The organism is Raskinella chloraquaticus (SeqCode) (assembly GCF_021731865.1).
Lineage (GTDB): Bacteria > Pseudomonadota > Alphaproteobacteria > Rhizobiales > UBA4765 > Raskinella > Raskinella chloraquaticus.
Genome location: NZ_JAKFWN010000006.1, coordinates 1 through 54,595, shown reverse-complemented (window position 1 = coordinate 54,595; position 54,595 = coordinate 1). Strand labels below are relative to the sequence as shown.

The 54,595-nt window shown below is 60.0% G+C and carries 65 protein-coding genes, 1 tRNA gene and 2 pseudogenes (1 of these 68 cut by a window edge); 23 read left to right on the top strand and 45 right to left on the bottom strand.

The window, feature by feature from the left end; translation table 11 throughout:
* Positions 1–417: the 3' portion of an ABC-F family ATP-binding cassette domain-containing protein gene (locus ACINK1_RS03125; protein ID WP_376802410.1), read on the top strand. The gene continues 1,455 nt to the left of window position 1, outside the view; the window shows 417 of its 1,872 coding nt (coding positions 1,456–1,872); its start codon lies beyond the left edge, outside the window; it ends in the stop codon at positions 415–417.
* On the opposite strand, the gene ACINK1_RS03120 is transcribed toward ACINK1_RS03125, so the two are convergent.
* A complete protein-coding gene (locus tag ACINK1_RS03120) occupies positions 403–2,505 on the bottom strand; it encodes a PAS-domain containing protein (protein WP_376802409.1) in 2,103 nt (700 codons plus the stop codon). The genes ACINK1_RS03125 and ACINK1_RS03120 overlap by 15 nt on opposite strands.
* Before the next feature lie 262 nt (positions 2,506–2,767).
* On the opposite strand from ACINK1_RS03120, the gene ACINK1_RS03115 reads away from it, so the two are divergent.
* A complete protein-coding gene (locus ACINK1_RS03115; RefSeq protein ID WP_376802408.1) occupies positions 2,768–3,739 on the top strand; it encodes an amidohydrolase family protein in 972 nt (323 codons plus the stop codon).
* 13 nt (positions 3,740–3,752) lie between these two features.
* Here the strand turns inward: ACINK1_RS03115 and ACINK1_RS03110 are convergent, their stop codons facing one another.
* Together ACINK1_RS03110 and ACINK1_RS03105 are read right to left on the bottom strand one after the other, a co-directional pair.
* Positions 3,753–4,202 (bottom strand): DNA polymerase III subunit chi, encoded by a 450-nt coding sequence (locus ACINK1_RS03110; RefSeq protein WP_376802407.1) that lies wholly within the window; start codon positions 4,200–4,202, stop codon positions 3,753–3,755.
* Positions 4,199–5,710 (bottom strand): leucyl aminopeptidase, encoded by a 1,512-nt coding sequence (locus tag ACINK1_RS03105; RefSeq protein ID WP_376802406.1) that lies wholly within the window; start codon positions 5,708–5,710, stop codon positions 4,199–4,201. The genes ACINK1_RS03110 and ACINK1_RS03105 overlap by 4 nt, the downstream gene beginning before the upstream one ends.
* A 173-nt stretch (positions 5,711–5,883) precedes the next feature.
* Between ACINK1_RS03105 and ACINK1_RS03100 the strand changes: the two genes are divergently transcribed.
* The 8 genes from ACINK1_RS03100 (at position 5,884) to ACINK1_RS03065 (ending at position 15,041) form a co-directional block, all read left to right on the top strand.
* Entirely contained in the window at positions 5,884–7,110 is a 1,227-nt protein-coding gene (locus tag ACINK1_RS03100) for an LptF/LptG family permease (RefSeq protein ID WP_376802405.1), read from the top strand.
* Positions 7,111–7,113: 3 nt separating this feature from the next.
* Complete coding sequence (gene lptG / locus ACINK1_RS03095; protein ID WP_376802404.1) at positions 7,114–8,223, top strand: LPS export ABC transporter permease LptG; 1,110 nt, start codon at positions 7,114–7,116, stop codon at positions 8,221–8,223.
* A 98-nt stretch (positions 8,224–8,321) separates the two neighbouring features.
* A complete protein-coding gene (locus tag ACINK1_RS03090) occupies positions 8,322–10,733 on the top strand; it encodes an LPS-assembly protein LptD (protein WP_376802403.1) in 2,412 nt (803 codons plus the stop codon).
* Positions 10,734–10,758: 25 nt separating this feature from the next.
* Complete coding sequence (locus ACINK1_RS03085) at positions 10,759–11,763, top strand: SurA N-terminal domain-containing protein (protein WP_376802402.1); 1,005 nt, start codon at positions 10,759–10,761, stop codon at positions 11,761–11,763.
* Positions 11,760–12,761 carry a 4-hydroxythreonine-4-phosphate dehydrogenase PdxA gene (gene pdxA, locus ACINK1_RS03080; RefSeq protein ID WP_376802401.1) on the top strand — a complete coding sequence of 334 codons (1,002 nt, stop codon included), beginning with the start codon at positions 11,760–11,762 and terminating at the stop codon, positions 12,759–12,761. Before ACINK1_RS03085 ends, pdxA begins: the two co-directional genes overlap by 4 nt.
* Positions 12,761–13,621, top strand: coding sequence for a 16S rRNA (adenine(1518)-N(6)/adenine(1519)-N(6))-dimethyltransferase RsmA (rsmA, locus tag ACINK1_RS03075; RefSeq protein ID WP_376802400.1), 861 nt, complete (start codon positions 12,761–12,763; stop codon positions 13,619–13,621). Before pdxA ends, rsmA begins: the two co-directional genes overlap by 1 nt.
* Positions 13,622–13,709: 88 nt before the next feature.
* Positions 13,710–14,159: an RDD family protein gene (locus tag ACINK1_RS03070; protein WP_376802505.1), complete on the top strand. Its 450-nt coding sequence runs from the start codon at positions 13,710–13,712 to the stop codon at positions 14,157–14,159.
* 123 nt (positions 14,160–14,282) lie between these two features.
* The gene (locus ACINK1_RS03065) at positions 14,283–15,041 is read left to right on the top strand and encodes an arginyltransferase (RefSeq protein WP_376802399.1); all 759 of its coding nucleotides are present in this window, start codon (positions 14,283–14,285) and stop codon (positions 15,039–15,041) included.
* Positions 15,042–15,047: 6 nt separating this feature from the next.
* Here ACINK1_RS03065 and ACINK1_RS03060 read toward each other — a convergent pair whose 3' ends face one another.
* Positions 15,048–16,148: an anhydro-N-acetylmuramic acid kinase gene (locus tag ACINK1_RS03060; protein ID WP_395759974.1), complete on the bottom strand. Its 1,101-nt coding sequence runs from the start codon at positions 16,146–16,148 to the stop codon at positions 15,048–15,050.
* A 412-nt stretch (positions 16,149–16,560) separates the two neighbouring features.
* Here ACINK1_RS03060 and ACINK1_RS03055 point away from each other — a divergent pair, with 412 nt between their 5' ends.
* A complete protein-coding gene (locus tag ACINK1_RS03055; protein ID WP_376803263.1) occupies positions 16,561–16,971 on the top strand; it encodes a hypothetical protein in 411 nt (136 codons plus the stop codon).
* A gap of 44 nt (positions 16,972–17,015) precedes the next feature.
* On the opposite strand, the gene ACINK1_RS03050 is transcribed toward ACINK1_RS03055, so the two are convergent.
* Positions 17,016–17,186: a hypothetical protein gene (locus tag ACINK1_RS03050; protein ID WP_376802512.1), complete on the bottom strand. Its 171-nt coding sequence runs from the start codon at positions 17,184–17,186 to the stop codon at positions 17,016–17,018.
* Here ACINK1_RS03050 and tyrS point away from each other — a divergent pair.
* Positions 17,161–18,414, top strand: a complete 1,254-nt coding sequence (gene tyrS / locus ACINK1_RS03045; RefSeq protein WP_376802396.1) for a tyrosine--tRNA ligase — start codon at positions 17,161–17,163, stop codon at positions 18,412–18,414. The two genes, ACINK1_RS03050 and tyrS, sit on opposite strands and share 26 nt — an antisense overlap.
* Positions 18,415–18,433: 19 nt before the next feature.
* On the opposite strand, the gene ACINK1_RS03040 is transcribed toward tyrS, so the two are convergent.
* The gene (locus ACINK1_RS03040) at positions 18,434–21,664 is read right to left on the bottom strand and encodes a hypothetical protein (protein ID WP_376802395.1); all 3,231 of its coding nucleotides are present in this window, start codon (positions 21,662–21,664) and stop codon (positions 18,434–18,436) included.
* Here ACINK1_RS03040 and ACINK1_RS03035 point away from each other — a divergent pair.
* From ACINK1_RS03035 to ACINK1_RS03025, 3 genes are all read left to right on the top strand, one after another.
* Positions 21,614–22,483, top strand: a complete 870-nt coding sequence (locus ACINK1_RS03035; RefSeq protein WP_376802394.1) for a peroxiredoxin — start codon at positions 21,614–21,616, stop codon at positions 22,481–22,483. The two genes, ACINK1_RS03040 and ACINK1_RS03035, sit on opposite strands and share 51 nt — an antisense overlap.
* 85 nt (positions 22,484–22,568) lie before the next feature.
* Positions 22,569–23,357, top strand: coding sequence for a DUF3108 domain-containing protein (locus tag ACINK1_RS03030; protein WP_376802393.1), 789 nt, complete (start codon positions 22,569–22,571; stop codon positions 23,355–23,357).
* 32 nt (positions 23,358–23,389) lie between these two features.
* On the top strand, positions 23,390–24,211 hold the full coding sequence (locus tag ACINK1_RS03025; protein WP_376802392.1) for a polysaccharide deacetylase family protein: 822 nt from the start codon (positions 23,390–23,392) through the stop codon (positions 24,209–24,211).
* A 70-nt stretch (positions 24,212–24,281) separates the two neighbouring features.
* On the opposite strand, the gene ACINK1_RS03020 is transcribed toward ACINK1_RS03025, so the two are convergent.
* Positions 24,282–24,366: transfer RNA gene (locus ACINK1_RS03020), tRNA-Leu, on the bottom strand.
* A 47-nt stretch (positions 24,367–24,413) separates the two neighbouring features.
* Entirely contained in the window at positions 24,414–24,725 is a 312-nt protein-coding gene (locus ACINK1_RS03015) for a FliM/FliN family flagellar motor switch protein (protein ID WP_376802391.1), read from the bottom strand.
* 22 nt (positions 24,726–24,747) lie between these two features.
* Here ACINK1_RS03015 and lipB point away from each other — a divergent pair, with 22 nt between their 5' ends.
* From lipB to ACINK1_RS02980, 7 genes are all read left to right on the top strand, one after another.
* Positions 24,748–25,470, top strand: coding sequence for a lipoyl(octanoyl) transferase LipB (gene lipB, locus ACINK1_RS03010; RefSeq protein WP_376802390.1), 723 nt, complete (start codon positions 24,748–24,750; stop codon positions 25,468–25,470).
* Positions 25,467–26,291, top strand: coding sequence for a dihydropteroate synthase (folP, locus tag ACINK1_RS03005; RefSeq protein WP_376802389.1), 825 nt, complete (start codon positions 25,467–25,469; stop codon positions 26,289–26,291). The genes lipB and folP overlap by 4 nt, the downstream gene beginning before the upstream one ends.
* Positions 26,288–26,656: a dihydroneopterin aldolase gene (gene folB / locus ACINK1_RS03000; RefSeq protein WP_376802388.1), complete on the top strand. Its 369-nt coding sequence runs from the start codon at positions 26,288–26,290 to the stop codon at positions 26,654–26,656. Before folP ends, folB begins: the two co-directional genes overlap by 4 nt.
* The gene (folK, locus tag ACINK1_RS02995; RefSeq protein ID WP_376802387.1) at positions 26,649–27,137 is read left to right on the top strand and encodes a 2-amino-4-hydroxy-6-hydroxymethyldihydropteridine diphosphokinase; all 489 of its coding nucleotides are present in this window, start codon (positions 26,649–26,651) and stop codon (positions 27,135–27,137) included. Before folB ends, folK begins: the two co-directional genes overlap by 8 nt.
* Positions 27,138–27,191: 54 nt before the next feature.
* Positions 27,192–27,623 (top strand): peptidoglycan-binding protein LysM, encoded by a 432-nt coding sequence (gene lysM / locus ACINK1_RS02990; protein WP_376802386.1) that lies wholly within the window; start codon positions 27,192–27,194, stop codon positions 27,621–27,623.
* A gap of 287 nt (positions 27,624–27,910) precedes the next feature.
* A complete protein-coding gene (locus ACINK1_RS02985) occupies positions 27,911–28,396 on the top strand; it encodes a cupin domain-containing protein (RefSeq protein WP_376802385.1) in 486 nt (161 codons plus the stop codon).
* A gap of 195 nt (positions 28,397–28,591) precedes the next feature.
* Positions 28,592–28,999: a nuclear transport factor 2 family protein gene (locus ACINK1_RS02980; RefSeq protein WP_376802384.1), complete on the top strand. Its 408-nt coding sequence runs from the start codon at positions 28,592–28,594 to the stop codon at positions 28,997–28,999.
* Positions 29,000–29,044: 45 nt separating this feature from the next.
* Here the strand turns inward: ACINK1_RS02980 and ACINK1_RS02975 are convergent, their stop codons facing one another.
* Positions 29,045–31,087, bottom strand: a complete 2,043-nt coding sequence (locus ACINK1_RS02975) for an acetyl/propionyl/methylcrotonyl-CoA carboxylase subunit alpha (protein ID WP_376802383.1) — start codon at positions 31,085–31,087, stop codon at positions 29,045–29,047.
* Positions 31,088–31,248: 161 nt separating this feature from the next.
* Here ACINK1_RS02975 and ACINK1_RS02970 point away from each other — a divergent pair, with 161 nt between their 5' ends.
* On the top strand, positions 31,249–32,448 hold the full coding sequence (locus ACINK1_RS02970) for an MFS transporter (RefSeq protein ID WP_376802382.1): 1,200 nt from the start codon (positions 31,249–31,251) through the stop codon (positions 32,446–32,448).
* 22 nt (positions 32,449–32,470) lie between these two features.
* Here ACINK1_RS02970 and ACINK1_RS02965 read toward each other — a convergent pair whose 3' ends face one another.
* The 36 genes and pseudogenes from ACINK1_RS02965 to tuf form a co-directional block, all read right to left on the bottom strand.
* The gene (locus ACINK1_RS02965) at positions 32,471–32,833 is read right to left on the bottom strand and encodes a hypothetical protein (protein WP_376802381.1); all 363 of its coding nucleotides are present in this window, start codon (positions 32,831–32,833) and stop codon (positions 32,471–32,473) included.
* Between the two features lie 83 nt (positions 32,834–32,916).
* Positions 32,917–34,452 carry an acyl-CoA carboxylase subunit beta gene (locus ACINK1_RS02960; protein WP_376802380.1) on the bottom strand — a complete coding sequence of 512 codons (1,536 nt, stop codon included), beginning with the start codon at positions 34,450–34,452 and terminating at the stop codon, positions 32,917–32,919.
* Between the two features lie 414 nt (positions 34,453–34,866).
* Positions 34,867–35,274 (bottom strand): annotated as a pseudogene (locus ACINK1_RS02955) (ATP12 family protein); the annotation flags it as partial.
* On the bottom strand, positions 35,264–35,920 hold the full coding sequence (locus ACINK1_RS02950; protein WP_376802379.1) for an HAD-IA family hydrolase: 657 nt from the start codon (positions 35,918–35,920) through the stop codon (positions 35,264–35,266). The pseudogene ACINK1_RS02955 and the gene ACINK1_RS02950, both read right to left, overlap by 11 nt.
* 6 nt (positions 35,921–35,926) lie before the next feature.
* A complete protein-coding gene (locus ACINK1_RS02945; protein ID WP_376802378.1) occupies positions 35,927–36,961 on the bottom strand; it encodes an RluA family pseudouridine synthase in 1,035 nt (344 codons plus the stop codon).
* A 42-nt stretch (positions 36,962–37,003) separates the two neighbouring features.
* Positions 37,004–37,387 (bottom strand): fluoride efflux transporter CrcB, encoded by a 384-nt coding sequence (crcB, locus tag ACINK1_RS02940; RefSeq protein ID WP_376802377.1) that lies wholly within the window; start codon positions 37,385–37,387, stop codon positions 37,004–37,006.
* Positions 37,384–38,691, bottom strand: coding sequence for a replication-associated recombination protein A (locus ACINK1_RS02935; protein ID WP_376802376.1), 1,308 nt, complete (start codon positions 38,689–38,691; stop codon positions 37,384–37,386). The genes crcB and ACINK1_RS02935 overlap by 4 nt, the downstream gene beginning before the upstream one ends.
* A 5-nt stretch (positions 38,692–38,696) precedes the next feature.
* Entirely contained in the window at positions 38,697–40,103 is a 1,407-nt protein-coding gene (locus ACINK1_RS02930; protein WP_376802375.1) for a Do family serine endopeptidase, read from the bottom strand.
* A 124-nt stretch (positions 40,104–40,227) separates the two neighbouring features.
* Complete coding sequence (gene rplQ / locus ACINK1_RS02925) at positions 40,228–40,656, bottom strand: 50S ribosomal protein L17 (protein WP_376802374.1); 429 nt, start codon at positions 40,654–40,656, stop codon at positions 40,228–40,230.
* 33 nt (positions 40,657–40,689) lie between these two features.
* On the bottom strand, positions 40,690–41,721 hold the full coding sequence (locus ACINK1_RS02920) for a DNA-directed RNA polymerase subunit alpha (RefSeq protein ID WP_376803824.1): 1,032 nt from the start codon (positions 41,719–41,721) through the stop codon (positions 40,690–40,692).
* 90 nt (positions 41,722–41,811) lie between these two features.
* A complete protein-coding gene (rpsK, locus tag ACINK1_RS02915; RefSeq protein ID WP_376802372.1) occupies positions 41,812–42,201 on the bottom strand; it encodes a 30S ribosomal protein S11 in 390 nt (129 codons plus the stop codon).
* 68 nt (positions 42,202–42,269) lie between these two features.
* A complete protein-coding gene (rpsM, locus tag ACINK1_RS02910) occupies positions 42,270–42,638 on the bottom strand; it encodes a 30S ribosomal protein S13 (protein ID WP_376802371.1) in 369 nt (122 codons plus the stop codon).
* A gap of 205 nt (positions 42,639–42,843) precedes the next feature.
* A complete protein-coding gene (locus ACINK1_RS02905; RefSeq protein ID WP_376802370.1) occupies positions 42,844–43,434 on the bottom strand; it encodes an adenylate kinase in 591 nt (196 codons plus the stop codon).
* Complete coding sequence (gene secY, locus ACINK1_RS02900) at positions 43,431–44,765, bottom strand: preprotein translocase subunit SecY (protein ID WP_376802369.1); 1,335 nt, start codon at positions 44,763–44,765, stop codon at positions 43,431–43,433. The genes ACINK1_RS02905 and secY overlap by 4 nt, the downstream gene beginning before the upstream one ends.
* A 141-nt stretch (positions 44,766–44,906) precedes the next feature.
* Positions 44,907–45,485 carry a 50S ribosomal protein L15 gene (gene rplO / locus ACINK1_RS02895; protein WP_376802368.1) on the bottom strand — a complete coding sequence of 193 codons (579 nt, stop codon included), beginning with the start codon at positions 45,483–45,485 and terminating at the stop codon, positions 44,907–44,909.
* A 10-nt stretch (positions 45,486–45,495) separates the two neighbouring features.
* Positions 45,496–45,693, bottom strand: a complete 198-nt coding sequence (gene rpmD / locus ACINK1_RS02890; protein ID WP_376802367.1) for a 50S ribosomal protein L30 — start codon at positions 45,691–45,693, stop codon at positions 45,496–45,498.
* Positions 45,694–45,701: 8 nt separating this feature from the next.
* Positions 45,702–46,262 (bottom strand): 30S ribosomal protein S5, encoded by a 561-nt coding sequence (gene rpsE, locus ACINK1_RS02885; protein WP_376802366.1) that lies wholly within the window; start codon positions 46,260–46,262, stop codon positions 45,702–45,704.
* Between the two features lie 60 nt (positions 46,263–46,322).
* Positions 46,323–46,694 carry a 50S ribosomal protein L18 gene (gene rplR / locus ACINK1_RS02880; protein WP_376802365.1) on the bottom strand — a complete coding sequence of 124 codons (372 nt, stop codon included), beginning with the start codon at positions 46,692–46,694 and terminating at the stop codon, positions 46,323–46,325.
* Between the two features lie 10 nt (positions 46,695–46,704).
* Complete coding sequence (gene rplF / locus ACINK1_RS02875; RefSeq protein ID WP_376802364.1) at positions 46,705–47,238, bottom strand: 50S ribosomal protein L6; 534 nt, start codon at positions 47,236–47,238, stop codon at positions 46,705–46,707.
* 25 nt (positions 47,239–47,263) lie between these two features.
* Entirely contained in the window at positions 47,264–47,662 is a 399-nt protein-coding gene (gene rpsH / locus ACINK1_RS02870; RefSeq protein ID WP_376802363.1) for a 30S ribosomal protein S8, read from the bottom strand.
* A gap of 10 nt (positions 47,663–47,672) precedes the next feature.
* Positions 47,673–47,978, bottom strand: a complete 306-nt coding sequence (gene rpsN / locus ACINK1_RS02865) for a 30S ribosomal protein S14 (RefSeq protein WP_376802362.1) — start codon at positions 47,976–47,978, stop codon at positions 47,673–47,675.
* Positions 47,979–47,999: 21 nt separating this feature from the next.
* On the bottom strand, positions 48,000–48,560 hold the full coding sequence (rplE, locus tag ACINK1_RS02860) for a 50S ribosomal protein L5 (protein ID WP_376802361.1): 561 nt from the start codon (positions 48,558–48,560) through the stop codon (positions 48,000–48,002).
* Positions 48,553–48,870: a 50S ribosomal protein L24 gene (gene rplX / locus ACINK1_RS02855; RefSeq protein ID WP_376802360.1), complete on the bottom strand. Its 318-nt coding sequence runs from the start codon at positions 48,868–48,870 to the stop codon at positions 48,553–48,555. The genes rplE and rplX overlap by 8 nt, the downstream gene beginning before the upstream one ends.
* Positions 48,870–49,238, bottom strand: coding sequence for a 50S ribosomal protein L14 (gene rplN, locus ACINK1_RS02850; protein WP_376802359.1), 369 nt, complete (start codon positions 49,236–49,238; stop codon positions 48,870–48,872). The genes rplX and rplN overlap by 1 nt, the downstream gene beginning before the upstream one ends.
* A gap of 55 nt (positions 49,239–49,293) precedes the next feature.
* A complete protein-coding gene (gene rpsQ, locus ACINK1_RS02845) occupies positions 49,294–49,539 on the bottom strand; it encodes a 30S ribosomal protein S17 (RefSeq protein WP_376802358.1) in 246 nt (81 codons plus the stop codon).
* A gap of 9 nt (positions 49,540–49,548) precedes the next feature.
* Positions 49,549–49,743, bottom strand: coding sequence for a 50S ribosomal protein L29 (rpmC, locus tag ACINK1_RS02840; protein WP_376802357.1), 195 nt, complete (start codon positions 49,741–49,743; stop codon positions 49,549–49,551).
* Positions 49,744–49,753: 10 nt separating this feature from the next.
* A complete protein-coding gene (gene rplP / locus ACINK1_RS02835; protein ID WP_376802356.1) occupies positions 49,754–50,167 on the bottom strand; it encodes a 50S ribosomal protein L16 in 414 nt (137 codons plus the stop codon).
* Between the two features lie 21 nt (positions 50,168–50,188).
* Positions 50,189–50,893 carry a 30S ribosomal protein S3 gene (gene rpsC / locus ACINK1_RS02830; RefSeq protein ID WP_376802355.1) on the bottom strand — a complete coding sequence of 235 codons (705 nt, stop codon included), beginning with the start codon at positions 50,891–50,893 and terminating at the stop codon, positions 50,189–50,191.
* Positions 50,893–51,273, bottom strand: coding sequence for a 50S ribosomal protein L22 (rplV, locus tag ACINK1_RS02825; RefSeq protein WP_376802354.1), 381 nt, complete (start codon positions 51,271–51,273; stop codon positions 50,893–50,895). The genes rpsC and rplV overlap by 1 nt, the downstream gene beginning before the upstream one ends.
* 3 nt (positions 51,274–51,276) lie before the next feature.
* Positions 51,277–51,555, bottom strand: coding sequence for a 30S ribosomal protein S19 (rpsS, locus tag ACINK1_RS02820; RefSeq protein WP_376802353.1), 279 nt, complete (start codon positions 51,553–51,555; stop codon positions 51,277–51,279).
* Positions 51,556–51,562: 7 nt separating this feature from the next.
* Positions 51,563–52,405: a 50S ribosomal protein L2 gene (gene rplB, locus ACINK1_RS02815; protein ID WP_376802352.1), complete on the bottom strand. Its 843-nt coding sequence runs from the start codon at positions 52,403–52,405 to the stop codon at positions 51,563–51,565.
* A gap of 14 nt (positions 52,406–52,419) precedes the next feature.
* Positions 52,420–52,713 carry a 50S ribosomal protein L23 gene (locus ACINK1_RS02810; protein WP_376802351.1) on the bottom strand — a complete coding sequence of 98 codons (294 nt, stop codon included), beginning with the start codon at positions 52,711–52,713 and terminating at the stop codon, positions 52,420–52,422.
* A complete protein-coding gene (gene rplD / locus ACINK1_RS02805) occupies positions 52,710–53,330 on the bottom strand; it encodes a 50S ribosomal protein L4 (protein WP_376802350.1) in 621 nt (206 codons plus the stop codon). Before rplD ends, ACINK1_RS02810 begins: the two co-directional genes overlap by 4 nt.
* Position 53,331: 1 nt before the next feature.
* Positions 53,332–54,057, bottom strand: a complete 726-nt coding sequence (gene rplC, locus ACINK1_RS02800; RefSeq protein WP_376802349.1) for a 50S ribosomal protein L3 — start codon at positions 54,055–54,057, stop codon at positions 53,332–53,334.
* 47 nt (positions 54,058–54,104) lie between these two features.
* Positions 54,105–54,413: a 30S ribosomal protein S10 gene (gene rpsJ, locus ACINK1_RS02795; protein ID WP_376802348.1), complete on the bottom strand. Its 309-nt coding sequence runs from the start codon at positions 54,411–54,413 to the stop codon at positions 54,105–54,107.
* Positions 54,414–54,468: 55 nt separating this feature from the next.
* Positions 54,469–54,595 (bottom strand): annotated as a pseudogene (tuf, locus tag ACINK1_RS02790) (elongation factor Tu); the annotation flags it as partial.

Sequence of the window (54,595 nt, the reverse complement as noted above, 5' to 3'; positions counted from 1 at the left end):
TCATTGCTCGACGCCTGCGTTGATCGTCTTTGGCTGGTTGGCAACGGGACGGTGACACGCTTCGACGGTGATCTTGATGATTATCGCGACCAGGTTCTGGCGGCAGCGGGTGGCGTCATCAAGGACAAGGGGTCGGTCAAGCCTGCTGCCAAGCCGGCGGCGCCCGATCGGCAGGCAATCGCCGCCACCCGCACCCGGATCCAGCGCCTCGAACAGGAAATCGAGCAGGCCCGGCAGCGCATTGTCGCCATCGACACATTGCTGGCCGATCCCAAACTTTACGCCCGCGACCCGAAGAAGGCGGGTGAGCTCGCCCGCTTGCGCAAAAACGCTGGCCTCGGTCTTGGATTAGCAGAGGAAGATTGGCTGAAGGCCAATGAGGCGCTGGAGCGATTGCAGACGTCAGGCAGCCGCTGACACGAGCTGCGCAACGTCGCCACCACCCATCTGCCGCACGCCGTCAACCTCGATCAGATCGCAGCGCGCAATCAGAATGCTGAACGTCGATCCCATGTCGATGACGCTGTTTCCGGTGATCTTCCAGCCATGCTTTTCCACGCCGACTTGCGCCAGTGCCAGATCAATCCCCATGTCGATGTGCCCGGTTTGCCCCATGAGCCGCGCAAAGGGTTCAAATATGCGCTCGTGGTCGTTCGACATGAAGCCGCTGCCATTGTCACGAAAATGCAGCTGATACGATTCGTTCTGCGAACAGAACTGGCCGTATACCTTGATCTCAAGCGGTAGATTGCCATTGCGGAACGCAAAGGCGTTGGCAAACAGTGAATCGAAAACGCATCTGATCACGTCTGGATCACAGTTCACTTCGATGCGCGGCAGACGAGAGACAAATTCGACCCGTTGGTCAGGATAGCGCTGGCGCATGCGACCAAAGGATTGCGCGATGATGTCACCGATTACGGTCGAGCGTGTCTCAAGCGTCCGTACACATTGCTGGGTATAGCCGACGAGGTCATTGGCGACAGCGCGAACCTTCTGCGCGGATTCGGCCAAATGGTTGATCGCGCGATCGCTGTGGCTGCGGTCACGACGCTCAAATGCTTCCCTCAGGCGGGCAACCTGGCTGCTGATATCATGCATCGGCTCCTGAAGATCACGGCTTGCGATCTGGGTAAATCGATGAAGATTTCTTGCGCTGACATTCATCGCTTCATCGCGGCGACAAAGTTCGGTGATATCCGAAAATGTACGCACAAAGCCACCTTCCGGCATCGGTTCGCTTTGGACTTCGATGTAGCGACCATTCTTGCGGCGGCGAATATATTTGATCGGCACCGCGCTCGATGTGTCAAAATCCATCGCCTGGCGTAATCCCGACTCACCGGCAGCCAGATCGTTGCCGAAATCGCGGCGGGCCATCAAATCAGCAACGACTTCGCTGTAGAGCAGTTTCCGCGACAGAAACTGCGGTGGCAGGTCGATCAGTTCCACGAGCCGGCGATTGATGATGCGCACGATACCTTCGCGGTCAACCATCATCAGCCCGCGTTCCATGTGATCGAGGGTAACTGATAATTGCTGGGTCTTTTCGGCAAGCATCTGCTTGTTCGATTCAAGCACGCTGATCGTCCGGCCAAGCTGACGACGATTGCGCATGATCAAAACCGCCAGCAGCACAATGACCGCCGTCATGATGGCGCCGAACAATGTAGCCGTTCGTGCATGAGCGGTGTACTCGGCCAGGGCATCCATTTCACGAACGGTAACTGACACAAACACCGGAAACGGTTCGATGACGCGGTAGGCGTGAATCATTGCCGAAGTCTTGTCTGTTGCAGGTTCAATCAGCACGCCAACCGGCGATTGCTTTGCCGCCGCAAGCAGGGCGGTATCCTGCGACGTGCCACCGATCGAGCTTTTGCTTCGACTGCCACGAGCACGATAGACGCCGTCAAAACCGATCAGCGCGATCTGGGCTCCCTCGCTTGTCAGAAGCGAGGCATAATAATCAGAAACACGGTTGGGCGATATCGAGGCAAGTATCACGCCGTCGAATTGCCCGTCGGCGTCATAAATTTTTCGCGTCATCGGCACGGCCAACCGAGACGTCGCCCTGGCGATCACCGGCTTGCCGAGGAAAGCCACATCCTCGGGTGTGGTGAAATGAAAGGCGACATGTTCGCGATCGCCCGCATAGAGCTTGACCGCATCACTTTTCGCATTACTGGCAACGACATAGCCGCGCAGATCGATAATGGCGAGGAACTCGACACGCGGATCGGCAAGATCAGGCTCGGCCAACAGACGCCGCAGATCATCCGAAGTTGCCGTCGATTGCAGCCGCGCCCGCGACAATTTCAAGGTACGGTCAAGATCAGCGAACATGTTTGCGGCTTGTTCCTGAAGCGCGATCGTCAACTTGCTGGATTCATCGACGGCAGCGCGGATGGCCTGCTGGCGCTCGTCGCGCAGCGTGACGACGATGGCAACCCACATCACCGCCACCATTCCCAGTGCAACCCACACGGTTGCATCAGTCAGCAAGGTTCGAAAAGAGAGCATTCGCTTTGCTGTCATGTGACTAACGATCTCAACCCATCCTGGATGATCCGAAGGCTCACTTTCGCTGAATTCCATTAAGAAAAACTGAGTAATTGGAAGAATTCTGCCACTGACCCGACACGACAAGTCTGACGGCGGAACGCGCCTCGATGGCTGATCAATCGTGGCGTTTACCCAGAGTATGTGCCAATTTCAGCACACCAGCGCTTACGTCTCGAAGAAGGCGGTCATCCGGGAGGACAATATGGTCACGCGTCGCGATATCATGGCATGGGGTGCGGGAACGGCAGGCACTCTCGCGCTGGGGTCACATATGGCAATCGCAAAGGCGTCACAGCCAAAGACAGCCGTCAATTTCGCTGTCCCGCCCGACGCCTGCGATTGCCACACCCATATCCATGGCGATCCGGCGAAGTACCCCTATTTCGAAGGACGGGTGTATACGCCTGAAGCGGCGCTTCCAGACGAGATGGCACAGCTCCACGCAGCCTTGCACATCAAGCGGGTGGTCATTGTTACGCCGTCGGTCTATGGCGCTGACAACGCCGCGACGCTTTACGGGATGGCGGCTCGCGGCGCTGACGCGCGTGGCGTTGCCGTCATCAACGCCAAGACGACAGAGGCGGAACTCGATGCGATGGGCCGGGCGGGTGTTGTTGGCATCAGGCTCAACCTGGCAACAGGTGGTGTCAACGATCCGGTCGTTGGCGCGCAAAGGCTCGATGAGGGCCTCGGTCGTGTCAAGGGGCGTGGCATGCACGTGCAGATCTATACCAATCTGGCGATGATCAGCGCCCTTAAGGACAAGGTGGCGGAGGCGCCGGTCCCGGTCGTGTTCGACCATTTCGGTGGCGCCAAGGCAGCGCTGGGCGTCGATCAGCCCGGGTTTGCCGATTTGCTCGCTTTGGTGCGCTCCGGCAAGGCCTATGTCAAAATATCCGGCGCTTATCGCGCCTCCAACAAGGGGCCCGATTTCGCCGATGCAGCGCCGCTTGCCAAGGCACTGATTAACGCCAATCCCGAACGCATCATCTGGGGTACCGACTGGCCACATCCGGACTCAGCCGCTCATCCGGCGCGCACCCGCTTCGATATCGCGCCTTTCTACGATATTGACGACGGGCTGCTGTTGAACCAGCTGGCATTATGGGCGCCGGATGCCGCCCAACGCAGCCGGATTCTCGTCGACAACCCGGCGCGCCTTTATAAATTCTGACAGCTTCGCGCGATCACGCCTTTTTCAGCCAGCGCCCCGCCTCATCCTGCTGCCAGTAGGTGAGATCGTGGGCGCTGCCTTTGAGCGCCTTCCATTGCACACGCGCCTGTGCCACGGCCTCATCATCGCGCCCGTCAAACAGGATCACCACACGCTCGTAATCATCGATATCGGTGGGGACTGCACCATCGACCAGAAAGCGCACCCGGGCGGCGTTGCTGGACCCCTTTCCGCTTGTCAGAATGATTGGCTGCTCGGCCGCAAATGGCCCGTCATCCGTGCCGTGAGGCAGAAAACTATCATCACGATAGGTCCACAGAAGGGCATCGAGCGCCTCGATCCGCTCGCGCGCCGGCGCTTCCACCACGGCCCGCCAGCCGCGCTGCAGGGTGCGCTCGAGCAGGTTCGGCAAGATCGCGTCCAGCCGCTGCTTTTCCAGATGATAGAAGAGGACTTCGCTCAAGCTGAGCCCTTCTCGAACTGGTCCGCAACAAAGCGCTCAAGGAGGCGTACGCCAAAGCCCGGGCCCCAGCTGTGATTGATCTCGCTTGCACTGACGCCCATGCCCGTCCCGGCGATGTCGAGATGCGCCCACGGCGTCTTGTTGACGAAACGCTGCAGGAATTGCGCCGCCGTGATCGCGCCTGCGTAGCGACCACCGGAATTTTTGACATCAGCAATCTTGCTGTCGATGATCTTGTCATAGGCAGGCGACAAGGGCAGCCGCCACAGCTTTTCATCCGTTACCCGCCCAGCCGCCAGAAGCTGTTCACACAGCGCGTCATCATTGCTGAAAAGCCCTGCATGCTCCTGCCCCAGCGCCACAAGAACGGCACCCGTCAACGTCGCCAGATTGACCATGAATCGTGGCTTGAACCGCTGCTGGCAGTACCACAGGGCGTCGGCCAGAACGAGGCGGCCTTCGGCATCCGTATTGATAATCTCGATGGTTTGCCCGGACATGGCGCGCACCACGTCGCCAGGCCTCTGGGCGTTGCCGTCGGGCATGTTTTCAACCAGCCCGACGATGCCGATGGCATTCACCTTCGCCTTGCGCTGGGCTAGCGTGCGCATCAACCCGGTGACGCAGGCAGCGCCCGCCATATCACCCTTCATGTCTTCCATGTTCTGCGCCGGCTTGATCGAAATGCCGCCGCTGTCGAAGACAACGCCCTTACCGACGAAAGCAAGAGGTTTGCCGGTTGCTTTTGTGCCCTCCCAGCGCATGACGACGAGGCGTGACCCGCGCCGCGATCCCTGCCCCACACCGAGCAGCGCGCGCATGCCAAGCTTGCTCATTTCCTTTTCAGTGAGCACCTCGACCTTGACGCCAACCGCCCTAAGGCTCTCGCAATATTTGACAAATTCGAGCGGCCCGAGATCATTGGCCGGCAGATTGACAAGATCTCGCGCCAGTTCAACGCCATCGCCAATCGCGGTTCGCAGCACATGCTCTTTGCGTGCGCTCGCCACATCCTTGACGGCCGCAAGCACCCGTCTGGGTACCGGCTTTTCCGCCTCATCGCCGGTCTTCGGCGATTTATAGCGGTCAAAACGATACGTCCCCAGCCTGAGCCCGAGCATGATGTCGGCGGCGACTGCCGGTGAGACCGCTCCCGCACTTGTTTCGCACAGGATGGTCACTTCCCCGTCGTCCGACGGACCCAGCTTGCCCGAAACAATACCGCCGATCTTGAGCCAGTCCTGCTGGCTCATCTCGCCCTCCGTGCCGATCCCGACCGCCAGCAAGCGATCAAATTTGCCATCGGCGGGCGCAAGCAGATCGAGACATGTCTCTTTCTTGCCCTTGAATCTGGCGATCTTGCCGGCGCGTTTCAGGACAGAACGAACACTCTCATCCATCAGGAGCGCCGTCGCACCAAGGCGCAGCGCGCTATCAACGAAGATGACAACCGTGCCACCCGAGGCCGGTTTCAGGGCCTGATAGGAAATTTTGACCATCTCGTTCATCGTAGCCCCTTGTGTTGGTGTCATTCAGACAAAACCTTTGTGCGCCCTCAGGCAAGTGGTAGCGCCATCGCGCCAGGCCCCTTTTCCCTTCCGTCAACAGGATAGACGCGCATCACCTTGGATTTGCCTGAATGCCTGACACTTCTGTAAGACCATGGAGCGGAGAGGTTAGCATGGTGCAGCGACCGCACGATCTAGGGTCAGGAGCAATGACGATAACTTTGTTGCGCCAGTTTTTCTCCCTGAACCTGATCGACCGCTACGTGATCCGGCAGATAGGAATATCGTTTGCCGTCGTCCTGGGCGTGCTGACGGCTATTGTCTGGCTGACCTCCTCGCTGCGCCAGCTCGAGCTGGTGGTATCGCAGGGCCAGACGTTTTTTCTGTTCATGAAAGTCACATTGCTGGCGCTTCCCCTGCTGATCGGTCTTATCGGCCCATTCTGCCTGTTTATTTCAGCGCTTTTCGTGCTCAATAAACTGAACACCGACAGCGAACTGATCGTCATGTCGGCGGCGGGATTATCACAGCCCAAACTCGCCCGACCGCTGATCCTCGTCGCGCTCGTTGTGACGGGCTTTGGATATATGCTGTCCCTTTTGGTGACCCCGGGCGCCCTCAAGATCGTTCGCGAGACGATCATCGGCGCACGCGCTGACTTTATCAGCCAGGCGATTCAGCCGGGCCGCTTCACAACCGTTGATCAGGGGCTGACATTTCATATTCGCGGGCGCGGCGCCAATGGCGTTCTGCTCGGTGTATTTGTGAACGACGAGCGTGATGCCACCACCAGCGTGACCTATCTGGGCGCCCGCGGCATCATCAGCCGGTCAGCTGCTGGCAACTTCCTTATCCTGCAGCAGGGCGAGGTGGTACGCCATCCCAAGAACGGAACATCTCCAGGATCGGTTATTGCCTTTGAATCCTATGCATTTTCTCTCTCTTCGATCGATTCTGGCAGTCCTAACGTCGTTTTCCCGGCGCAGGAGCGCAGCACAGCCGAACTATTCAGCCTGGTGAGCCAACAGCTCGACGACCAGCGCTTTGCCGGCCGCGTCAGGAGCGAGATCAATGATCGTTTTGCCACCCCTTTGTATTCACTAAGCTTTGTTCTGATTGCCTTTGCCGCGATGGGGCGCGCCAAAACCACGCGTCAAAGCCGCGGCGAGAGCGTCGCTGTTGCTGTGGTCGTCGTTGGCGTCCTGCGTATTCTAGGTTTTCTGGCCTCAGGACTGGTGCAGCGAACGCCGCTTGCCATTCCGCTGATTTACCTCGTCCCGATATCGGGAATTGTCCTTGCAGCACAATTCGGAATGGCAAATAAGTTGTTTAATTTCAAAATATTAAGAACTTTTGTTCAAGCGATCATAATGCCACCTTTTTTGCGCGCGAGGTCGTAGTTTATGCGCGCCCCCCTGATCTCGACGCTTGATCGCTATCTTGCCGTTCGCTTTCTCGGCTCGATCATGCTGGTGTTTGCCACCAACATCGCGCTCATCCTGCTGGTCGATTTTGTCGAGATGCTGCGGCGCACCGGCGATCTGGCCAGCGCGACGCTGCCGCGCGTACTTGGTCTCGTGCTGTTGCGTCTGCCCACCTTCACCGAAGCCATTTTCCCTTTCGCGGTGCTGTTTGGCACAATGGCAGCATTGTTGCGGCTGTCGCAGAAACTCGAACTGGTCGTCGTTCGCGCCGCCGGCATTTCCGTCTGGCAGTTCATGAAGCCGGCTCTGGTGATTGCATTGCTGATTGGAGCCTTCACAACCCTTGCTTATAATCCATTGGTTTCATTTACAAAATCGATCAGCGACCGGATCGAGGCTGATTTCTTTGGCCGGCGTAACAACGTCGGTGGCGCTGTCCAGTCGACCAATGCTGGTATCTGGCTGCGTCAGGAGGGCCGCGACGGGCAGTTTGTCATGAATGCCGCAACGTCTCTCGAACGCGGGCTCGACCTGCGTCGCGTCACGGTAACATCCTTCGATGCCGACGGCCGCTTTGTTGAGAGAATCGATGCCGAAAGTGCCGTGCTGCACAGCGGTTTCTGGGAATTGTCGAATGGCTCGGCCATGCACGCCGATCAGGAGCCGGAAACATTCGGAAAATATGTTCTTTCGACAAATTTAACCAAAGACCAAGTGATTGAGTCCCTCGCCAGCGTCGAAACAGTCTCTTTTTACGATTTGCCGGAATATATTGTTCGCTCTGAACAGGCGGGGCTCCCGGCAGTGAGGCTGCGCTTGCAATACCAGACCCTTTTGGCGCGACCCTGGCTGATGTGTGCAATGGCTCTGATCGCCGCAACGGTTTCGTTGCGATTGTTTCGATTGGGCAACATTTTACCCATGATTCTCGGTGGCGTCGGTGCGGGGTTTCTGCTTTATGTCGCTCTGGAAGTGGCACGCCAGCTGGGGAGCTCCGGCGTGGTCGCTGACATATGGGCTGCGTGGACGCCGGTGGTGGTCGCCATGCTCGTTGGTTTAACGATACTCCTGTACCAGGAGGACGGGTAATGCGTCTGCCTCCATCCCGGAGGGCGACTGATAGGTCTGGGCTTTCGAACAGCGCGCAATGGCTTGCGGCGGTGGCGGGAGCTTTGCGGCCTACCAGCATGACGCGCTTGGCCGTGCTTTCGTTCCTTTTTCTAGGTGTCGTCGGCCTCCCGTCCGCCAATGCACAGATCACCAAACTGCCGGGCAGCAGCGCGGGAAAGCCGAACGGGCAATTGCTGCTGCAGGCCGACCAGCTGGTCTACGACAACGATCGCCAGATCGTGACTGCTGAAGGTTCCGTCCAGATTTTTTATAACGGCACCACAGTTCTTGCCAAGAAAGTGATCTATAACCGCCAGACGCGGCGCCTGATTGCCGAAGGCGGGGTGCGGATCACGGAAGCGAATGGCAGCGTCACGAATGCGGAGTCGGCCGACCTGACTGATGATCTGCGCGACGGCTTTGTCCGCTCGATCAGCCAGCAGCGCACTGCAGATCGCACCCGCCTGACGGCCGAATCAGGTGAGCGAACCGCAAACGACGTCACCATTTTCACCCGCGGCACATATACTGCTTGCGAGGCGTGCAAAGAAAACCCCGAGCGGCCGCCCTTGTGGCAGGTGCGTGCCACCAGGGTTATCCACAAGGAGCAGGAACAGACGATCTACTACGAGGATGCGTTCATCGAGTTTTTTGGCGTGCCGATCGCCTACGTTCCCTATCTGTGGAGCCCGGATGGCACCGTCAAGCGCGCCTCTGGCTTCCTCCTGCCCCATTATGCGCAAAACAGCCGTATCGGCCCGGGCGGCGGCGTCTCGTACTATCTGGCATTGTCACCCTTTGCCGACATCACCGTATCGCCGACCTATTACAGCGATCAAGGCGTCCACCTGAACGGTGTCTGGCGCCAGGCCCTGCCAAATGGCCAGTTTACGGTCAAACTCGGAGGGATAATCCAGCAGAACCCCAATAATGTCGGCACTGGCTTTACCGGCAACGATCCCGGTGCGCGACGCGAACGCGGGGGCGTCGAATCGACAGGCGAGCTGCTTCTGTCAGATAAATGGAAACTCGGCTGGGATGTCGCTGGCGCCTCCGACACACGCTATTTCCGCGATTTCGGCCTTGAATCGACGGCCAAGACGGAACGAATTTCAACCGTGTTCGTGCAGGGCAAGGGTGATCGCTCCTTCTTCGATTTACGCACCTACCAGATCAGGACCTACATCGAGAACGCGCCATTTAACGATTCGCAGTCCTATCAGCCGACAGTCGGACCGCTCATCGATTACAATACGGCCTTCGCCGATCCGATCCTCGGGGGTGAATTTCGTTTCAACGCCAATACAACCACGGTTTTCCGCGACAACGCTCTTGCGTTTCGCTTTATCGACCCGCTGACGAACCAGACGCAGCGCTTTCTCAGTCAGGGATTTGCCGGCGATTATTCACGCGTCTCCGTAGACGCGCAGTGGCGCAAGAGTTTCACCGATCCGCTCGGGCAGCGCTGGACGCCGTTCTTCCGGCTGCGCGGCGATGTCTACAGCGCAAATGCGCGAAATATACAAATTGCAACCGTGGATGTTGGCGGCACGACCAACGGCGCCACGAGCTTTCTGTCGGCGACAACCATCGAGCCGGGCTTGTTTGACCGCAATGGCGAAGTCGGTTTTCGTGGCCTGCCGACCATCGGCCTTGAATATCGCTACCCCTTCATCGCCGCAGCCGAAGATGCATCGCATCTGATCGAACCCATCGCCCAGATCATCGTCCGGCCAAACGAGCAATCGATCGGGCGCCTGCCCAATGAAGATGCGCAGAGCCTGGTGTTTGACGATACAAACCTGTTTTCTCTCAACAAGTTTTCCGGCTACGACCGGCTGGAAGGTGGCACGCGCTCAAATGTTGGCGTGCAATACACCTATCGCTCCTATTCCGGCTTCCTGGCCAGTTTCCTGTTTGGACAGTCCTATCAGTTGAGCGGGCTGAACTCATTTTCGCGTGGCGCTGTTGATCTGGCCGGCGCCGGTCTCGAATCGGGATTGCAGACCGCACGCTCTGATTATGTTGCCGCAGTCCGTATCCAGCCCTCGATATATGGTGATATCAGCGCGCGTTTCCGGTTTGACCAGCAGACATTCGGGCTGCGACGCCTTGAACTGGTTGGGACATTGTACGGCGGGCCGCTTTTCCTGACGACCGGCTACACCTATATCGCCGCCCAGCCGAATGTCGGCTTTTTCAATGATCGCGAAGCCGTCACGGCAGCCATCAGTTACAAACTGGACGATAACTGGTCGATTTCGGCAAACGGCAATTATTCCTTGCGCAATTCCACCAATGCGTCGGGGTGGATCAGCAATGGGCTTGGTTTGCGATACGCTGATGAGTGTTTTGTGTTCAGCGTCGATTATTTGCAGATTTACGCGGGCTTTGGCGATATTCAGCCACAAAGACGTGTAACGGCTCGGATTACCCTGCGCACTTTGGGCGAAGTTTCGATCCATGGCGGTCTGGGCAGTACGCCTTAAAGGCATAATGACGGATAGCAGCAAAATGAGCGATAGAACGAGGCTAGGAGACAAGGTGACGATTGTCATGGCGCGCCAACCGGCTTCGGTCAAACCGCGCAGCAATGGTGATATGTCATCGCCGCTCGAATCGCTGGTGTTAGCCGGCGTGGTCTTTGTCTGCCTTCTCCTTTGTGCCACTCCCTCTGTTGCCCAGGGCATTGTTGTCGTCGTCAACGGTCAGCTGATCACGCAAAACGACGTGACCAACCGGCTGCGGCTGTTGGCGCTGACCAATGGTGGCAAGGCCGCACCGCGCGAAACCGCCCTTGATGAGTTGATCGATGAGCGCCTCAAACTACAGGAAGCGCGCAAGCTGAGGATCACCATCGACGAGAGCCAGGTTGATCGTGCGTTTGCCTCCATTGCCGAGCGCACCAAATTGTCAGTGGATCAACTGCGTCAGGCTCTGAAGTCGAGGGGCGTCAATCCTTCAACGCTGCGCGACCGTCTGCGCGGTGATATCGCCTGGCAGCTGGTTGTCCAGCAACGCGGTCAGCGCGCCATCAACATTCGCGATCAGGATATCGTCGACGCGTTGAAAAAACGCGGCCAGGACCCCGAGAATATCCGTAGCGTCGAATATACGATGGCGCAGATCGTTGTATTTTCAAAGGGCGAGTCACCGGCCCGCCGCAAGGAAGCCGATGCGATCCGCGCCTCGGTCAAGTCATGCGACAATCTGGCAGAACAACTGCGTCGCGCCCGTGAAGCAGCCGTTCGCAGCACTATTCGCCGCAGCAGTGCTGACCTTCCTCCGCCGATCCGGCTGGTGCTGGAGAAGACGCCGATCAACGGCTCCACCGAAGTACAGACGAGCCCGCTGGGCTATGAATTCTACATGCTGTGCGACAAGCAGGAGATCCCGGGCCGTGACGCGGCCCAGGCCCAGATCCGCAGCGAACTGGTCGAGCTTGAACTTGAGCAGGCATCACGCCGCCTCCTGCGCGATGCCCGTCAGGCCGCCGTCATCGACAATCGCGAGAAATGAGCGTTCTCGCCCTGACGATGGGCGAACCGGGCGGCATTGGTCCTGAGTTGGCGTTGCGCGCCTGGCAGGCCTTGCGCCATCGGCCGGATTGCGCTTTCGCGCTCATCGCCTCAAGCGACATTGTCGCCGCCCGCAATCGCGATTTTTGCCTCGATGTTCCCCTTGTTCATAGCGACTTTGTCAACGCCGCCCGCCATTTCGCAGCGGCATTGCCGATTATCGCGCTGGACGAACATGTCACCGATCATCCCGGGCAGGCGCTGGCTGAAAATGCACCGGCGGTTATCGCATCCATACGGCAGGCCGTGGCGGCTGTAACCGGCGCGATGGCACGTGCCGTCATCACCAATCCCATTCAGAAATCATCGCTTTATGCCGCCGGATTTTCCTACCCCGGCCATACCGAATTCCTGGGCGCGCTGGCCGCTGAGGCAGGTGCGCGCGATGTCTATCCGGTGATGATGCTCGCGTGCCGCGAGTTGCGCGTCGTGCCCGTCACCGTTCATATTGCCCTCAACGCAGTGTCGACAGCGCTCAAGGCCGACACAATCGTGCGCGTCGGGCGCATCGTTGCGGCGAGCCTGTCAGAGCTTTTTTCGATCAATGCGCCACGGCTCGCAATCGCCGGGCTCAATCCCCATGCGGGTGAGGATGGCAGCATGGGCAGCGAGGATCAGACCATCATCGCTCCCGCCATCGCCAGGCTTCGTGAACTGGGTATCGATGCGCGCGGCCCGCTGCCAGCAGACACCATGTTCCATGCCACCGCCCGCCGCACATATGATGCCGCGCTCTGCATGTATCACGACCAGGCTCTGATACCGGTGAAGACGCTCGCCTTCGACGAAGCCGTGAACGTCACGCTCGGCCTGCCCTTCGTGCGCACCTCGCCTGACCACGGTACCGCCCTCGACATCGCGACGGCAGGTACGGCGCGGCCCGACAGCCTGATCGCTGCCATCGAACTGGCCGCCTCCCTCACAGGCAAGCGAGCGTAATGTCGGCGATCGATGATCTGCCGCCGCTGCGCGATATCGTTGCGCGCTTCGATCTGTCGGCCCGAAAAGCCCTTGGCCAGAACTTCCTGTTTGATCTCAATCTGACGTCACGCATCGCCCGCGCCGCCGGCCCGCTTGATGGCATCACCATTGTCGAAATTGGCCCCGGTCCGGGCGGGCTGACGCGGGCGTTGCTGGCTGCAGGTGCTGAACGCGTGATCGCCGTTGAACGTGACCAGCGCTGCCTGCCGGCCCTTGAGATGATCGCCAGCCGCTATCCCGGGCGCCTCGACGTCATTCACGGCGATGCCTTGCAGATCGATCTGGCGCCCCGCCTCGCAGGTTCGCCGGCGCGGATTATCGCTAACCTGCCCTATAATATCGCCTCCGCCCTGCTTGTATCCTGGCTGACGGTCGAACCCTGGCCGCCGTGGTTTTCAAGCCTGACGCTCATGTTCCAGCGCGAGGTCGCGGACCGCTTGTATGCTGCGCCTGGAACATCCGACTATGGGCGCCTGTCGATCCTCACCCAATGGCGCTGCACTGGCGGCCGCCTCTTCGACGTCGCCCCGACGGCCTTCGTGCCGCCGCCCAAGGTCACTTCGAGCGTCGTGCATCTGGTGCCGCGCCCGAACCCTGAGGATTGCGACCGCCGATCGCTCGAGCGCCTCACACAGGCAACATTCAGCCAGCGCCGGAAAATGTTGCGCTCATCGTTACGGCAATTGATCGAAACACCGGAAAACCTGCTGGCAGAGCTGGAGATTGATCCGACGCGCCGGGCGGAGACCCTGACGGTCGCCGATTTCATCCGCCTCGCGAACCGCCTTCCCCGCCAGCCGGCGACCCTTGCGCTGTGAGGGCGCGCGGGCCATCTGATGGTGAGCCCTCCAGCGAGAGAAATGTCCGATGATGTCAGATCCACCAATCACCCTATCGCCCGTGACGATGCCTCAATCGGCTGAAGATCGCCGCCTTTACGAATGGATCCTGACGCGTCGCTCGCTGGCATTTTTCATCGACGCGATGTTCATCATGCTTTTTACCGTATCCGGCTACGTCCTGGTTCTGTTGCTCGGCCTGGTGACCTTTGGTCTGACCTGGCTTTTTCTCGGTCTGGTATTTCCTGTTGTGGCACTCGGCTATTACGCGCTGACGCTGGGTGTCCGCGGATCGACACCGGGCATGGGCGCCGTCGGTGTGCGGCTGATATCGTCCACCGGCACGCCGATTGGCGCGCTCCCGGCGATGGGGCACGCCATACTGTTCTGGATTTCCGTCGTCATCCTGACGCCGCTCGCGTTACTTGTCTGCTTTTTCAACGGGCGCGGCCGCTTGCTGCATGACATGGCGCTCGATTGTACGCTGGTGAACGATCTTTCGCGCGCGCGCCCCTGATCGCGGTTTTTCTTTAGCTCATCACTTTCGTGTCGCACGACATTACAGGCGGCGGCCTGCCCCTTTCTTTCGCCACGGCGTTGCGGTTATGCTGGAGCCTCCGCTTCGATGATTTGCAGATCCGTGACCCAGCACAGCCGCGATACGCCCCAATTCTATCTGACGGCCCCTTCCCCCTGCCCTTATTTGCCCGGGCGGCAGGAACGGAAAGTCTTTACCCATCTGGTTGGTGATCGCGCGCCCCAGCTCAACGACGTGTTGACGCAAGGCGGCTTCCGCCGCTCGCAAAACATCGCCTATCGCCCTGCTTGCGAAAATTGTCGCGCCTGCGTGTCAACGCGGGTTGTGGCACGCAATTTCGTACTGATGCGCCCCTTCAGGCGCATTTTGCGCGCAAACACCGATGTCATCGTCAACGAAATACCCGCTCACCCCACCAGCGAGCAGTATGCGTTGTTTCGATCCTACCTCGATCATCGCCATTCGGAAGGTGGCATGGCCGATATGAGCGTTCTCGATTACGGATTGATGATCGAGGATACACATGTTGAAACCCTGCTGATCGAATATCGCCTGCCCGCAACGCAGGCCGGCCAGCCGGGCGAACTGATCGGCTGCGCGCTGACCGACGTCCTTAGCGACGGTCTGTCGATGGTTTATTCGTTCTATGATGCCGAAAATTGCGCTCACCGCTCGCTCGGCACCTTCATGGTGCTTGATCATATCGCCCGCACACGTCGCTTGGCCCTGCCCTATCTTTATCTCGGCTATTGGGTCGAAGGCTCCCGCAAGATGGCCTACAAGGCGCGGTTCGCGCCCCAGGAGCATCTGGGTTCATCGGGGTGGACAACCCATCGCAAAACGACCGGCAATCGCTCCTGACCCGCTTCAGCGCGTTGCGAGAATGCCGCCCGTCACCGGGCGCGCGACACCGGTGGTTGAGGGAAAGGTCAGCGCCATCCCTCGTTTCGAGCGCACCGCGAGATAGGCAAACGCCTGCGCCTCAAGCGCGTGCGTCGACCAGCCCATCGCATCGGCTGTCACCGGCAACAGGCCGAAGGCGTCCGCCAGCATCCTCACCAGGGTCGGATTGAACGCGCCCCCGCCGGCAATGATCAGTGATTTTGGCTTTTCCGGCAGAAAACGCAGGATCAACGCCGCCGCCTGTGCCGTAAAGGCGCTCAGCGTCGCCGCCCCGTCGGCGGTTGTGAGCGAGGCCACCGGATCACGACTGAAATCATGACGATCAAGTGATTTTGGCGGCTTCTGATCAAAGAACGGATGCGCGAGAAGGGCCTTGAGCACTGCCGCGTCAACCCGTCCCGAAGCCGCCATCAGGCCGTCGCGGTCAATCGCCGTCCCGCTACGCTCCAGCATAAAATCATCGATCAGGGCATTTCCGGGCCCGATATCACACGCAACAGGCGGCGCCTCGTCTGCGACGAGATAAGTGATGTTCGCCACGCCGCCAATGTTCATGACAATGACGGGATAGGTGACCTTGCTTGAGCGGCATAATGCCTGATGAAAGACTGGCACCAGCGGCGCACCCTGCCCGCCGCGCTCCATGTCGTTTGCGCGAAAATCATAGACGACATCAATGCCGATCTGTCGCGATAACACCGCGCCATCGCCGATCTGGATCGTTAGCCCGTCCTGCGGGCGATGCAGAACGGTCTGCCCATGAAAGCCGACAAGCTCGATATCGCCGGGCGCCAGCCCTTCCTTGGTCATAAAACTGATGACGGCCTGGGCATGGACGTCCGTCACCATCGCTTCCGCCTGTGCCAGACGATCGGGCCGCACATGGCGGTTGCGCAGCGGCTGCGCGGCAACAATTGCCTCACGCAGAAGATCACGTTGATCTGGCGAATAGGCGTGAAACGAATGCCCGCCTGCTTCGACGATCCCTCCACCATCGGTCCTGATCACCGCCACGTCGACACCATCCATCGAGGTGCCCGACATCAGGCCAAGCGCTGTAAGCATTTTGTTAGTCATAGCTCAGGAATTTCTTTCAATTCGTTGTTATCAGCAAGCATTAATCATCGCCGGTAAGTGATCATCAACGTTCTACGGCAACAATACGAGTGCAAAAAGACTGCAACAGGGGATAGGGGAAAAACATGACGAACACAACGACCTGCAAGACACAAGACATCAGTATTTATTCGTAATTTTTCATTTGTTGTAATCGCCTTGTCAACAATAGCCGTTGCAACGATTTCTGTTGCCGGTTTGGCTCCGGTGGAAGCCGCAACGATGGAGAAGACCAATGTCATCAGCTAAAAACGCCTCTCTCTCAGCATCAGCCCGTCGTCTTATGCAGGGCTTGTGCGGTTTGGCCGCCATCGCTGTCACGACGGTCACCGTCGCTGAGTTGGCTCCCGTCGAGGCATCCATGATGCGGCCTGCATTTTTTGCCGGCAAATGGGCTGCCGACAGCCAGATGTGTAACAGCGCCAGCGCCTACGTCGAGCTGATGCCGAACCGTTTCAAATATGCCAGCGCCGTCAACAAGATGACCGGCAAGATTACGTACCATCAGTCGAAGGCCAATGTGGTCGAAGTGGGCATCAACGACCCCGCTCTGGTCGCAAAAATCACTCTGGTGCGTGAAGCCGACGATTCTCTGGCGCTCGAGGCATCGCACATCGCCATGCGCGATCTGAGCGATGCCGAATGGAAACGCCTGACGCGCATGTCGAACGGCATGATCACCCGTGCATCGGTCGAAAGCAAAATGGCGCATTTCAAGGCCGAGATGGCGAGCTATCCCACCCGCATCGTCCGCTGCTCAGCCAAGGCGTAACGATCCCTCCGACCATCTGCCCAGCTTCAATGCGCGGCGTGTCCTCACACGCCGCGTTTTGCTGCGCTGTTTAACGCGCGCATGCAGGCTTCGACCATCTGCGATCCCGAACGGAACGCCGACAAAATCAATATCCAAACTGCGCGGTTATGCGTTATATCGAAGCCCCCATCGAGCGAAGTATCAAATATGTCAGGCTTTACCTCAGATTTCATGCGCATCCTGGATGAGCGCGGCTTCATCCACCAGTGTTCCGACCCGCAGGGTCTCGACGCGCTGGCCAAACGCGGCGAGGTTGTCGGCTATATCGGCTTTGATTGCACCGCGCCGTCGCTTCATGTCGGCTCACTCGTCCAGATCATGATGCTGCACTGGTTGCAGTTGAGCGGTAATCGCGCCATTGCCCTGATGGGCGGCGGCACAACCCGCGTCGGCGATCCTTCCGGGCGTGATGAAAGCCGCAAATTACTCGGTATCGAAGATATCGACGCCAACAAGAAAAGCATTGCGGCGGTTTTTTCGCGCTTTCTGGATTTCACAGCCCCTGCCCGCCCGGCGCTGATGCCTGACAACGCCGAATGGCTCACCAAGATGAACTACATCGACATGCTGCGTGATGTCGGGCGCCATTTCTCCATCAATCGCATGCTGTCGATGGATTCGGTGAAGCTGCGGCTCGATCGCGAACAGGAACTGTCCTTCATCGAATTCAACTACATGATCCTGCAAAGCTATGATTTCGTCGAGCTTGCGCGCCGCTATGGCACCAATCTTCAGCTTGGCGGCTCGGATCAGTGGGGCAATATCGTCAACGGCATCGATCTTGGCCGGCGCATGGGGACCCACCAGCTCTATGCGCTGACAACGCCCCTCATCACTACAGCCTCGGGCGCCAAGATGGGCAAAACCGCTGCTGGCGCCGTATGGCTCAATGCCGACATGCTGAGCCCCTATGACTACTGGCAGTTTTGGCGCAATTGCGACGACGGCGATGTGGGTCGCTTTCTGCGACTGTTCACGACGCTCCCGCTTGACGAGGTGGCGCGACTGGTGACGCTCCAGGGCGCCGAGCTTAACGAGGCCAAGAAGCGCCTCGCGACCGAGGCGACCGCCCTGCTGCATGGCCGTGATGCAGCCCAACAGGCCGAGACAACCGCAAGATCGACCTTCGAAATGGGTCATGCGGCCGCAGGTTTGCCAACTCATCACATCGAGCGCAGCGAATTGGCGAGCGGCATCGGTGTACTTGCCCTTTTTGTCAGGGCCGGGCTGGCGGCATCAAACGGCGAAGCCCGCAGAGCCATCACCAATGGTGCGGTCATGGTGAATGATCAGCGCGTGAGTGATGACAAGGCCATGATCAACGTGTCTGACCTCCTTGTTGAGGGCGTCATCAAACTGTCCATGGGGAAAAAACGCCACGTGCTGGTGAGGCCAAGCTGACACTGTTCCGCAGCCTGCTCTAATTGGACTTTGACGATCCGCCTTGCTGCTCTCGCGCACCGCTTGGCGGCGTGCTGTCCTCGTCACGCGCAAAGGCAAAAAAACCACGCAGAATGCCCGGAGCAATCACCGATGCGGGATTAATGCGCAGCGTCGGCCCGGCAACAGGTCCCGATACCGAGAAGGTGACGCCGATCAACCCTTCATTCTGGCCACCCAGGAATGCCCCGATCACCGGGATCTGTGCCAGGAGATTGTTAAGCGCAAACAGGGGAATGAACGTGCCCCGCATATCGACCGCCTTGCGCCGCCAATCGATGCGCCCTTCAAACGTCGTACCGAACGTGGAGTTGCGCAGGACACCGTCGCTGAATTGCGTCAGGCCGGGCGCCCGGGTGTAGACGACCCGCATCCGGTCAAGCGTCGCACTTTCCTGCGCGCCAAGCCGGCGCCGGGTGGCAGCACTTTCATCATCGGGCACCGGCGTTGCACCAAACAGCCGCCGCAAAGCTTCTTCATTGACCACCTGGAAATTTTCCAGAAGGACAACACCCCGCTCGCTCCGCCCTTGCGGGTCGATCAGCGTCTGCGTGAGCGTCAGCTTGCCGCCACGGATATTGCGATACACATCCATGAATTGCAGCGCCGAACCGCCATCGGTCGACGTGATCAGCAGATAAGGTCTGCCGCTATCCTTGAGAATCTGACCGGTGATGCGGGCCGATCCTGGAAATCGCCCATTGAGTGAAAAATCTGAAATCTGGCGCCCGTCGCGCACATAATCGAATTTGAGGTCACGAACCGTGGCGCCGTTGCTGCCATTGGCCTGTTCGAGCTGGACCGACAAACGGAATTGTTTGGCACTCTTCTCATTTGGATCTTCTTCGCTCATCCAGCGTTGGATGAAGGGCCGCGCATCAAGCGAGCGACCAGTGATCCGAAGATCGGTGCTGTCATCACGAATTTCATAGCGCGCCGAAAACTGATCATCAGGACGAAGTTTGACCTCGCTCAGCTCATAGAGAACGGGCTTGCCGCCGGCGTCGAGCCTGGCCCGTCCCTTGACCGAAAACCCCTTACCCTGAAAAATAATGTCTTCCAGCGACGCCACCTGCGACGTCCCACGCAAACTCAATGACAAAGTGGCTGGAACCCCTTTGGTTTTTTCAAAGGAGGCTTCCGCGAGCGCCAGCCGGGTCTGCGTCAGATCAGCCTCGATCCGCCGCGTCTGCTCACTGCCAAGCGCTTCCCTGATGAAGCGAAACCCCATCGGCCCCGTGACAAGACTGCCAAAGTCAAAACCAAGCTTGGCGCGCGCCGGATCATCAAGCTCGGCGTCGGCACGAAGAACAAGCTTTGCTTTCGGATTGTCCTGACTGGCGGTGATCTTGAATGGCACGCCGCCTAACTGGCACGTTCCGTCAACCGTCAGTGCGCGCCCATCGCTGCGCGCCTTGAACGATCCACGATCAACGTCGCGGCCATCGACGAGCGCCTTGCCGGATATGTTGCGGAACTCGGCGTCGATGGTGAACAAGCCTGGCAGGTTTTCCGTGCCCGGCTTGCCAGCATAAAGCGGACCACGGGACTGGATTTGCGCCAGCCCGTCACCGGCGATCTGTCGCACATCAAGCCCCGCGCTCTTGCCAAGCGCCAGACCACGCTTTTCCCCGAGTTCCAGCAGCGAGGAGGCTGCCCCGATCATCGTTGCGTCGAGCTGTCCGATGCTGGTGATCTGATCCATGCCCTCGGCCACAAAAAGGACATTTGGCAAAAGCAACACGCCTGAGGCCGTCTCAAGACGCCCATCCCGGCCCTCGGCACGCACCGAGGTGCCGGTTGACTTGACGACCGCATTGGCACCGGTCACCGGCGGCAATCCAGCTTCAAGCAGGACCGCTGCTCCTTTCGCGTGCCATTCTCCATTGACGTAGTCGCGCTTCAACGGGCGCCCGTCGAGGACACCGGGCGGAATATCAAGGCTCAGATGCGATTTCGTCAGATCGCCCGCGCTGACATTCGCCATGAACCAGTCATGAGCATCCGTTGCAATAAAGCGCGGCCAAACGCGGCGCACGCTGCCAGCGCCGATATTGCGGGCCCCAATCTCCAGTTTGAGACCGGGAATCTTGTCGGAAAAATCAATCGACCCCGTAACGTCAGCGACCGGCAGATCACCGAACACATGTCCCTCGACGATATCCAGACGTTTGCCGGCAACATCAAAGCTTCCGCGCATCGTCGCGGTTGTGACTTCAGGGATGCTGCCGCCCTGACGATCAACGGTGATGGCGCCAAGCTTGAGGTCGAGTGTCAGGCGATCCGTCGTCTGGACGCCCGCTGGCAAGGCAATGGTTCCCGAAATCATTCCGCCAAGCCCACCAATGGCGATGAGCGAAGGGCGAATGGTGACGCCGTCCCGTCCTTCCTCAACCGCGACTGCTATCTCGCCACGGTGGATATCGGCCTGCCAGCCCGGACCTTCAAGAGCACCATCGCCGCTCACCCTGACGATGCCTTCAACGCGCGTCATTCGGCCTTCGGTGGCGAGCAGGCCGTTCATCGTCACATCGAGAATGACGCCGCCGATTTTGCCACCCTCCTCGCCCACCATATCGCGGACCGAGATCGTCTCGGCGCTGAGCTGGAAAGGGCGCCCCTGGTCATGGGCAAGACCGATGGCGATCGCGGCTTTCCACGGCCCACGCGCTCCGGTTGACGACAATGTCGTGGTGAACGCACCAAACTGGGTGCGATGAAAACCCGCGCTGAAACGCTCGAAGACCCGTGTCGTTGAGGTGCGCTCGTCTGTCAGCGTCACCGTCATGTCGTTAAGGTCCAGCTCAGCCAGAGACCCGCCACCCGGGACCAGTGTTTTCGTTCCGAAAATGCGCCCCAGCAACTCAGGGTCGAGCAGAGCCAGGACCGGCGTGGGCGTGACCTTATCTGATTTTTCCTGCGCACCGCCCAAGGCAACCGACCCGTCGGTGGATACCGTCAGGCTGACGCTTGTCTGATGGGCAACCAGCGACACCGGCTCGATCTTGCCCAAAAAGAGCGCGGGAACGTCGATGGCGATAAATGCTTTCGGCGCGGACCCGACTGTCAGTCCGTCGGCCCTGATCACTTTGAGGTCACGCACAGCCAGACGCAGATGGCCGTCATCCCACGCCAGGTTGACCGCGCCGATTTCCGCGCGATGCCCCGGCCCCGCCGCATCGGCAATCACGGTCCTGATGGCCTTCGACATGAACGACAGATCAACGCCGCCGAAAAATATATGGAAGGAGACCGCAGCGATGAGCAACGTGGTCAAAAGCCCAAAGGCAGAGGCCCCCACCACACAGAACGTCACGACGCGCCGAGCGCTATTGCCCGATATCCTGACCTCGCCATCAACCGCACGCGCATCCCGCGGCGGCGGGACTTCGGACGGTGGAGGGGGAAGACTCTGCATCAAAAAAAAAGCTCAGCCGTGCGAATGTGGAGAGAAGGCCGTTTAGAGCTTGATACCAAGCCAAGGCCAAGGCAACGATTTAATCTACTACGTGTCACGCGACAGCGACGAAAGGAAGGCAAAATGACTACCGAACAAAACGACGCATCGGGGCCGGCTGAAGGGAGCGCCATTCCGGATTTTTCGCTGGCCACCGCCGAGGGCGCCGTGGTGAATATGTCCACACTGCGCGGCAAGCCATTTGTTCTCTATTTTTATCCTAAAGCTGACACAACGGGCTGCACCAAGGAGGCTCAGGATTTTTCAGGGCTGACGGCAGAATTTGCCAGGCTGTCCATACCGGTTATCGCCGTATCAGGCGATAAAATCGCCAGCCTGAAAAAGTTTCGTGAAAAATACGCTCTGACGGTAACGCTGGCGAGCGCGGAGGGCACCACCATCCTCGCTGATTTCGGCGTATGGGTCGAGAAGAGCATGTATGGACGAAAATACATGGGGATCGAACGCGCGACCTATCTGGCAGACAGTGACGGCCGGATCGTGCGCGCCTGGCGCAAGGTGAAAGTGCCGGGGCACGCGGCCGACGTCTTGTCTGTTGCCAAAGCCCTGTGATTCCCGATCGCCCGACAACGATTGCCACATTAGCGCCACGCCAGCTCACCAATGTGATGTTTCGTTTGCGAGAAATGACCCGTCGATGATGCGCTACCTGTTTCTGGCCATATGCCTCGTCTGTGGCGGCCCGCTGGCTGCCCAGGACGTTGGCACCGCCTTTTTCGACATGCGTTATGCCGGTATCCGCATCGCCACATCGAAAGTCACGGGCAGTATTGATGGCAATTCGTTCCGCATGTCGCTCGACAGTGACTACAGCCTCGTCATCTATTCCGGCACCGTCACCGGGCGCGTCAGCGGCAAGCGTCAGGGCGAACGACTGGTCCCGCAATCCTATTCAATGGTGTCGGGCAGCGATCCGGAATACAGCACGAAAATCGAGTATGACGGAACATCCGCGCGCAAGATCGTCATCGAACCGCCCCTCGAACCGAACTGGGGCGATGGTCGCGTGCCATTGAAGCCGGAGCACAGCCAGAATGTTTTCGACCCGATGAGTGCCTTCGTGATGGCAAGTCTCAAAGCCGGTCAGGATATCAACAACGCCTGCGCCACCAGCGTGCCCGTCTTCACCGGCCTCAGTCGCTTTGATATCGTTTTGTCACCAAGACAGGCTTCGGCGAAGGCGGCGCGCGTGCTTGCCAAATCGAAGACGAGCCCTCCCGTCATCAGCTGCGCCGCCCGTTTCGTGCCGATCGCCGGCCATAAGCCGAACAACCAGACGATCAAGGCTTTGACAGAATCAGCTTCACCCATCCTGATTGATTTCGATGTCGAGCTGACCGGACCGGTGCGCATGCCCCGCCGCATCGAAATTCCCACGCGCTTTGGCACGGTGGTTATTGAAAGAAGCGAGAAGCCACCAGCATAAAGCATTCAATCTCAAAGCGTAATGGATATCTCTTGATCCACCAGTTTAACCAGGTAACACCGCTGCTTCGGCGCTGGGCAGCCCTCGCCGGCGCCGTTCTTTGTGTGGGTGGCGCGGCCCCCATCACCGACAAGACCTGCACCAATCCGGAGGCGCTGGGGGTTGCACGAACGCTTGAAATCAACACCGCTGGCGGCGTGCATTTTGGCCGCTTCCAATACCCCGGCACCGTGCCGCTGGCGCCGCGCGAGGTGGTGCTGACGTTTGACGATGGACCGCGCGGCGCGCTCACCCGCAGCGTTTTGGCAAGCCTTGCTGCTGAATGCACCAAGGCGACCTTCTTCATGATCGGCCGCAACGCCGCCGCTGACCCGGCGACCGCCCGCCAGGTAGCCCTTGCCGGGCACACGATCGGCCATCATTCGATGACGCACCCGGCCCCGATGACCATGATCCTTCCGGCACGCGCGATCGCCGATATCGCGGCCGGGGAAAAAGCCGTTCGAAACGCCCTCGGTGATCAGCAGCACCGGTTCGCCCCGGGTTTTTTTCGCTACCCCGGCCTATGGAATCCGCCTGATGTTGACCGCTGGCTGAACGAATTGTCGATTGGCGTCTTTGGCATCGATGCCCACGCCAGGGACTGGGACATCCGCGACCCTGATGAACTGATCAACATCACGATGACCAGGCTTGAGCAGGTGGGCGCTGGAATGTTGCTGCTGCACGATATTCAGCCCGTGACGGTGAAGGCGCTGCCCCGCCTGTTGCGCACCCTCAAAGTGCACGGCTGGCATGTCGTTCATATGGTCGAGGCGAAAGCGAAAACGGCTCTGCGTCCGACCGCAGACTGAGCTTTCATATGACGACACGCAGGGCCGAGCGTGGCCGCCACTTGCCAACATCGCTCGCCATTTTTCCGATTGGTGCGGTCAAGAGGACTCGAACCTCCACGGGTCGCCCCGCTACCACCTCAAGGTAGTGCGTCTACCAATTCCGCCATGACCGCCCAAAAGGAGGCAGTGCGATAGCACCTCACCTTTCTTGAAACAAGCCCTAAGCTTCCATGCCCTTGATGTTGCGCAACATGCGGGTCAGCGCGACAGAAATCTTGCCGCCCTCGACCTGGACAGCGGCGCGCGCGATCGGCATGCCGTTGGCGTTGACCAGCACGTCCGAATCTTCCTTCGCTTCCAGTTCGATCACTGCGCCGCGACCCATGCGCAGCAGCTGGTGCACCGGCATATACGTGTGCCCGAGCACGACTTCCACCTCAACGCGGACGGGTTGCAATGTGTCATGGATCGACTGGTCTGACATGAAGCGGCGGTTCCGTTGCAAAGAGGGCAAAAAGCTGGCCTCGTTCACACTGGGTGTTTAGGATTAACGAATGGTTGACAGCGCCACCCTCAACAGACCGTTTTCCGTGCTCTGTGATCCAGCAACGATGATCGACTGGCTCATCGCCGACCGGCCCATCGCCTATGAAGACGCGGTCGCTTTCATGGAGGCCCGCGTTGCGGCGATCGCTGCCAGACAACAGCCCGAATGCGTCTGGCTCGTCGAACACCCCCCGCTTTATACCGCCGGCACGTCGGCAAAGCCTGATGATCTTCTCGACCAGCAACGCTTCCCCGTGCATGCCAGCGGGCGCGGCGGCCAATACACCTATCACGGGCCCGGTCAGCGGGTGGCCTATGTGATGCTCGATTTGCGCCGGCGCGGCGGCGATGTCCGCGCCTTTGTTACCGCTCTGGAGGAATGGCTGATCCGCACGCTATGGTCGTTTCATGTGCGCGGAACCCGCCACCAGGGCCGCGTCGGCATCTGGGTCGAACGGCCTGAGCGCGGGACAGGTCGCGAGGACAAGATCGCCGCCATCGGCATCAGAATTCGTCATTGGGTGAGTTTTCACGGCGTATCACTCAATGTCGATCCTGATCTGGACCATTTCACCAGTATCATTCCCTGCGGCATCAGCGATCAGGGAGTGACCAGCCTCTCTGATCTCGGGTTGACCACGAGCCTCGCCGATGTCGATATCGCGCTTCGCCAGAGCTTCGAGGCCCTGTTCGGCCCAACCAAACTGCATGCACATGAGAGACCAGTATGATGGCCGCCTCGCCGCTCCGCCTGCGCCGTCCTTCCGGCGCGCCGCCCCTTCTGATGGGAATTGTCAATGTGACGCCCGATTCCTTTTCCGATGGCGGACGCTTTTCCACCATTGACACCGCTATCTCCCAGGGAAGGAAATTGGCAGCTGACGGCGCCTCCATCATCGATATTGGCGGGGAATCGACGAGACCCGGCCATCGCCCCGTGGATGCGAATGTCGAGAAGGCACGCATTCTCCCGGTCATCGAGGCGTTAGCGGACCTGACTGTTCCACTCTCCGTCGACACCATGAAAGCAGGTGTGGCCGAGGCAGCTCTCCAGGCAGGCGCGCGCATCGTCAACGACGTCTGGGGGTTGCGTCACGATGAAGCCATGGCACCCGTCATCGCCGAGCATGGCGCCGGTCTGGTCATCATGCATAACCGTGAGGAATTGGCCGAGGATATCGATATCATCGAGGATGTGCGCGCCTTTCTCGCCCGCTCCATTGAACTGGCACTTTCGGCCGGAATCCGTCCTGAAAAGATCGCGCTTGATCCGGGCCTCGGCTTTGGCAAAACGCACAACCAGAATCTGCTCCTGATTGCTGAAATGAGCCGGCTGCAATCACTGGGCTTTCCTCTGCTCATCGGCCTGTCACGCAAATCCTTTATCGGCCGCATCGTTGATCGTCCGGTGGGCGAACGTGGCGCCGCCACGCTTGCTGCCAATCTTCTGGCCGCGCGCCTCGGCGCCGATATCCTTCGCGTTCACGATGTGGCAGAGACGCGCGATGGTCTTGCCGTCGAGACCGCTATTGGAGCATTCCGCCAGCGATGAAAGCCACCATCCTTATCAAGAACGCCGTTTTCTTCGCCCGCCATGGCGTTCATGCCGAAGAAGCGCGGCTGGGGCAGCGTTTCGAGGTTGATCTTGAGGTCGACGCCAATATCGACGCCAATGCCGAGCGCGACGACGTCACATTGTCGGTCGGCTATGACGCGCTGCACACCACGGTTGAAGCTATTGTCCGCACGCGGCGCTATTACCTCATCGAGGCGCTGGCCGACGCGATTCTGTCCACCGTTATCGCCGAATATCCACGAATCATGGAAGCCCGCATCGAGATCCGCAAGCCCGGCGCTCCCATTGATGGCGCCATCGATTATGCTGCGGTCCGTTTGACGCGCTCGCGCCATGGCTGAGGCCTATCTGGCGCTTGGCGCCAATCTAGGCGACCCGTTCGCGGCACTTGCTGACGCCCGCAACCGGCTCTCGCAATCGCAGGTAGCGATAACGAACGCCTCCGGCCTTTACCGCACGCCACCTTTTGGTCCTGTCGCGCAGCCTGCCTTCATCAATCAGTGCCTCAGCGTCGGGACAACACTGGAGCCGCATGCCCTCCTCGATCTGTGCCTCGATATCGAGCGCCAGATGGGACGTGAACGAGCCGAGCGCTGGGGACCGCGCCGTATCGATATCGACCTGCTCGCTTATGGCGACAGGGTGATAGCTGATGACCGGCTCACCCTGCCCCATCCCGGCATTCTCCACCGTGCTTTCGTGCTGGTGCCGCTGATGGATATTGCGCCCCGGCTGACAATTGCCGGCACGGCGATTGTTGATGCCCTCGCCCGTCTCGATCAATCAGGCATCGTCCAGATTGACACTGGCACAAGCCCATAACGCCGTGGTAACCCTTGACACGCCGCGCAAGCGGGATTTCAGCGGGAGAAAATCATGGGTTTGTTTAGTTTCGTCAAGGAAATCGGCCATAAGCTCGGCATCGGTACGGCATCAGCCGAAGAACTGAAAAAAGGCGCCGTCGACAGCGGGCTTGCCGCCGCCGGCAATCTCGACGTCAAGGTCGAAGGTGGCAAGGCCATCGTTTCCGGCCCGGTGAAGACACAGGAAGAGGCCGAGCGCATCATTCTGGCGCTGGGCAATACGGCCGGCATCGAATCGGTCGAGACCAATCTGGCGGTTGAACTCACGGCACCGGAATCAGTGATGTATACGGTGAAAAAGGGCGATACTCTGTGGAAGATCGCCGAAATGCATTACGGCAAGGGCCATGGCGCCAAATATACCGACATCGTCAAGGCGAATTCGCCGCCGGTGAAAAACCCTGACCTCATCCAGCCCGGCTGGGTGCTGCGCCTGCCGAAGTAACGCCGTTAATTGCTATAAATGCCCGCACAAAGCCATTTGTGCGGGCTTTTCTTTGCGCCAGCGGAGAACAGACTATTGTTTTCGGACGTCTCCAGCTCACAATGATCGGCCATGAGAGGGCATGCGGTCGTTCTCCAAACAACGAATATGCCATAATGATAAAAATAGCTTTTTGATATCGCATTGATATAATTGAATATTCATTTTGCTATCCGTAATTGTATTCATTTACGCCCCTCGCAGACCAGCCTAGGGTCAACTCCCGTTATAAGCGAGGAGGGACAATAATGTTCAAAATATCAAAAGCTTATGCATTGATCGCTGCGTGTGCGTTCGTCATTTCAGCCCCCGTGACGGCCTTTGCCGGCGAGTGTCCTGCAGGACAAAGAGTGATCGCCGGCCCACGAACGATTGAAGACAAGCCTGCCCACCTGCTGAAGCGCGAAACGCTCAGTGAAGTCAGCTTGAAGGGGTGGCGCGGCGTCGGTGATCTGATCTTGCGCACCCGGCGCCTGACCATTGGTCCGGGAGGACTTGTTCCGACCCATTATCATAATGATCGCCCTTCGATCGTCTACATCATCAAGGGCGAGATCGTCGAGCACAGCACCTTTTGCAATGTGCCGGTTCTTCATAAAGCGGGGGAATTTACGCCAGAATTCGGAAATTTCCACGGACATTGGTGGATCAATAATTCCACGACCGAGGAGGTTGTGCTGACCTCGTCCGATGTCATCCCGCCGGAACAACGCGACACCCCCGATCCGCAATAAGTCGTCCTGCAGCTTATGGCGGCAGCCTGGCGCAAACTGCGCCGGGTCAGCGCACCCTTCAACCCGGCCGGATCATGAATTGACCCCCGGCCGGGAACCGCCAGCGACAACCCGCCGAGTACCCCAGACGCCCCGATGCGCCAGCTTTTCATATCGCTCGCCGCGACCCTCGCTTGCATCGCTTTTGCATGCGCCTTGATCCGACCGGCACAGGCGACAGACTCGCAGGATATCCTTGCCGCCTATCAGCGCTTTGTCAGCGCGCAGAATGATCGTGACCTGACGCGCGTAAAGGCGGAATTCCTCGATACGCCGGATTTTCTCTGGGTCAGTGACGGGAAATCCATCTGGACCCGCGAGGCCGTTCTTGAGCGCATGTCACGCTTTCAACAACTTGAGGTCTGGCATGCCAATCCGCTGCTGAGCGAGGCCCGTATCGTCTCGCTAAGTCCCGACGTTGCCTATCTGCATATGCCGCTTGATCTGACCCTTGGCACCAAAGCGAGCCCAAGCATCACCCGGTTTCTCGTCAGCATCGTGTTCAAACGCATCGCCAGCGGGTGGAAAATCGCGGCGTTGTTTACAACATTGGATACGCCTTGACGTCCGCCTGCCGCGCGTTGCCCCTGCACTAAACCGCAGAAAAGCCTACGCAAACTCCATGATCACCGCATCCACCGCCAGCGTATCGCCGGCCTTGGCGAGCAGTTTTTTCACCGTGACATCACGTTCGGCGCGCAACTGGTTTTCCATCTTCATGGCTTCAACCACAGCCAGCACCTCGCCGGCCTTGACCTCCTGCCCTTCATGGACGGGCAGCGATTTGATCAGCCCCGGCATCGGGCAGAGCAGCGTCTTTGACTGGTCAGCTCCCGTCTTGACGGGCATGAGGGCGGCAAGCTCGGCCTCGCGCTGCGTGTAGACATAGGCCGTCACCGCCAGTCCCGCATGCGACAGATGCGTGCCGTTGAGCAGCGGGCGCACCTGGACGGCGAGCAATTGCCCGTCGATGGCGCCCTGCCACACCGCCTGCCCCGGCACCCAGGCGCTGCGCACCTGGATACTGTGGCGCACGGCGCCCGCCTCATCGCAAAAATCAATGGCCACATCGCGCCCGAGGCTCGCCACCGTCAGGTCGACCGCGACGCCGTCAACCAGCACCACACGGCGCGGCGGAAAAGCGTAGCCGCGCCCGCGCATCTGTCCGGAAATGCGCTTGCGCCGGTCATTGGACATGCCATCGATCATGGCGGCGACCGCAGCCAGCCGGTCGCGCTCATCGCCGCCGGGCGCGCGCGGCGCGAAGCCCGCTGGAAATTCTTCCTTGATGAAACCGGTCGACAGCCGCCCGTCGATGAAGCGCTCATGCTGCATGAGGGCGGACAGGAAGGGAATGTTATGCTGGATGCCGGCGATGGCAAACGCATCGAGCGCCCGGCCCTGCGCCGCGATCGCCTCTTTGCGGTTGTCGGCATGGGTGACGAGCTTGGCGATCATCGGGTCATAATAGATCGATATCTCGTCGCCCTCGCGCACGCCTGTATCATTGCGCACCGTGATGCCATCGCTCACCCCTTCGCGCGGCGGCTGATAGCGCGTGAGCCGGCCGATGGAGGGCAGGAAATTGCGATAAGGATCTTCGGCATAGATGCGCGATTCAACCGCCCAGCCCTTCAGCGTCACGCCGGTTGTGGCTTTTGAGCCTTTTTTCGGCAGCAGCTCCTTCGCCAGAGGCTCACCCGCCGCCACCCGGATCATCAATTCGACCAGATCAAGCCCGGTGACGAGTTCAGTGACCGGATGCTCGACCTGCAGGCGCGTGTTCATCTCCAGAAAATAGAACGACTTATCCTGACCGGCGACGAACTCGACCGTGCCGGCTGAATCGTAATTCACCGCCTTTGCGAGCGCTACCGCCTGCGCCCCCATGCTCTCGCGGGTCTGCGGATCAAGCAGCGGGGATGGCGCTTCCTCGATCACCTTCTGGTTGCGTCGCTGGATCGAACATTCGCGCTCGCCCAGATGGATAACATTGCCGTGCTTGTCGCCGATCACCTGAATTTCGATGTGGCGAGGATCGACAATGAATTTCTCGACGAACACCCGGTCATCGCCAAACGATGATTTCGCTTCCGACGATGCCAGCTGGAAGCCCTCGCGCACCTCTTTCGCGTCGTAGGCAATCCGCATGCCTTTTCCACCACCGCCCGCCGATGCCTTGATCATCACCGGATAGCCGATCTCATCGGAAATCCTGACCGCTTGTTCGCTGTCGGCAATCACCCCCAGATGGCCCGGAACCGTCGACACGCCGGCCTTGGCAGCCGCCTTTTTCGATTCGATCTTGTCGCCCATCGCTGCAATCGCATGCGGATTGGGCCCGATAAACGTGATGTTGGCGGCCTGGAGTGCCAGCGCGAAGGCTTCCCGCTCGGACAGAAACCCATAACCCGGATGGACGGCCTCGGCGCCTGAACGCCGGCAGGCGTCGATGATCTTGTCGATCATCAGATAGGATTGGGCTGCCTGCGGCGGACCGATATGGATAGCCTCATCCGCCATCTCGACATGGCGCGCCTCGCGGTCAGCGTCTGAATAAACGGCAACCGTTTTGATGCCAAGGCGCTGCGCGGTCTTGATAATGCGGCAGGCAATCTCGCCGCGATTGGCGATCAAAATCTTCTTGAACATCAAACCCCCGGCAACTGCCCAGACACCCCAACGACCGAGCACACTGAAAGGAAATGTTGCCCGCCGCAAGCCCGTCTAAAGCAGCACCAAGTCGTTTTTTCGATGATACCGGCTTGTACCGTCCGCCCCTGCGCCTAAGCTGTGCGGGAGGAATCCTGAACATGAACATCCGGCTGCTTGCCTCCGTTTTGATCGCCGTCTTCCTGCTGATGGCCGGAAATGGCCTGCTGGGCACGCTGTTGCCCATCAGCGCCGCCAGCGCCGGTTATTCGGCCGAGACGATAGGCCTCATCGGCTCCAGCTATTTCCTTGGCATGTTGGTGGGTACATGGATGGCGCCTGCCATTGTCGGGCGAGCCGGCTATATCCGCGCTTTTGCCGCCTATGCTGCCGTGGCGGCGGTCGCCACGCTGGCCTTTCCCATCGCGCCATGGCCGGCCGCCTGGGTTGTCTGCCGCGCCTTGATCGGCTTTTGCTTTGCCGGCCTTTTCTCGGTCAGCGATGGCTGGATCAATGCCAAGGCGACCAATGCCAATCGCGGTCGCATGCTCGCCATGTCCAATGTCGTGAATTTTTCAGGCAGCGCGCTTGGCCAGCAGCTTCTGCGTGCCGACGAGCCGCGCTCCTTTACCCTGTTCTCAGCGGTTGCCGGCCTGTTCATGGTCTCCCTGCTGCCGATGTCCTTCACCGCCGCTGAACCACCAAGCGCGCCCAAGCGCGGCAGGCTGGATATCAAAAGCCTCTACATGGCTTCCCCCGTGGGTGCGGTGGCGATGACCTTGGTGGGCTTTGTCAACGGCACCTTCTGGTCGCTTGCTGCCCTCTACATCGAGCGTCTTGGGCTCGGCACCGCCGTCGTTTCCAATTTCATGACGGCCATGATCATCGGCAGTGCGGTTGGCCCCTACCCCATCGCCAGGCTGTCTGACCGCATGGACAGACGGCTCGTCATCATCGCCACCGCCGCAAGTGCTGCTTTGTTTGAAATCGGATTGATCCTGTCCGGGGCTAAAGTCGCGCTTCTCTACCCGTTGGGCTTTCTTCTGGGGCTCGGCCTGCCGGTCCTTTACCCCCTCGTCGCGGCCCATACCAATGACCGCATCGGCAAGGAAGGCACGTTGACGGTTGCCTCCACCTTGCTGTTTCTCTATTGCACCGGCGCGATCACCGGTCCTTTGACCGCGTCGATCCTGATGGCGCGCTTTGGCGACATCATGCTGTTTGTCTACTGCGCCACCATTCACTCGGCAATCGTCGCCTACGTCGCCTGGCGCATGCTGCGCCGCCAGGCACCGACAGCGCGTGTCGAGGTTGACAAGACGATTGCCGAGGAAGCCGGAGGACGCCGGGCCGCGCCCTGACGATTGTTCGCCCGTGGCGTGATCAATCGAAGGTCGCAGACGTCCTGCCGGAATTTCGATTGTAAAACAGCGTCACGCGGGAGGTTTTGCAAAGATCGATACCGTTCCACACGGCCGTCGAATCATCGTCTTCGTAGACCACCTTCAGATCCCATATGCAGGCCTTGCCTGCATTGGCAAAGCGGATGGTCCGCGCCTCATCATCCTCAAGCGACTCATCGCCGATGACGTTTTCTTCCCAATCATTGGTCTTGATGGTCGAGATATAGACCTCACTGATTTCATAGCCGGTCTTGTTGATCAGCACGAAATCCTGACGGTTCTGCGCCTGAGCATTGATCTGCGCGGCCAGCATAAAGAGTCCAAGAAGAGAAAATTTTTTCACAGACATTCCTTTTCAATATGTTCAAGCGGAACGGGAATACCGACTACACCCCACAGAATCGAGCGATCGAGCCCTGAACCGTTTCACAGCGGCATGTTGTCATGGCGGCGCACCGGTAGCTCGACATGCTTGTGGCGCAGCATGGCGAGCGCGCGTGCCACCCGCCGCCTGGTGCCGTGCGGCGCGATCACTTCATCGATATAGCCGCGCTCGGCCGCCACGAAAGGCGACAGGAAGCGATCCTCATATTCCTTCGTTCGCGCCGCGATCTTGTCCTTGTCACCGATATCGGCGCGGAAGATGATCTCGACCGCCCCCTTCGCACCCATGACCGCGATCTGGGCCGATGGCCAGGCGTAATTGACGTCAGCACCGATATGTTTCGACGCCATCACGTCATAGGCCCCGCCATAAGCCTTGCGGGTGATGATGGTGATCAAAGGCACCGTTGCCTGGCTGAAGGCGAAGAGGAGCTTGGCGCCATGCTTGATGATGCCGCCATGTTCCTGTGCAGTGCCGGGCAGGAAGCCCGGCACATCGACGAAGGTGACGATGGGAATGAGGAAGGCGTTGCAAAAGCGCACGAAACGGGCGGCTTTGCGGCTTGCATCCGAGTCAAGCACGCCCGCCAGCACCATCGGCTGGTTGGCAACAACGCCAACCGTGCGCCCTTCGATACGCATGAAACCGACAACAATATTGCGCGCGAATGTCTCGCCGATCTCGAAGAAATCACCCTCATCCGCAACCTTGGTGATGAGCTCTTTCACGTCATAGGGCTTGTTGGGACTGTCGGGGATCAGCGTATCGAGTGACGCATCCTCGCGGTTCGCGTCATCGAAGCTCGGCCATTCCGGTACGCCTTCCTCGGCGTTGGCTGGAAGAAAATCAATCAGCCGGCGCAATTGCAGCAGCGCTTCGAGGTCGTTTTCATAGGTGCCGTCGGCGACGCTCGACTTCGAGGCATGCACCTTGGCCCCGCCCAGTTCCTCGGCACTCACGCTTTCATTGGTGACGGTCTTCACCACATCCGGTCCGGTGACAAACATGTAGCTCGTATCGCGGACCATGAAGATGAAATCGGTCATCGCCGGCGAATACACATCTCCCCCGGCGCAGGGGCCCATGATGAGCGAAATCTGTGGAATGACGCCCGATGACACGACATTGCGGCGGAACACTTCACCATAGCCGCCCAGCGCCGCCACGCCCTCCTGAATACGGGCGCCGCCGGCGTCAAAGAGGCCGATGATCGGTGCGCGCGCTTTGAGCGCCATATCCTGCACCTTGGTGATCTTCGCCGCGTGTGTCTCCGACAGCGAACCGCCAAACACCGTGAAATCCTTGGAAAAGACAAAAATTGTCCGCCCGTTGACCGTTCCCCAGCCAGTGACGACGCCATCGCCAGGGATCTTTTCCACCTTGTCCATACCGAAGTCGACGCAGCGATGCTCGACGAACATGTCGAATTCTTCAAACGAGCCTTCATCGAGCAGAAGCTCAATGCGCTCGCGCGCCGTCAGCTTGCCCCGCCCGTGCTGAGCATCGATGCGTTTGAGGCCACCGCCAAGCCGCGCTTTGTCACGGCGCTGATCGAGTTTTTCCAGAATGTCGCGCATCACTGCCCTCGCCTTTACGTCACCTGCGTCAGGCGCAGGGATGATTATCAAACATCCATGGCTCTAGGCCGGCGGTCAAGGCAGGAAGATATCGCCCGCCGCAAGGATATCGCGGGCACGATGGGCACGCACTGCCAGCGCCTCCTCATCAGCCCCCCATAATTCGCGGTTCCAGTCCTCATCGACGTGAGCGGCCTCGACGGCCTGTGCCGCCGAGAGCACGCCGCGCGCAACGCCAAGCGCGATGAGGGCTGATCCGCACAGCGTTGTCAGCGAATGAAGGGCAGCGAGTTCAAGCCCCTTGACGCCCCCGACTGCATCGCGGATCGCTGCAATCGTCGCATCGGATTGTGCCTTGAAGACGATGCCATTCTGGATGCTGAAGCGCGCAGCAAGATGCGCCTCGGCGAATGCCAGCACCGGATCCCACATCTGCGCCTGCCGGGCAACGAGGCGGGCAGGTTCTTCGGCCCGGTAGCAGACAAGGTCACTGCCCGCATATTTGACGATGTCGGCCCGCACCGCCACCGCATGGCCATCAATCGCGTCAATCGCCACATTGACGAGGCGGGTGACGGGCATGCTGGTGGCGTCGATCTCGCCGCCCTGCGCCTCCCATTCAGCCGCGACCCGAAGCGCCAATCGCTCCTTTTGCAGCATCAGGAGCGCGCCGCCCGGCGTTTTTGCCGGCTTGCCGTCAAGATGAATGGCATGGCCCGCCTCAACCGCAACGATGGTCACGCCCTTGTAGAAGCGCTTCGGGCGCGGCGCCCGCGTCAGCGGCGTTCGCGGGCGGGTGGCACTCTTTTGTTCATCCGACATGGCCATCGATCCACGCTATGACATCTTCGAAGGCATCGGCGATATGCTGGGCGCCGGCAGCACGCAAGGCCTCCGGGTGATGATAGCCCCAGGACACGCCAAGCGCGCCAGCACCCGCCGCCCGTGCCATGGCCATATCAAAACTGGTATCACCGATGACGATGGTCTCGCCCGGCGCCGCACCTGCCTCCGCCATCGCCGTCAGCACCATGCCGGGATGGGGCTTTGAGGGGTTTGTATCAGCCGTCTGAAGCGTCACAAAGTGCTCATGCCAGCCATAGTGATCGAGCAGATGGCGCACGCCACGCTGCGACTTGCCGGTGGCAAGCCCAAGCGCCACATCGCCGCGCGCTGCAAGGGCATCGATTGTCGCGCCGGCACCGGGAAAGAGCGGCGAATCCCACTCGCCGCTTGCCCGCAACTGGCCGAACACCTCACCGTAATGGGCAATCACCGGCTGCAAATCGACATCGACACCAAGAAGCTGGCGAAATGCCTGTGGTAGCGACAGGCCGACAATCGCCAGCCCCGCCTCGCGGCCGGGATGCGCCAGACCAAGATCGGCAAGCGTACGGCGCTGCGATTCAAGGATGATCGCCTGGCTGTCAATCAGCGTGCCATCGACATCGAAGAGGATGAGGTGCATCGGATGTCACTCTTCCGGTGCGTCATCGATCGGGTCATAGGCGTTCATGTCGAGCCCGAGAAGCTGCCAGCTGCGCACCATGTGCGGCGGCAGCGGGGCGCTGACATCGATCGTGCCATGCGTTGGATGCGGGATGACAAGGCGGCGCGCATGAAGATGCAGGCGCTTGTCGAGGCTGCGTGACAATTCGTAATTCTCGATGGCAAAATATTTCGGGTCGCCGACAATCGGATGGCCGATATGGGCCAGATGCACGCGCAGCTGGTGGGTGCGCCCGGTGACGGGTTTGAGCGACAGCCAGGAAAAGCGCTGCGCCGCCTGCTCGACAACGGCGTAGTAGGTGAGCGCGTGCTGGGATTGAGCATCGCCATGCTTGACCACGCGCATCTTGTCATCGCCCTGCTCGTCCTTGCCCTTGACGACATAGGTGGAGATGCGCCCCTGACGCGGCTTCGGCACACCAGGCACCAGCGCCCAGTAGAATTTCCGCGTCGTGCGCTGCTTGAAGGCACCCGTCAGCTTGACCGCCGCCGCACGCGTCTTGGCGATCAGCAACACGCCCGACGTATCGCGGTCGATGCGGTGGACAAGACGCGGCGTGCGTCCCTTCTTGTCGATGAGGGAGGCGAGCATGCGATCGACGTGCTGCGTCAGCCCCGATCCGCCCTGCACCGCCAGACCAGCCGGCTTGTTGATGACGAACACCTCGTCATCTTCGTAAAGCGTGATGGCAGCAAGAAACGCCCGGTCCTCGCTCACACTTCCCGGCCCGCGCGGCGCCTGCCCAGTCTGGGCGGCGACCGTAATCTGGCCGGCTGCAGTAGCAGCAGGGGGAATACGCACTTTCTGCCCGCTCGTGACGCGCGTTGCCGCCTCGACGCGCTTGCCGTCAAGGCGCACCTGACCGGTGCGCAGCAGCTTTTGCAGCTGGACATGTGAGAGAGCAGGAAAATGCGCCTTGAACCAGCGATCAAGCCGCATATCGCCTTCATCCGACGCGATGGTCAGCAGTGAGACCGCTGGTTGGGAGGGTTCCGTCATGGTCTGTGTGGTAGACGGGCGCGCGGGCGCCGGCAAGGGCACTCACACCGGAGCGCGCGTCAGCGCCAGCCCCAGCGCCACCCCGCCAATCGCCAGCACCAGCGAGGCCAGCACATAGAAGAGCGCCTCTGCGATGGCGCCTTTTTCCCACAACACGACCGCGTCAAGCGAAAAGGCGGAAAAGGTGGTGAAGCCACCCAGAAACCCGGTGACCAGCAGTACCCTCAGCTCCAGCGCCGCCTTCAGGTCAAGATAAGGGGTGATGAGGCCGGTAAAGAGGCCCATGACGAGGCCGCCAAGCGCGTTGACGGCAAGTGTGCCGTAAGGAAACGCGGTGCCGAGCCACGAGGCCGCCAGCAGATTGACGCCGTAGCGCGCCATCGACCCCAGACCACCACCGACAAACACCATGATCGCATAGCTCATTCACGCTTTTCCTTGCGCAACTTGGCCCAATAGCCGAGGCGTTTGGCAATCTCACGTTCAAAGCCGCGATCAGGCGGCGCATAATAGCTGCGAGTTGTCAGGGCATCGGGGAAATAATCCTGACCCGAAAACGCCTCGGGCGTGTCGTGATCATAGATATAGCCCGTTCCATAGCCTTCGGCCTTCGTGAGGGCTGTTGGCGCATTGAGAATGATCTTGGGCGGCGCCAGCGAGCCATTCGCCTTGGCCGCTTTCATCGCCGCCTTATAGGCCATATAGGCGGCATTCGATTTCGGCGCGGTCGCCAGATAAACAACCGTATTGGCAAGCGCCAGTTCGCCTTCCGGCGATCCGAGATAATCATACGCCTCCTTGGCGGCATTGGCGTGGACCAGCGCCTGCGGATCGGCCAGGCCGATATCCTCGATTGCCATGCGCACCAGCCGGCGTCCGAGATAGAGCGGGTCTTCGCCCGCATCGATCATGCGCGCAAACCAGTAAAGCGCGGCGTCAGGATCAGAGCCGCGCACTGATTTATGCAAGGCCGAGATCAGATCGTAATGCGCGTCGCGCGATTTGTCGTAACGTGGCGCCCGGCGCTGGAAAAAGCGCGCCAACTCATCCGCCGTTACAATGCTGTTGGCGGATGCCCCGCGCCAGACATCCTCGGCAAGTGTCAACAAGGAGCGGCCATCGCCATCGGCAAAGGAGATGAGAAGATCACGCGCCTCATCATCAAGCGGGAGGGCTTTACCTTCAAACGCCTCCGCCCGCTTCAGCAATTGCCGCAGCGCCTCCCCGTCCAGCGCATGGAAAACGAGCACGCGGGCGCGCGACAGCAATGCGGCGTTGAGCTCAAATGAGGGGTTTTCGGTGGTGGCGCCGACAAGAATGATCGTCCCGTCTTCCATGACGGGCAGAAAACTGTCCTGCTGCGCGCGATTGAAGCGATGAATTTCATCAACAAAAAGCAGCGTGTTGCGCCCCTGCAGGCGGCGCGCACGCGCCGCATCGAAGGCCTTCTTCAGATCAGAGACGCCAGTGTGAATGGCCGAAACCTGCTCGAATTCACAGCCGATCTCGCTGGCGAGCAAGCGGGCGAGCGTCGTCTTGCCGGTGCCTGGCGGCCCCCACAGGATAAGTGAGCCAAGCCCGCTGCCGGCAATGAGCCGTGAGAGCGCACCATCCGGGCCGATGACATGCGTCTGGCCGACAACCTCCGACAGGCGTTGCGGCCGCAGCCGGTCAGCAAGCGGTCGATACCCCGCTTTGTCGAGACCGGCTGCAGCAAACAGATCAGCCATGTCCCTCAGCCGCCAATCACCGTGGTCAGCGTCTGCCCGCTACGCTCGATTGTGATGCGCCAGGCGCGCACCCTGGCCGACAGGATTTGTGGCAACTGGCTGGTGCTGGTGATTTCCTGATTGTTGAGTGAGCGGATGATATCGCCAACCAGAAGCCCGACCCCGGCGGCGGCCGAACCTGGCTCGACCTCGCTGATGACAACCCCGGTCTGGTCCGGTTCAAGGCGCACCTCTTCTGCCAGCGCCGGCGACAGATTGGCAAATGTCGCGCCGGCAAACGGCCCGCGCTGAAGAGCCTTGTAGATATCGCGCGCCACGGTTTCGGGTGCTGCTTCAAGTGGCAGGCTGATCTTGACCCGTTCGCTCTTGCGCATCACATCAAGCACCGCCTTGCCGCCGACCGGACGGGTGGCGAAGCGGAAGCCGAAACTATCAGGATCATCGATGGCAAAGCCGTCGATGGCGAGGATGACGTCACTCACTTTGAGCCCGGCTTTGATCGCCGGCCCGTCCTTGCTGAGGCCGGTCACAATCGCGCCCGCCGGCTTGGCAAGGCCGAGCCCCTCGGCAATCTCCGCCGTCACCACTTGCAGGCGGGCGCCAAACCACGGGCGGCGCACGACGGCATGACCGCCACGCGCGCTGTCGATAACTATTTTCACCATCGTCACGGGAATGGCAAAGCCAATGCCGACCGAGCCGCCGGAGCGCGAATAGATCGCTGTGTTGATGCCGATGAGCTTGCCGTCGATATCAACCAGCGCACCGCCTGAATTACCCGGATTGATGGCAGCATCCGTTTGCACGAAAAACTGATAATCGCTCACACCGACCCTGGTGCGCGCCAGCGCCGAGACAATGCCGGACGTGACCGTCTGGCCGACCCCGAACGGGTTGCCCACCGCCAGCACCAGATCGCCGACTTCAAGTCTTTCAGAATCACCGATCTCGATGCTCGCCAGATCTTTTGGCGCATCCTTGAGGCGCAACACCGCCAGATCGGTCCGCGGGTCCCGCAGGACGATTTCGACATCGAACTCGCGACGATCGGCAAGCGAAACCTTCACCTCCGTCATCCCCTCGATGACGTGATTATTGGTGATGATCAGGCCGGCTCGATCGACGATAACGCCAGACCCCAGAGAGCGCGCCACCTCCTCGCGGCGTGGCTGTCCTGCCTGATCGCCAAAGAAACGGCGGAAAATCGGATCGTCGAAAAAGGCATTGCGGACCTGCTCGACACGCGCGCCATAGACGTTGACGACCGCCGGCGCCACCGTCTTGACGATGGGCGCGTAGGACAGGCGGATGGGCGTGCGGGTGTCCCTGGATTGAAGCTGCGCGACAGCAGGCATCACAACCAGCACCAACGCAACCGTACCGACAGCAAATGCAGTGAATATGCGAAACATGGGCGATCTCCTCAAACGCATCTTATCGCCAACAATGGGGCATGAGGATCAAATGTTGCCGGCGCCCACAAAAGAAAAAGGCGGCCTGCGCCGCCCTCCATCATCTCCACCGGCTGCTTGCCGCTCACGCCGCGACCGTCTCCGCCACCGGCTCCTTGGCGACGACCGGGCCGGAATCAAGCCCCTTGGCGGCAACATCGCGATCAACGAATTCGATGACCGCAACCGGCGCTGAATCGCCATAGCGGAAACCCGCCTTCATGATGCGCAGATAGCCGCCGGCGCGCGCCTTGTAGCGCGGGCCGATGACACCGAAGAGCTTGCGCACCTGGGCGTCATCACGCACCTGCGCCATTGCCTGGCGGCGGGCATGAAGATCGCCCCGCTTGGCGAGCGTCACCAGCTTTTCCACCACTGGCCGTAACTCCTTGGCCTTGGGCAGCGTGGTCATGATCTGCTCATGCTTGATGAGCGCGGCCGCCATATTGGCGAACATGGCGCGACGGTGCTGGCTTTTTACACCGAGTTTGCGATGGGCTTTCCCGTGACGCATGGTTCAGGCTTCCTGTTCTATAAAAACGCGCGCTCAGTACTGGTCTTCGTAGCGCTTGGCGAGGTCGTCGATGTTTTCCGGCGGCCAGTTGGTGACATCCATCCCGAGATGGAGACCCATCTGGGCCAGAACTTCCTTTATTTCATTCAAAGATTTGCGCCCGAAATTCGGCGTGCGCAGCATCTCCGCCTCGCTCTTCTGAATGAGATCGCCAATATAGACGATATTATCATTCTTCAGGCAGTTGGCCGAGCGCACCGACAATTCGAGCTCGTCGACCTTCTTGAGAAGCGCGGGATTGAACGGCAGTTCCGGAACCGCGTCCAGCGTCTGCTCTTTCTTGGGTTCCTCGAAATTGACGAAGACGCCAAGCTGGTCCTGCAGAATGCGCGCCGCATAGGCAAGCGAATCCTCGGGCGAAACCGCACCATTGGTTTCGATCGTCATCGTCAGCTTGTCGTAATCGAGGATCTGGCCCTCGCGGGTCGCCTCGACCCGATAATTCACCTTGCGGACCGGCGAATACAGGCTGTCGACGGGAATGAGCCCGATCGGCGCATCTTCCGGACGATTGCGATCAGCCGGCACATAGCCCTTGCCATTGTTGACCGTCAGTTCCATGCGGATTTCAGCACCCTCGTCGAGCGTGCAGATGATATGGTCGGGGTTCAGGACAGTCACGCCGGCAATGGTCGTGATATCACCGGCCTTGACGACGCCCCGCCCGCTCTTGCGCAGCACAACGCGTTTTGGCCCGTCACCCTCAACCCGCATGGCGAGTTCCTTGATGTTGAGGATGATGTCGGTCACATCCTCGCGCACCCCGGTGATCGACGAGAATTCGTGGAGCACGCCGTCAATCTGTACCGAGCTCACGGCCCCGCCCTGAAGCGATGACAGGAGGATGCGGCGCAGCGCATTGCCAAGCGTGACGCCAAAGCCGCGCTCAAGCGGCTCGGCGACGACAGTCGCCACGCGCTTTGGATCGGTACTTGGCTGCACCACAAGCTTGTTCGGCCTGATCAGCTCCTGCCAGTTCTTCTGGATCATTGGGCACCCTTTCATCGGAATTCATCGACCGGCGGCGGCCAATGACATCATTAGTCGCCTCGCACCACGCAGAACGAGCCTGCGCCGCGAGGTCAGTTCAGGCGCTCAGACGCGGCGCCGCTTGCGCGGACGGCAGCCATTATGCGGAATGGGCGTCACGTCGCGGATCGAGGTGACCGTGAACCCGGCGGTCTGCAAGGCGCGCAGCGCTGATTCACGGCCGGAACCCGGCCCGGAAACCTCAACTTCAAGCGTGCGCATGCCATGCTCGGCCGCTTTGCGCGCTGCATCCTCGCCCGCCAGCTGCGCAGCATAAGGGGTCGATTTGCGCGATCCCTTGAAACCCATCGTCCCGGCGGACGACCAGGAAATCGTATTTCCCTGCGCATCCGTAATCGTAATCATCGTATTGTTGAACGAGGCGTGGACATGGGCAACGCCCGACGCGATGTTCTTTTTTTCGCGACGGCGGATGCGGGTGCCTTCTTTTGCCATGGTCTAATTCCTTTCCAGCGCTCTTTCTGGCGACGGCGCTCAAGCGCCCGAGCGCGATAAAAGCGGGATTACTTCTTCTTGCCGGCGATCGATTTGGCCGGACCCTTGCGGGTACGGGCATTGGTATGGGTACGCTGACCGCGCACCGGCAGGCCGCGACGATGGCGCAGGCCGCGATAACAGCCAAGATCCATCAACCGCTTGATGTTCATCGACACATCGCGACGAAGATCACCCTCGACCAGATAATCACGGTCGATGGTTTCACGGATCTGCAGAACTTCGGCATCGCTCAGTTGAAAAACGCGCTTTGATTCAGGCAAACCAACCTTCTCACACAGTTCCTTGGCCTTAACCGGGCCAATGCCGTGGATATATTGAAGCGCTATGACAACGCGCTTGTTGGTTGGAATATTAACACCAGCAATACGGGCCAAGTGGCACCCTCCATGTGAGCCCTGACGGGCTTTCGAGTGATTGTCGCTGCGCGTCCGGTGGAGGCCGGCCCTTGCGCATGGATTAAGACAACGAAAAGGCCGGCACGCCCGCAAGGGCGGTTCCAGCACAATCGGTTATCCGAAGCTGCGAGGCTCCTAGCCGGTCGACACGGCCAAGTCAAGCAGCAACGGTCGTGATACCTGTCTAATGTTTGGCAGCGTGGAGAATCTGGTCGATTCCCGCTGAAACCACGTCAATCGGCTGCATGCCGTCAATCCGCTTCAGCGCTCCGCGCTGGTCATAAAATGGCGCCACGACTGCGGTGTCGCGGTTATAGGCGGCGAGTCGTGTCTTGAAAATCTCGGGGTCGTCGTCTTTGCGCACCGGCTCACCGCGCGCCTGCGTTTCGGCGGCGCGCGTCATCACGCGCTGCACGAGAGCGGTCTGGTCAACCACCAGCTCGATCACCGCATCAAGCTTCAATCCCTTGGCAGCCAGCATCTCATCGAGGGCTTCGGCCTGCGCCACCGTGCGCGGGAAGCCATCGAGGATAAAGCCCTTGCGGGCATCCTCGTGCTCGATGCGCTCGGCGATAATACCGATGACGATATCGTCCGAAACGAGCCCGCCTCCCTCCATTACCGCCTTCGCCTGTATGCCAATCGGCGTGCCCGCAGCGACCGCCGCGCGCAGCATGTCACCGGTCGCCAATTGCGGAATACCATAAGCGTCCATCAGTCGTTTTGACTGCGTTCCCTTGCCGGCAGCCGGCGGCCCGAGCAGTATCATCCTCATCGACGCGGGCCCTTCAGCTTCGCCTTCTTGATCAGCCCGTCATATTGATGAGCAAGCAGGTGGCCCTGGATCTGTGCCACCGTATCCATCGTCACGGTGACGACGATCATGAGCGACGTACCCCCGAAATAGAAGGGAATAGAATAATAGGAAATCAGGAGTTCAGGAAGCAGGCAAACCACGGATAGGTAGGCAGCACCAATGACCGTAATGCGCGTCAGCACATAATCGATATAGGCGGCAGTACGCTCTCCGGGCCGGAAGCCGGGAATGAACCCGCCATGCTTCTTCAGGTTTTCGGCGGTTTCGACCGGGTTGAAGACGATAGCCGTATAGAAAAAGGCGAAGAAGATGATGAGCGCCAGGTAAAGCGCGATGAAGAGCGGCTGACCATGGCCAAGCAGCGTCGAGACCGTCGTCAGCCAGCCTAAATTCGTGGTCGAGGCATAAAACTGGGCGATTGTCGCAGGCAGCAACAGCAGCGATGAGGCAAAAATCGGCGGGATGACGCCGGACGAATTGAGTTTGAGCGGCAAATGCGACGATTGGCCCTCATAAAGGCGGTTGCCAACCTGGCGCTTGGGGTACTGGATGAGCAACCGGCGCTGCGCCCGCTCCATGAAGACCACCAGAGCCACAACCGCAACCGACATCACCAGCACGAGCAGGATGACGAAGGTCGACAGCGCGCCCTGCCGGCCAAGCTCAAGGGTTCCAATCAACGCGCGGGGCAGTTCAGCAACGATACCGGCAAAAATGATGAGCGAGATACCGTTGCCAATGCCGCGTGACGTGATCTGTTCGCCAAGCCACATGAGGAACATCGTTCCCCCCGTCAGCGTCAGAACCGCCGACAGGCGAAAGAACAGGCCAGGCGACTGGACGATGTTGCCGGCAGCTTCGAGCCCGATCGAAATGCCGTAAGCCTGAACGATGGCAAGCAGCAGCGTCAGATAGCGCGTATACTGGTTGAGCTGGCGACGCCCCGCCTCGCCTTCCTTTTTCAGCGCTTCCAGCTGCTTTGACACCGAGGTCATGAGCTGAATGATGATGGAGGCAGAAATGTAAGGCGTGATGTTAAGCGCAAAGATCGCCATCCGGCCGACCGCGCCGCCGGAGAACATGTTGAAGAGGCCGAGAATACCGGTCTGCGCCTGATTGAACGCCTGCGCCACCGCCTGTCCGTCAATGCCCGGCAGCGGAATGTAGGTCCCCAGCCGGTAGACGAGCAACGCTCCCAGCGTAAACCAGATACGCTGCTTGAGTTCCTCGGCCTTGCCGAACGCCGAGAAATTCAGGTTTGCTGCCAGTTGTTCAGCTGCCGATGCCATCTACGCTCTCCCGGTAGGACCGCTTTGAACGGCCTTGTCTGCTTCGACTGCCACAGGGGCTCACGCCATCTGCGATGTCGTGAGGGCGTAGCGCTATCGCAAGACCGACGCCATCACTTTCACGCGCAAGGCCGCTGACGTTCAGCCATTGCTCTTGGCCGGAGCCGCTTTCGCCATCTTGTCCTTGGTCGCCTTGTCCTTGGCAGCTTTGGCCCGGGCGGCCTTGCCCTTCGCCGGCTTGCTCTCGTCGACTTCAGGCTTTTTGGTGAGTACGCTCACCGTGCCGCCAGCCTTTTCCACCGCTGCGATCGCCGGCTTCGAGGCGCCGTCAACGACAATCGTCACCTTGCTGGTGATCTCGCCGGTACCCAGCAGCCGGACACCCTCGCGGGCGCGCCGCAACACGCCGGACGCCACCAGCGCGGCAGCATCAATCGGCTTGCTCGCATCAAGCTTTTTGGCGTCGATCGCCGTCTGGATACGGCCAAGATTAACCTCGACCAGCTGGCGGCGGAAAATATTGTTGAAGCCGCGCTTGGGCAGACGGCGATGGAGCGGCATCTGGCCGCCCTCGAAGCCGTTAATGGCAACACCCGAGCGCGCGCCCTGCCCCTTGACGCCACGTCCCGAGGTTTTGCCCTTGCCAGAGCCGATGCCGCGGCCAACCCGCTTGAAGGTACGGATGGCGCCGGGATTGTCGCGAATATCATTGAGTTTCATGGCTCTGCCCTCACGCCGCAGGTTCGTCGATGATGCGCAACAGATGACGCACCTTGGCGATCATGCCGCGCACAGCCGGAGTATCCTCCAGCGTCGAGCGGCGATGGCGCTTGTTGAGGCCAAGGCCAACCAGCGTCTGGCGCTGGCTGGCTTCGCGACGGATCGGCGAACCGACCTGTTCAATGGTGACTGTCTTTTTCTGAGCCATCATGACCCTCACGCATCCGTTGCTTCGCCGGCATCTTCACGCCGGCGGTTTTGCAGGGCCGACACCTTGATGCCGCGACGCGCCGCAACCGAGCGCGGTGAATCTTCATGCTTCAGCGCATCAAACGTTGCCCGCACCATGTTATAGGGATTGGACGAGCCAACCGATTTCGACACCACATCCTGGACGCCGAGCGCCTCGAACACGGCGCGCATCGGACCGCCCGCGATGATGCCTGTGCCCGCAGGCGCGGCGCGGACATAAACCCGGCCAGCACCATGGCGCCCGGCAACATCATGATGGAATGTGCGGCCCTCGCGCAGCGGCACGCGCACCAGGCCACGCTTGGCCTGCTCGGTCGCCTTGCGGATCGCCTCAGGCACCTCGCGCGCCTTGCCATGGCCAAAGCCGACACGGCCCTTCTGATCGCCAACGACAACCAGAGCCGCAAAGCCGAAGCGCTTGCCGCCCTTCACCACCTTGGCGACACGATTGATATGCACCAGGCGATCGACGAATTCGCTGTCGCGGTCGTCGCGGTCACGCCCGCCGCCATGTTCTCTAGCCATTATCAGTCCCTCACTGACGCGTCACCGGCTGATACCGCCGGACGCTCGCTTCGGTTTAATTCAGAATTCGAGACCGCCCTCGCGGGCAGCATCCGCAAGCGCCTTGACGCGCCCATGGTAGACATAACCACCACGATCGAAGACGACCGCCTTGATCCCCTGTGCCGTGGCGCGCACGGCCAGCGCCTTGCCGACAGCCTGAGCAGCGGCGACGTCGGCCCCGGTCTTCAACCCCTCGCGCACATCCTTGTCGAGCGAACAGGCGGCCGCAAGCGTGCGCCCCGCCACGTCGTCGATGACCTGGGCGTAAATATGCTTCGAGGAGCGAAACACACTGAGCCGCAGACGACCGCTGGCGGTCGCGCTGATCTTCTTGCGTGTCCGTACCTGGCGCCGTAACCGCGCCTCGTTCTTTGTCCCGATCGCGCTCATCGCATGATCCTCACTTCTTCTTGCCTTCCTTGCGGAAGATCGTCTCGTCAGAATATTTCACGCCCTTGCCCTTATAGGGTTCAGGACCGCGATAATCGCGGATTTCGGCAGCCACCTGTCCAACCTTTTGCTTGTCGATACCGGTGATGACAATCTCGGTCGGCTTGGGGGTTTCAATCTTCACACCATCAGGAATGGCGTAGAGAACTTCATGCGAATAGCCAAGGCTGAGATTAAGCGATTTGCCCTGGACGGCTGCGCGATAACCCACGCCATTGATCTCAAGCCGCTTGGTGAACCCTTCCGAGGCGCCCACGCAGATATTGTGGAGCATCGAGCGTGACAGACCCCAATTGGCGCGCGCCTGCTTGGTGTCTTCCCGCGGATTGACGACCAGCTGGCCATTGTCCTGGGTCAGTTCGACATTCTCCGGAACGGTAAACGCAAGTTCGCCCTTGGCGCCCTTGACCTTGACCGTCTGGCCGGCAACCGCAACGGTGACACCCTTGGGCACCTCCACCGGCTTTTTGCCTAAACGCGACATGATATTTTCTCCCTCGCGCCGATCTTCAGAAGACGGTGCACAGAACTTCGCCGCCGACATTCTTGTCGCGCGCTTCGTGGTCAGCCATCACCCCTTGCGAGGTCGACACGATAGATATGCCCAGACCGTTATAAACACGCGGCAACGCCTCGACCGACGCGTAGACACGCCGGCCCGGCTTTGACACGCGGTCGATTTTCTTGATCGCCGGTTCGCCGTCGAAATATTTGAGCTCGATGCTGAATTCGCTCTTGCCATCCATGTGCTCGACGCTCGAATAGCCACGAATGTAGCCTTCCGATTGCAGCACATCGAGAACGCGTGCGCGCAGTTTCGAACCCGGCGTGACGACCGAGCTGCGCTTGCGCATCGACGAATTGCGGATGCGTGTCAGCATATCGCCCAAGGGATCATTGAGTGCCATTGCCCGCCCCTTACCAGCTCGATTTGACCATGCCCGGAACGAAGCCTTTCGAGGCCAGATCCCGGAGCGCGATGCGCGACATCTTCAGTTTGCGGTAATAGGCGCGCGGACGCCCACTGACCTCACAGCGATTGCGAATGCGGTTTTTAGCCGAATTGCGTGGCAAAGCCGCCAGCTTCATGGTCGCCTCGAAACGTTCTTCAATCGAGGTCTCCTTGTTCATGATCACGGTCTTGAGCCGCGTGCGCTTGCCAAGGAATTTCTTGGTAAGATGCCGCCGGTGCTTGTTCTTTTCGACCGAGGAAGTTTTAGCCATGGGGTCAGATCCTCAACAACGTCACTGACGGAAAGGGAAATTGAGCAGCTTGAGGAGAGCGCGCGCTTCCTCATCGGTGCGGGCCGTGGTGCAGACGATGACGTCCAGACCCCATACCGCTTCCGCCTTGTCGTAATTGATCTCGGGGAACACCAGATGCTCCTTGATGCCGAGCGCAAAATTACCGCGCCCATCGAAGGATTTCGGCGACAATCCACGAAAATCGCGTACGCGCGGCAGCGCGATGTTGACCAGGCGGTCGACAAACTCATACATGCGCTGCCGACGTAACGTCACCTTGGCGCCAATCGGCATGTTCTCGCGCAGCTTGAAGGTCGAGATGGCCTTGCGCGCCCGTGTCACGACCGGCTTCTGGCCGGCGATGAGGGCAAGATCGCCCGCAGCGACCGCCGCCTTCTTGGAATCGGCGGTCGACTCGCCAACCCCCATATTGAGCACGACCTTTTCCAACTGCGGAACCTCGATCGGGCTCGAATACCCGAATTGTTCCATCAGCTTCGGTCGCACCACACTTTCGAAGTGCGCCTTCAGACGCGGCACATGGATCATTTGTTCAGCCATTGATCGTCTCCCCCGACCGCTTGGCGACGCGAACCTTCTTGCCGTCCTCGAGCACCTTGAAACCGACACGCGTTGGCTTGCCGTCCTTGGGGTCGAGAAGCGCCAGGTTCGACAGGTCGATCGGGCCTTCCTTGCTGATGATGCCACCTGCCTGATTGGCAGATTGACGCTGATGACGTTTGACGAGATGGACACCGCGCACCAGCGCGCGCCCTTCGCCGGGACGGACTTCGATCACTTCGCCGCTCTTGCCCTTGTCACGGCCGGAGAGGACGAAAACCTTGTCGCCTTTCTTGATCTTGGCGGCCATTACAGCACCTCCGGAGCAAGCGAGATGATCTTCATGTGGTTCTTGGCCCGCAATTCACGTGGCACCGGCCCGAAGATGCGCGTGCCGATCGGCTCCTGCTGATTGTTGATCAGCACGGCGGCATTGCGGTCAAAGCGGATGACCGAGCCATCAGCGCGGCGGATGTCCTTCGACGTCCTCACCACCACGGCCTTCATCACGTCGCCCTTCTTGACGCGGCCACGCGGGATAGCCTCCTTGATCGACACCACGATGATGTCGCCAACTCCGGCATATCTGCGCTTCGAGCCACCCAGCACCTTGATGCACATGACACGGCGCGCACCCGAATTATCGGCGACGTCGAGGTTAGTTTGCATCTGGATCATCGTCTTGAACCTTCTCCTGCCGCGCCGTTGTCATACGACGCCAGCCGGCCTTTCCTTACTTGCCCGCGGCAGCGTCCGTGAGGACGATCCAGCGCTTCAATTTCGAAATCGGCTTTGTCTCTTCAATCCGCACGACATCGCCGATCTTGACGCCGTTATTCTCGTCATGTGCGTGGTATTTCTTGCTACGACGCACCGTCTTTTTCAGCAGCGGATGGGTGAAACGACGCTCCACCTTCACCACGACCGTCTTGTTCGTCGCGTCGGAGACCACGACGCCCTGGAGAATACGTTTGGGCATATCTGGCTCCTACTTCGCCGCCTGATGCTGGGTCATAAACGTCTTGATGCGGGCAATATCGCGCCGCACGGCGCGCACCCGTGACGTGTTCTCAATCTGGTTGGTCGCCTTCTGAAAGCGCAGATTGAACTGCTCCTTCTTCAATTCGGCCAACTTGTCGGTAAGCTGATCAGCGCTGAGGGCGCGAACTTCACTGGCTTTCATCACGTCCTCCTCACTCGGCAATGCGCTGAACAAAGCGCGTCTTGATCGGCAGTTTGGCGGCCGCCAGCTCGAGCGCCAGCCTGGCGGTCTCGATCGGCACGCCGTCGACTTCAAACATGATGCGGCCTGGATGGACGCGCGCGACCCAGAATTCCGGCGCACCCTTGCCCGAACCCATGCGCACTTCGGCAGGTTTCGAGGACACCGGCACATCGGGGAAGATGCGGATCCACACGCGCCCCAGGCGTTTCATTTCACGGGTGAGCGCCCGGCGAGCCGCCTCGATCTGGCGGGCCGTCACACGCTCCGGCTCCATCGCCTTCAGCCCATACTGGCCGAAGGCAAGCTCGAAGCCCCCTTTGGCCTGGCCATGAATGCGGCCCTTGAAAGCGCGCCGGAATTTGGTTTTCTTCGGTTGCAGCATAACGCGATCCTCGTCCTCTCCTCAGCGCTCGTCGCGCCGACGCTCGGACTTGTTGTTGTCCTCGCCCGCCATGCGCTTATCGAGCGCCATCGGGTCGTGCTCCAGAATTTCGCCCTTGAAAATCCACACCTTGACGCCGCAGGTGCCCATCGCCGTATGCGCGGTGGCAACCCCGTAATCGACATCAGCGCGCAGCGTATGCAATGGCACGCGGCCTTCGCGGTACCATTCCATGCGGGCGATTTCCGCCCCGCCAAGGCGCCCCGAACAATTGATGCGGATACCCTCCGCACCCATACGCATGGCCGATTGAACAGCACGCTTCATGGCGCGGCGGAATGCAACCCGGCGCTCGAGCTGCTGGGCAATGGAATCAGCCACCAGCGTCGCATCGATTTCCGGTTTGCGGATTTCAACAATGTTGACGACCACATCCGACTTCGTGAGATCAGCCACCCGCTTGCGGATCTTGTCGATATCCGCGCCCTTCTTGCCGATGACGATACCCGGGCGTGCCGAATGGATGGTGATGCGCGCTTTCTTGTGCGGCCGCTCGATGATGATCTTGCTGACCGCTGCCTGCTTCAGTTCACGGAGCAGAACCTCACGGATTTTCAGATCCTCATGCAGCAGCGTGCCATACTCCCCGCGCGCCGCAAACCAGCGGCTGTCCCAGGTCCGGTTGATGCCCAGACGCAGCCCCGTCGGATTGACCTTTTGGCCCATTAGGCTTGCTCCTCGATCTGCCGCACAACGATGGTGAGGTGCGAGAATGTATGCTCGATGCTCGACGCCTTGCCGCGACCACGCGCATGGAAGCGCTTGATCACCATGGCGCGCCCGACATGGGCCTCGGCAACGACGAGATCATCGACATCCAGCTCATGATTGTTTTCGGCATTGGCAATGGCGCTCTCCAGCGTCTTGCGAACCTGGACGGCGATACGTTTGCGCGAGAACTCGAGATCGTTGAGCGCGCTCTGCACGCTCTTGCCGCGAATAAGGGCTGCGACCAGATTAAGCTTCTGCGGCGACACGCGCATCATGCGTGCCACGGCCTTCGCCTCGTTCTCTTTCAATACGCGTGGACGGGCTGTTTTACCCATGGCTCACTTCCTCTTCGCCTTCTTGTCGGCGGCGTGGCCATAGAAGGTGCGGGTTGGCGAAAACTCGCCGAACTTCATACCCACCATCTCTTCCGACACGTTGACCGGAATATGCTTCTGTCCGTTGTAGACGCCGAACGTCAGACCAACGAATTGCGGCAGGATCGTCGAGCGCCGGCTCCACGTCTTGATGACTTCATTGCGCCCGCTGCCACGAACCGTATCTGCCTTTTTGAGCAGATAACCGTCAATGAACGGACCTTTCCAAACTGAACGAGCCATATTGACCTCAGCTGCCCTTCTTCTTCACGTGGCGCGAGCGCACGATGAACTTGGTTGTGCGCTTGTTGCGCCGCGTCTTCTTGCCCTTGGTCGGCACGCCCCAGGGCGACACCGGATGGCGGCCACCCGATGTGCGGCCTTCGCCGCCGCCATGCGGATGGTCAACCGGGTTCATGGCAACGCCGCGATTATGCGGCTTGCGGCCAAGCCAGCGATTGCGCCCGGCCTTGCCGATCGACACGTTCATATGGTCGGGGTTCGAAACCGCGCCGACAGTGGCATAGCACTGGCCATGAACCATGCGCTGTTCGCCAGAATTCAGACGCAGCGCCACATAGCCCTGGTCGCGACCGACGATCTGCGCGTAGGTGCCGGCAGAGCGCGCCATGGCCCCGCCCTTGCCGATCTTGAGTTCCACATTGTGCACCAGCGTTCCAACCGGGATAGCCAGCAGCGGCATCGCATTGCCGGGCTTCACGTCAACGCTGTCACCAGCCGTCACCGCATCGCCAACCGCCAGACGCTGCGGCGCCAGAATGTAGGACAGAACGCCATCATCATATTTGAGAAGCGCCAGAAACGACGTGCGGTTTGGGTCGTACTCGATCCGCTCCACATGGGCGATCTTGCCGGCATGCTCACGCCGGCGGAAATCGACCAGACGATACGTCCGCTTGTGCCCGCCGCCACGGAAGCGAACCGTGATGCGCCCGAGATTGTTGCGCCCGCCCGACGAGCTCAACCCTTCGGTGAGCGCCTTGACCGGCTTGCCTTTGTAAAGCTCGGAGCGATCAACCAGAACCAGCTGGCGCTGGCTCGGTGTCGTCGGCTTGAATTGCTTGAGAGCCATGTTACGCCCTTCCCTCAGAGGCCGGTCGTGACGTCGATCGATTGGCCTTCGGCCAACGTCACAACTGCTTTTTTAACATCGCTGCGCTGGCCGAGCCGGCCTTTGAAGCGCTTGACCTTGCCTTTGGTGACCAGCGTGTTGACCGCCGTCACCTTGACGTCGAAGAGCTTCTCGACAGCCTGCTTGATCTCGTCCTTGGTCGCATCAATGGCGACGCGGAAGATCACCTTGCTGTGCTCCGAGGCCAACGTTGCCTTTTCCGTGATGACCGGCGAGCGGATCACATCGTAATGCCGGGGATCGATCATTTGAGGCGCGCCTCCAGGGCTTCAACCGCTGCGCGCGTCAGCACAAGCTTGTCGCGGCGCAGGATGTCGTAAACATTGATCCCCTGCACCGGCAGCACGTCGATATGGGGAATGTTGCGGGCGGCGAGCCCGAAATTCTCGTCAACGCTCGCCCCGTCAATGATGAGCGCATTGACCAGGCCAAGCTTGCCGAAACTCTCCAGAAGGGCTGCCGTCTTCGCATCCTTCATGCTCGCCTGATCGAGAATGAGCAGGCTCGATGATCTGACCTTGGAGGATAGTGCCAGCTTCAGGCCGAGCGCGCGCACCTTCTTGGGCAGATCGTGCCCGTGATCGCGTGGCGTTGGTCCAAACGCCCGGCCACCGCCGCGAAACTGCGGAGCGCGCGCCGAGGAGTGGCGGGCACGCCCCGTACCCTTCTGCCCATACATCTTCTTGCCGGTACGCGCGATCTCTGCACGATTCTTGACGTCGTGCGTGCCGGCGCGGCGCTTGGCAAGCTGCCAGCGGACCACGCGCTGCAAAATGTCGCCACGCGGCTCGAGGCCGAAGACGTCGTCTGACAGATCAAGCGAACCCGACGCCTTGCCTTCAAGGCTGCTGATATCGATCTTCATCTTATTCTCCCTCGCCGCTGGCCGCGGCCGGGCTGGCGGTCACGTCGGCCACCGGTGCCTTGAACGCACCGGGAAGCGGCGCATCCTTCGGCAGCGGCTTCTTCACCGCATCGCTGACCAGGATCCACCCACCCTTGCTGCCGGGAACCGCGCCCTCGACGAGGATGAGGCCCTGCTCGACATCGGTACGAATGACCTTGAGATTCTGGGTTGTCACCCGCTCCTGGCCGAGATGGCCGGCCATCTTCTTGTTCTTGAAGGTCTTGCCCGGATCCTGACGGTTACCCGTGGAGCCATGCGAACGATGCGACACGGAGACGCCGTGGGTGGCGCGCAGACCGCCGAAATTCCACCGCTTCATCGCGCCGGCAAAGCCCTTGCCGACGGTGATGCCTGTGACATCGACGAACTGACCGGGAACGTAATGATCAGCCGTCAGCTCGGCGCCAACCGGAATCAACCCGTCCTTATCGACACGAAATTCCGCAACGCGGCGTTTCGGCTCGACCTTGGCAACCGCAAAATGTCCCCGCTCGGCGTTGGACACATTCTTGACCTTGGCGCGCCCAGCTCCCAGCTGGACTGCGACATAGCCATTCTTCTCCTCGGTGCGGTGCGCCACAACCTGGCACCCGTCGAGGCGAAGCACGGTGACCGGAACATGTTCCCCGCCATCTGTGAAGATGCGGGTCATGCCAACCTTTTGTGCAATGACACCGGAACGCATCGGTGACGACCTTCCTTCAATGGCGCTAGAACCAGCGCCGTAAAACCTTAGAGTTTGATCTCGACGTCCACGCCCGCAGCAAGATCGAGCTTCATCAAAGCATCGACCGTCTGCGGTGTGGGATCGACGATATCGAGGAGCCGCTTATGGGTGCGAATTTCGAACTGTTCGCGGCTCTTCTTGTCGATGTGCGGCGAACGGTTGACGGTGAATTTCTCCAACCGCGTCGGCAGCGGAATGGGCCCGCGAACCTGCGCGCCCGTCCGCTTGGCCGTGCTCACGATCTCGCGCGTCGAGGCATCGAGGATACGATGATCGAACGCCTTGAGCCGGATGCGAATATTTTGACCGTTCATGACCGCTTGTCTTTCTTCGAAAACCCGTGGTGGCGATATGAGATCGCCGCCTCATTCACTCAATAATGCTGGCAACGACGCCGGCGCCAACTGTCCGCCCGCCTTCGCGGATGGCGAAGCGCAGCTTCTCTTCCATGGCGATCGGCGCAATCAGCACCACTTCCATGGTGACGTTATCACCA

Coding starts and splice junctions, on each gene's coding strand:
- ACINK1_RS02920 (WP_376803824.1), bottom strand. CDS start 41,721: ATGAAAGGGTGCCCAATGATCCAGAAGAACTGGCAGGAGCTGATCAGG.
- ACINK1_RS03115 (WP_376802408.1), top strand. CDS start 2,768: ATGGTCACGCGTCGCGATATCATGGCATGGGGTGCGGGAACGGCAGGC.
- lipB (WP_376802390.1), top strand. CDS start 24,748: ATGGTTGACAGCGCCACCCTCAACAGACCGTTTTCCGTGCTCTGTGAT.
- ACINK1_RS03050 (WP_376802512.1), bottom strand. CDS start 17,186: ATGAAATCTGAGGTAAAGCCTGACATATTTGATACTTCGCTCGATGGG.
- ACINK1_RS03100 (WP_376802405.1), top strand. CDS start 5,884: ATGGTGCAGCGACCGCACGATCTAGGGTCAGGAGCAATGACGATAACT.
- ACINK1_RS03070 (WP_376802505.1), top strand. CDS start 13,710: ATGCCTCAATCGGCTGAAGATCGCCGCCTTTACGAATGGATCCTGACG.
- lptG (WP_376802404.1), top strand. CDS start 7,114: ATGCGCGCCCCCCTGATCTCGACGCTTGATCGCTATCTTGCCGTTCGC.
- rplF (WP_376802364.1), bottom strand. CDS start 47,238: ATGTCGCGTTTAGGCAAAAAGCCGGTGGAGGTGCCCAAGGGTGTCACC.
- rpsJ (WP_376802348.1), bottom strand. CDS start 54,413: ATGAACGGTCAAAATATTCGCATCCGGCTCAAGGCGTTCGATCATCGT.
- rsmA (WP_376802400.1), top strand. CDS start 12,761: ATGTCGGCGATCGATGATCTGCCGCCGCTGCGCGATATCGTTGCGCGC.
- rplC (WP_376802349.1), bottom strand. CDS start 54,057: ATGCGTTCCGGTGTCATTGCACAAAAGGTTGGCATGACCCGCATCTTC.
- ACINK1_RS03040 (WP_376802395.1), bottom strand. CDS start 21,664: ATGTCGAAGGCCATCAGGACCGTGATTGCCGATGCGGCGGGGCCGGGG.
- rpsH (WP_376802363.1), bottom strand. CDS start 47,662: ATGGCACTCAATGATCCCTTGGGCGATATGCTGACACGCATCCGCAAT.
- ACINK1_RS03030 (WP_376802393.1), top strand. CDS start 22,569: ATGATGCGCTACCTGTTTCTGGCCATATGCCTCGTCTGTGGCGGCCCG.
- lysM (WP_376802386.1), top strand. CDS start 27,192: ATGGGTTTGTTTAGTTTCGTCAAGGAAATCGGCCATAAGCTCGGCATC.
- secY (WP_376802369.1), bottom strand. CDS start 44,765: ATGGCATCGGCAGCTGAACAACTGGCAGCAAACCTGAATTTCTCGGCG.
- ACINK1_RS03060 (WP_395759974.1), bottom strand. CDS start 16,148: ATGCTTACAGCGCTTGGCCTGATGTCGGGCACCTCGATGGATGGTGTC.
- rplB (WP_376802352.1), bottom strand. CDS start 52,405: ATGGCTCTCAAGCAATTCAAGCCGACGACACCGAGCCAGCGCCAGCTG.
- rpmC (WP_376802357.1), bottom strand. CDS start 49,743: ATGAAAGCCAGTGAAGTTCGCGCCCTCAGCGCTGATCAGCTTACCGAC.
- tyrS (WP_376802396.1), top strand. CDS start 17,161: ATGTCAGGCTTTACCTCAGATTTCATGCGCATCCTGGATGAGCGCGGC.
- rpsN (WP_376802362.1), bottom strand. CDS start 47,978: ATGGCTAAAACTTCCTCGGTCGAAAAGAACAAGCACCGGCGGCATCTT.
- ACINK1_RS03055 (WP_376803263.1), top strand. CDS start 16,561: ATGATGCGGCCTGCATTTTTTGCCGGCAAATGGGCTGCCGACAGCCAG.
- rplD (WP_376802350.1), bottom strand. CDS start 53,330: ATGAAGATCGATATCAGCAGCCTTGAAGGCAAGGCGTCGGGTTCGCTT.
- rplP (WP_376802356.1), bottom strand. CDS start 50,167: ATGCTGCAACCGAAGAAAACCAAATTCCGGCGCGCTTTCAAGGGCCGC.
- rpsC (WP_376802355.1), bottom strand. CDS start 50,893: ATGGGCCAAAAGGTCAATCCGACGGGGCTGCGTCTGGGCATCAACCGG.
- rplX (WP_376802360.1), bottom strand. CDS start 48,870: ATGGCCGCCAAGATCAAGAAAGGCGACAAGGTTTTCGTCCTCTCCGGC.
- ACINK1_RS02975 (WP_376802383.1), bottom strand. CDS start 31,087: ATGTTCAAGAAGATTTTGATCGCCAATCGCGGCGAGATTGCCTGCCGC.
- folK (WP_376802387.1), top strand. CDS start 26,649: ATGGCTGAGGCCTATCTGGCGCTTGGCGCCAATCTAGGCGACCCGTTC.
- rpsQ (WP_376802358.1), bottom strand. CDS start 49,539: ATGCCCAAACGTATTCTCCAGGGCGTCGTGGTCTCCGACGCGACGAAC.
- pdxA (WP_376802401.1), top strand. CDS start 11,760: ATGAGCGTTCTCGCCCTGACGATGGGCGAACCGGGCGGCATTGGTCCT.
- rpsS (WP_376802353.1), bottom strand. CDS start 51,555: ATGGCTCGTTCAGTTTGGAAAGGTCCGTTCATTGACGGTTATCTGCTC.
- rplN (WP_376802359.1), bottom strand. CDS start 49,238: ATGATCCAGATGCAAACTAACCTCGACGTCGCCGATAATTCGGGTGCG.
- ACINK1_RS03035 (WP_376802394.1), top strand. CDS start 21,614: ATGCCCCGGCCCCGCCGCATCGGCAATCACGGTCCTGATGGCCTTCGA.
- crcB (WP_376802377.1), bottom strand. CDS start 37,387: ATGAGCTATGCGATCATGGTGTTTGTCGGTGGTGGTCTGGGGTCGATG.
- ACINK1_RS03105 (WP_376802406.1), bottom strand. CDS start 5,710: ATGAACGAGATGGTCAAAATTTCCTATCAGGCCCTGAAACCGGCCTCG.
- rpmD (WP_376802367.1), bottom strand. CDS start 45,693: ATGGCTCAGAAAAAGACAGTCACCATTGAACAGGTCGGTTCGCCGATC.
- rplQ (WP_376802374.1), bottom strand. CDS start 40,656: ATGCGTCACGGGAAAGCCCATCGCAAACTCGGTGTAAAAAGCCAGCAC.
- rpsE (WP_376802366.1), bottom strand. CDS start 46,262: ATGGCTAGAGAACATGGCGGCGGGCGTGACCGCGACGACCGCGACAGC.
- ACINK1_RS02930 (WP_376802375.1), bottom strand. CDS start 40,103: ATGTTTCGCATATTCACTGCATTTGCTGTCGGTACGGTTGCGTTGGTG.
- rplR (WP_376802365.1), bottom strand. CDS start 46,694: ATGAGCGCGATCGGGACAAAGAACGAGGCGCGGTTACGGCGCCAGGTA.
- ACINK1_RS02950 (WP_376802379.1), bottom strand. CDS start 35,920: ATGCACCTCATCCTCTTCGATGTCGATGGCACGCTGATTGACAGCCAG.
- ACINK1_RS03085 (WP_376802402.1), top strand. CDS start 10,759: ATGAGCGATAGAACGAGGCTAGGAGACAAGGTGACGATTGTCATGGCG.
- ACINK1_RS03090 (WP_376802403.1), top strand. CDS start 8,322: ATGACGCGCTTGGCCGTGCTTTCGTTCCTTTTTCTAGGTGTCGTCGGC.
- ACINK1_RS02905 (WP_376802370.1), bottom strand. CDS start 43,434: ATGAGGATGATACTGCTCGGGCCGCCGGCTGCCGGCAAGGGAACGCAG.
- ACINK1_RS02985 (WP_376802385.1), top strand. CDS start 27,911: ATGTTCAAAATATCAAAAGCTTATGCATTGATCGCTGCGTGTGCGTTC.
- ACINK1_RS02970 (WP_376802382.1), top strand. CDS start 31,249: ATGAACATCCGGCTGCTTGCCTCCGTTTTGATCGCCGTCTTCCTGCTG.
- folB (WP_376802388.1), top strand. CDS start 26,288: ATGAAAGCCACCATCCTTATCAAGAACGCCGTTTTCTTCGCCCGCCAT.
- rplE (WP_376802361.1), bottom strand. CDS start 48,560: ATGGCTGAACAAATGATCCATGTGCCGCGTCTGAAGGCGCACTTCGAA.
- ACINK1_RS02810 (WP_376802351.1), bottom strand. CDS start 52,713: ATGATCGATCCCCGGCATTACGATGTGATCCGCTCGCCGGTCATCACG.
- rplV (WP_376802354.1), bottom strand. CDS start 51,273: ATGGGTAAAACAGCCCGTCCACGCGTATTGAAAGAGAACGAGGCGAAG.
- ACINK1_RS02960 (WP_376802380.1), bottom strand. CDS start 34,452: ATGCGCGACATTCTGGAAAAACTCGATCAGCGCCGTGACAAAGCGCGG.
- rpsK (WP_376802372.1), bottom strand. CDS start 42,201: ATGGCAAAAGAAGGCACCCGCATCCGCCGTCGCGAAAAAAAGAACATC.
- ACINK1_RS02945 (WP_376802378.1), bottom strand. CDS start 36,961: ATGACGGAACCCTCCCAACCAGCGGTCTCACTGCTGACCATCGCGTCG.
- rplO (WP_376802368.1), bottom strand. CDS start 45,485: ATGAAACTCAATGATATTCGCGACAATCCCGGCGCCATCCGTACCTTC.
- folP (WP_376802389.1), top strand. CDS start 25,467: ATGATGGCCGCCTCGCCGCTCCGCCTGCGCCGTCCTTCCGGCGCGCCG.
- ACINK1_RS02935 (WP_376802376.1), bottom strand. CDS start 38,691: ATGGCTGATCTGTTTGCTGCAGCCGGTCTCGACAAAGCGGGGTATCGA.